At 63.8% G+C, this 56,153-nt stretch carries 55 protein-coding genes and 2 pseudogenes (1 of these 57 running past the window's edge); 13 read left to right on the top strand and 44 right to left on the bottom strand.

Going from position 1 to position 56,153, the window contains the following annotated elements:
- From AQ610_RS18490 to AQ610_RS18450, 8 genes are all read right to left on the bottom strand, one after another.
- Positions 1-1,133, bottom strand: partial view of a TraB/VirB10 family protein gene (locus AQ610_RS18490; protein WP_006029221.1) — the 5' portion only. Its footprint begins 268 nt before the window's first position; only the first 1,133 of its 1,401 coding nucleotides appear in the window; its start codon is at positions 1,131-1,133; the stop codon falls past the left edge of the window.
- Positions 1,126-1,854 (bottom strand): TraK domain-containing protein, encoded by a 729-nt coding sequence (locus tag AQ610_RS18485; RefSeq protein ID WP_080595237.1) that lies wholly within the window; start codon positions 1,852-1,854, stop codon positions 1,126-1,128. The genes AQ610_RS18490 and AQ610_RS18485 overlap by 8 nt, the downstream gene beginning before the upstream one ends.
- On the bottom strand, positions 1,793-2,383 hold the full coding sequence (locus tag AQ610_RS18480; RefSeq protein WP_006029223.1) for a TraE/TraK family type IV conjugative transfer system protein: 591 nt from the start codon (positions 2,381-2,383) through the stop codon (positions 1,793-1,795). Before AQ610_RS18480 ends, AQ610_RS18485 begins: the two co-directional genes overlap by 62 nt.
- A 3-nt stretch (positions 2,384-2,386) precedes the next feature.
- Positions 2,387-2,680, bottom strand: coding sequence for a type IV conjugative transfer system protein TraL (traL, locus tag AQ610_RS18475; RefSeq protein ID WP_043283253.1), 294 nt, complete (start codon positions 2,678-2,680; stop codon positions 2,387-2,389).
- Between the two features lie 10 nt (positions 2,681-2,690).
- A complete protein-coding gene (locus AQ610_RS18470; protein ID WP_009916552.1) occupies positions 2,691-3,050 on the bottom strand; it encodes a hypothetical protein in 360 nt (119 codons plus the stop codon).
- A 362-nt stretch (positions 3,051-3,412) separates the two neighbouring features.
- A complete protein-coding gene (locus tag AQ610_RS18465) occupies positions 3,413-3,853 on the bottom strand; it encodes a lytic transglycosylase domain-containing protein (protein WP_006029226.1) in 441 nt (146 codons plus the stop codon).
- A 1,164-nt stretch (positions 3,854-5,017) separates the two neighbouring features.
- Complete coding sequence (locus AQ610_RS18455) at positions 5,018-6,043, bottom strand: extracellular solute-binding protein (protein ID WP_006029227.1); 1,026 nt, start codon at positions 6,041-6,043, stop codon at positions 5,018-5,020.
- Complete coding sequence (locus AQ610_RS18450; protein ID WP_099975898.1) at positions 6,040-7,806, bottom strand: ABC transporter permease subunit; 1,767 nt, start codon at positions 7,804-7,806, stop codon at positions 6,040-6,042. The genes AQ610_RS18455 and AQ610_RS18450 overlap by 4 nt, the downstream gene beginning before the upstream one ends.
- 222 nt (positions 7,807-8,028) lie before the next feature.
- Here AQ610_RS18450 and AQ610_RS34090 point away from each other — a divergent pair, with 222 nt between their 5' ends.
- Positions 8,029-8,490 (top strand): GNAT family N-acetyltransferase, encoded by a 462-nt coding sequence (locus AQ610_RS34090; RefSeq protein WP_374189333.1) that lies wholly within the window; start codon positions 8,029-8,031, stop codon positions 8,488-8,490.
- Between the two features lie 2 nt (positions 8,491-8,492).
- Complete coding sequence (locus AQ610_RS34085; protein ID WP_009916547.1) at positions 8,493-9,500, top strand: AraC family transcriptional regulator; 1,008 nt, start codon at positions 8,493-8,495, stop codon at positions 9,498-9,500.
- Positions 9,501-9,618: 118 nt separating this feature from the next.
- Here AQ610_RS34085 and mobF read toward each other — a convergent pair whose 3' ends face one another.
- From mobF to AQ610_RS18425, 4 genes are read right to left on the bottom strand one after another with little or no spacing between them, the layout of a single operon-like run.
- Entirely contained in the window at positions 9,619-12,444 is a 2,826-nt protein-coding gene (gene mobF, locus AQ610_RS18440) for a MobF family relaxase (RefSeq protein ID WP_009916546.1), read from the bottom strand.
- An 11-nt stretch (positions 12,445-12,455) separates the two neighbouring features.
- Positions 12,456-12,917, bottom strand: a complete 462-nt coding sequence (locus AQ610_RS18435) for a protein-disulfide reductase DsbD N-terminal domain-containing protein (protein ID WP_080595239.1) — start codon at positions 12,915-12,917, stop codon at positions 12,456-12,458.
- Between the two features lie 18 nt (positions 12,918-12,935).
- Positions 12,936-14,843 carry a type IV secretion system DNA-binding domain-containing protein gene (locus AQ610_RS18430; protein ID WP_006029231.1) on the bottom strand — a complete coding sequence of 636 codons (1,908 nt, stop codon included), beginning with the start codon at positions 14,841-14,843 and terminating at the stop codon, positions 12,936-12,938.
- Complete coding sequence (locus AQ610_RS18425) at positions 14,840-15,286, bottom strand: hypothetical protein (protein WP_009916545.1); 447 nt, start codon at positions 15,284-15,286, stop codon at positions 14,840-14,842. Before AQ610_RS18425 ends, AQ610_RS18430 begins: the two co-directional genes overlap by 4 nt.
- A gap of 1,554 nt (positions 15,287-16,840) precedes the next feature.
- Here AQ610_RS18425 and AQ610_RS18420 point away from each other — a divergent pair.
- Positions 16,841-17,143, top strand: coding sequence for a hypothetical protein (locus AQ610_RS18420; RefSeq protein ID WP_045554673.1), 303 nt, complete (start codon positions 16,841-16,843; stop codon positions 17,141-17,143).
- Between the two features lie 348 nt (positions 17,144-17,491).
- Here the strand turns inward: AQ610_RS18420 and AQ610_RS18415 are convergent, their stop codons facing one another.
- The 13 genes from AQ610_RS18415 to AQ610_RS18365 all read right to left on the bottom strand — a co-directional run bounded on the left by AQ610_RS18415 (position 17,492) and on the right by AQ610_RS18365 (position 27,378).
- A complete protein-coding gene (locus AQ610_RS18415; RefSeq protein ID WP_006029234.1) occupies positions 17,492-17,824 on the bottom strand; it encodes a hypothetical protein in 333 nt (110 codons plus the stop codon).
- A 10-nt stretch (positions 17,825-17,834) separates the two neighbouring features.
- A complete protein-coding gene (locus AQ610_RS18410; protein WP_009916541.1) occupies positions 17,835-18,074 on the bottom strand; it encodes a DUF3717 domain-containing protein in 240 nt (79 codons plus the stop codon).
- Positions 18,075-18,131: 57 nt separating this feature from the next.
- Positions 18,132-18,971, bottom strand: coding sequence for a hypothetical protein (locus tag AQ610_RS18405; protein WP_009916540.1), 840 nt, complete (start codon positions 18,969-18,971; stop codon positions 18,132-18,134).
- Positions 18,972-19,033: 62 nt separating this feature from the next.
- The gene (locus tag AQ610_RS18400) at positions 19,034-19,381 is read right to left on the bottom strand and encodes a hypothetical protein (RefSeq protein WP_009916539.1); all 348 of its coding nucleotides are present in this window, start codon (positions 19,379-19,381) and stop codon (positions 19,034-19,036) included.
- 11 nt (positions 19,382-19,392) lie between these two features.
- Positions 19,393-19,686 carry a hypothetical protein gene (locus tag AQ610_RS37460; RefSeq protein ID WP_231748977.1) on the bottom strand — a complete coding sequence of 98 codons (294 nt, stop codon included), beginning with the start codon at positions 19,684-19,686 and terminating at the stop codon, positions 19,393-19,395.
- A gap of 707 nt (positions 19,687-20,393) precedes the next feature.
- Positions 20,394-22,508, bottom strand: coding sequence for a ParB/RepB/Spo0J family partition protein (locus AQ610_RS18395; protein ID WP_043283257.1), 2,115 nt, complete (start codon positions 22,506-22,508; stop codon positions 20,394-20,396).
- A 630-nt stretch (positions 22,509-23,138) separates the two neighbouring features.
- Positions 23,139-23,333 carry a DUF6900 domain-containing protein gene (locus AQ610_RS18390; protein ID WP_006029237.1) on the bottom strand — a complete coding sequence of 65 codons (195 nt, stop codon included), beginning with the start codon at positions 23,331-23,333 and terminating at the stop codon, positions 23,139-23,141.
- Positions 23,334-23,387: 54 nt separating this feature from the next.
- Positions 23,388-23,555 carry a hypothetical protein gene (locus AQ610_RS36900; RefSeq protein WP_009916537.1) on the bottom strand — a complete coding sequence of 56 codons (168 nt, stop codon included), beginning with the start codon at positions 23,553-23,555 and terminating at the stop codon, positions 23,388-23,390.
- A 52-nt stretch (positions 23,556-23,607) separates the two neighbouring features.
- Positions 23,608-24,117, bottom strand: coding sequence for a hypothetical protein (locus tag AQ610_RS18385; RefSeq protein WP_006029239.1), 510 nt, complete (start codon positions 24,115-24,117; stop codon positions 23,608-23,610).
- Between the two features lie 32 nt (positions 24,118-24,149).
- On the bottom strand, positions 24,150-24,791 hold the full coding sequence (locus tag AQ610_RS18380; protein ID WP_009916536.1) for a DNA methyltransferase: 642 nt from the start codon (positions 24,789-24,791) through the stop codon (positions 24,150-24,152).
- A gap of 462 nt (positions 24,792-25,253) precedes the next feature.
- On the bottom strand, positions 25,254-25,787 hold the full coding sequence (locus tag AQ610_RS18375) for a hypothetical protein (RefSeq protein ID WP_231748976.1): 534 nt from the start codon (positions 25,785-25,787) through the stop codon (positions 25,254-25,256).
- 24 nt (positions 25,788-25,811) lie between these two features.
- Positions 25,812-26,477: an LPD29 domain-containing protein gene (locus tag AQ610_RS18370; RefSeq protein ID WP_009916535.1), complete on the bottom strand. Its 666-nt coding sequence runs from the start codon at positions 26,475-26,477 to the stop codon at positions 25,812-25,814.
- Between the two features lie 73 nt (positions 26,478-26,550).
- Positions 26,551-27,378: a DUF932 domain-containing protein gene (locus tag AQ610_RS18365; protein ID WP_006029243.1), complete on the bottom strand. Its 828-nt coding sequence runs from the start codon at positions 27,376-27,378 to the stop codon at positions 26,551-26,553.
- 755 nt (positions 27,379-28,133) lie between these two features.
- Here AQ610_RS18365 and AQ610_RS18360 point away from each other — a divergent pair.
- On the top strand, positions 28,134-28,490 hold the full coding sequence (locus AQ610_RS18360) for a hypothetical protein (protein WP_009916532.1): 357 nt from the start codon (positions 28,134-28,136) through the stop codon (positions 28,488-28,490).
- A 534-nt stretch (positions 28,491-29,024) separates the two neighbouring features.
- Here AQ610_RS18360 and AQ610_RS18355 read toward each other — a convergent pair.
- A complete protein-coding gene (locus AQ610_RS18355; RefSeq protein ID WP_006029246.1) occupies positions 29,025-29,336 on the bottom strand; it encodes a hypothetical protein in 312 nt (103 codons plus the stop codon).
- 645 nt (positions 29,337-29,981) lie between these two features.
- Between AQ610_RS18355 and AQ610_RS18350 the strand changes: the two genes are divergently transcribed.
- Genes AQ610_RS18350 through AQ610_RS18335 form a run of 4 tightly spaced genes read left to right on the top strand, consistent with a single transcriptional unit; the run spans position 29,982 to position 36,073 of the window.
- Positions 29,982-32,768 (top strand): type VI secretion system Vgr family protein, encoded by a 2,787-nt coding sequence (locus tag AQ610_RS18350; RefSeq protein ID WP_045554674.1) that lies wholly within the window; start codon positions 29,982-29,984, stop codon positions 32,766-32,768.
- A gap of 34 nt (positions 32,769-32,802) precedes the next feature.
- The gene (locus AQ610_RS36895; protein WP_006029248.1) at positions 32,803-34,740 is read left to right on the top strand and encodes a Tle4 family T6SS lipase effector; all 1,938 of its coding nucleotides are present in this window, start codon (positions 32,803-32,805) and stop codon (positions 34,738-34,740) included.
- Positions 34,734-35,774 (top strand): T6SS immunity protein Tli4 family protein, encoded by a 1,041-nt coding sequence (locus AQ610_RS36195; protein ID WP_309294831.1) that lies wholly within the window; start codon positions 34,734-34,736, stop codon positions 35,772-35,774. Before AQ610_RS36895 ends, AQ610_RS36195 begins: the two co-directional genes overlap by 7 nt.
- A gap of 11 nt (positions 35,775-35,785) precedes the next feature.
- Positions 35,786-36,073, top strand: a complete 288-nt coding sequence (locus AQ610_RS18335; protein ID WP_006029250.1) for a PAAR domain-containing protein — start codon at positions 35,786-35,788, stop codon at positions 36,071-36,073.
- Between the two features lie 155 nt (positions 36,074-36,228).
- On the opposite strand, the gene AQ610_RS36190 is transcribed toward AQ610_RS18335, so the two are convergent.
- Positions 36,229-36,633, bottom strand: coding sequence for a hypothetical protein (locus tag AQ610_RS36190; RefSeq protein WP_144411843.1), 405 nt, complete (start codon positions 36,631-36,633; stop codon positions 36,229-36,231).
- A gap of 126 nt (positions 36,634-36,759) precedes the next feature.
- On the opposite strand from AQ610_RS36190, the gene AQ610_RS18325 reads away from it, so the two are divergent.
- Positions 36,760-38,385: an AcrVA2 family anti-CRISPR protein gene (locus AQ610_RS18325; RefSeq protein ID WP_043283261.1), complete on the top strand. Its 1,626-nt coding sequence runs from the start codon at positions 36,760-36,762 to the stop codon at positions 38,383-38,385.
- A gap of 402 nt (positions 38,386-38,787) precedes the next feature.
- Here the strand turns inward: AQ610_RS18325 and AQ610_RS18320 are convergent, their stop codons facing one another.
- From AQ610_RS18320 to AQ610_RS36185, 13 genes and pseudogenes are all read right to left on the bottom strand, one after another.
- Complete coding sequence (locus AQ610_RS18320) at positions 38,788-39,267, bottom strand: RES family NAD+ phosphorylase (RefSeq protein ID WP_009917390.1); 480 nt, start codon at positions 39,265-39,267, stop codon at positions 38,788-38,790.
- Positions 39,264-39,767 carry an Xre family toxin-antitoxin system antitoxin gene (locus tag AQ610_RS18315; protein WP_006029252.1) on the bottom strand — a complete coding sequence of 168 codons (504 nt, stop codon included), beginning with the start codon at positions 39,765-39,767 and terminating at the stop codon, positions 39,264-39,266. Before AQ610_RS18315 ends, AQ610_RS18320 begins: the two co-directional genes overlap by 4 nt.
- A gap of 66 nt (positions 39,768-39,833) precedes the next feature.
- Positions 39,834-41,317: pseudogene (locus AQ610_RS18310) on the bottom strand (site-specific integrase); the annotation flags it as partial.
- A gap of 5 nt (positions 41,318-41,322) precedes the next feature.
- Entirely contained in the window at positions 41,323-42,147 is an 825-nt protein-coding gene (locus tag AQ610_RS18305; RefSeq protein WP_006029254.1) for a hypothetical protein, read from the bottom strand.
- A 17-nt stretch (positions 42,148-42,164) separates the two neighbouring features.
- A complete protein-coding gene (locus AQ610_RS37930; protein WP_257721680.1) occupies positions 42,165-42,287 on the bottom strand; it encodes a hypothetical protein in 123 nt (40 codons plus the stop codon).
- Between the two features lie 43 nt (positions 42,288-42,330).
- Positions 42,331-43,209 carry a 3'-5' exonuclease gene (locus tag AQ610_RS18300; RefSeq protein ID WP_006029255.1) on the bottom strand — a complete coding sequence of 293 codons (879 nt, stop codon included), beginning with the start codon at positions 43,207-43,209 and terminating at the stop codon, positions 42,331-42,333.
- A 45-nt stretch (positions 43,210-43,254) separates the two neighbouring features.
- Positions 43,255-43,521, bottom strand: coding sequence for a hypothetical protein (locus tag AQ610_RS34055; RefSeq protein WP_198287761.1), 267 nt, complete (start codon positions 43,519-43,521; stop codon positions 43,255-43,257).
- Between the two features lie 56 nt (positions 43,522-43,577).
- On the bottom strand, positions 43,578-43,919 hold the full coding sequence (locus tag AQ610_RS34050) for a hypothetical protein (RefSeq protein WP_009917391.1): 342 nt from the start codon (positions 43,917-43,919) through the stop codon (positions 43,578-43,580).
- Entirely contained in the window at positions 43,900-44,211 is a 312-nt protein-coding gene (locus tag AQ610_RS18295) for a hypothetical protein (RefSeq protein WP_009917392.1), read from the bottom strand. The genes AQ610_RS34050 and AQ610_RS18295 overlap by 20 nt, the downstream gene beginning before the upstream one ends.
- Before the next feature lie 11 nt (positions 44,212-44,222).
- The gene (locus AQ610_RS18290; RefSeq protein ID WP_006029257.1) at positions 44,223-45,308 is read right to left on the bottom strand and encodes a hypothetical protein; all 1,086 of its coding nucleotides are present in this window, start codon (positions 45,306-45,308) and stop codon (positions 44,223-44,225) included.
- A gap of 291 nt (positions 45,309-45,599) precedes the next feature.
- Positions 45,600-46,277, bottom strand: coding sequence for a helix-turn-helix domain-containing protein (locus tag AQ610_RS18285; protein WP_009917395.1), 678 nt, complete (start codon positions 46,275-46,277; stop codon positions 45,600-45,602).
- 180 nt (positions 46,278-46,457) lie between these two features.
- Positions 46,458-47,303 (bottom strand): DUF3800 domain-containing protein, encoded by an 846-nt coding sequence (locus AQ610_RS18275; protein WP_006029259.1) that lies wholly within the window; start codon positions 47,301-47,303, stop codon positions 46,458-46,460.
- A gap of 425 nt (positions 47,304-47,728) precedes the next feature.
- The gene (locus AQ610_RS36185; protein WP_144411844.1) at positions 47,729-48,118 is read right to left on the bottom strand and encodes a hypothetical protein; all 390 of its coding nucleotides are present in this window, start codon (positions 48,116-48,118) and stop codon (positions 47,729-47,731) included.
- Positions 48,119-48,296: 178 nt separating this feature from the next.
- On the opposite strand from AQ610_RS36185, the gene AQ610_RS37455 reads away from it, so the two are divergent.
- The 4 genes and pseudogenes from AQ610_RS37455 to AQ610_RS18255 all read left to right on the top strand — a co-directional run bounded on the left by AQ610_RS37455 (position 48,297) and on the right by AQ610_RS18255 (position 51,322).
- Positions 48,297-48,719: a helix-turn-helix domain-containing protein gene (locus AQ610_RS37455; protein WP_006029260.1), complete on the top strand. Its 423-nt coding sequence runs from the start codon at positions 48,297-48,299 to the stop codon at positions 48,717-48,719.
- Positions 48,720-48,773: 54 nt separating this feature from the next.
- Positions 48,774-49,730, top strand: a complete 957-nt coding sequence (locus AQ610_RS37450) for a Mu transposase domain-containing protein (protein ID WP_006029261.1) — start codon at positions 48,774-48,776, stop codon at positions 49,728-49,730.
- 87 nt (positions 49,731-49,817) lie between these two features.
- Positions 49,818-50,276, top strand: a pseudogene (locus AQ610_RS38515) (ATP-binding protein); the annotation flags it as partial.
- Between the two features lie 200 nt (positions 50,277-50,476).
- Positions 50,477-51,322: a TauD/TfdA dioxygenase family protein gene (locus tag AQ610_RS18255; protein WP_009917397.1), complete on the top strand. Its 846-nt coding sequence runs from the start codon at positions 50,477-50,479 to the stop codon at positions 51,320-51,322.
- 238 nt (positions 51,323-51,560) lie between these two features.
- On the opposite strand, the gene AQ610_RS18250 is transcribed toward AQ610_RS18255, so the two are convergent.
- From AQ610_RS18250 to AQ610_RS18235, 4 genes are read right to left on the bottom strand one after another with little or no spacing between them, the layout of a single operon-like run.
- Positions 51,561-52,799, bottom strand: coding sequence for an MFS transporter (locus tag AQ610_RS18250; protein ID WP_006029264.1), 1,239 nt, complete (start codon positions 52,797-52,799; stop codon positions 51,561-51,563).
- Between the two features lie 55 nt (positions 52,800-52,854).
- Complete coding sequence (locus tag AQ610_RS18245) at positions 52,855-53,730, bottom strand: thioesterase II family protein (protein ID WP_006029265.1); 876 nt, start codon at positions 53,728-53,730, stop codon at positions 52,855-52,857.
- Positions 53,711-54,556, bottom strand: a complete 846-nt coding sequence (locus AQ610_RS18240; protein ID WP_006029266.1) for a GNAT family N-acetyltransferase — start codon at positions 54,554-54,556, stop codon at positions 53,711-53,713. The genes AQ610_RS18245 and AQ610_RS18240 overlap by 20 nt, the downstream gene beginning before the upstream one ends.
- Positions 54,557-54,560: 4 nt before the next feature.
- A complete protein-coding gene (locus tag AQ610_RS18235) occupies positions 54,561-56,153 on the bottom strand; it encodes an MBL fold metallo-hydrolase (RefSeq protein ID WP_006029267.1) in 1,593 nt (530 codons plus the stop codon).

Here is a 56,153-nt window from a genome sequence, read left to right as displayed (position 1 = left end):
CCGCCGATCGAGGTGACGGTGGCCGATTGCTGGAACGCCTGGCCGATGCCGCCGAGCGTTCCCGACAGGATTGCATTGGCGAGCAGTTGCCCCTGCTTCGTCACGAGCCTGCCGCGCACGCCTTCCTTGCCGTCCTCGCCGATCAGCTTGCCCTTGATGGGGATCTCGATGGACTTGCCCTCCAGAATGCAGGACAGCGTTTGCGTGCGCCCCATCATGCGCTCCGACGACAGGTCCCCCCAGGTGGCGGCGACCACGCGGCAATCGCGCAGATCAAGGCGCTTGCGGTTCGGGAGGTTGGCGGCCTCGAGGGCGTGCAGGTCCACCGACAGGGGATCGCTCTGCGCCTGGCCGCCGGTCGGCGCGTCGACGCCATTGAGCATGCCGACGCGGAAGAATGACCCGGCCGGCAGGATATTGACGAGGCCTTGCCCGCTGCTCGAGGTGGCGGCGCTCGTTCCCTTCGTGGCGGCGTAACGGCGCGCCTTCGGGTCGGTCGGAAAGCCGATGACTTCCTGTTTTCCGCCGCTGGAGCCGGCGGAACTCGAGCTGTCGGCGCCCGAGCCGGATCCGTCGTCGGCGAACGAGATGATTTCGAGCTGACGTGGCGCTGCGTCATTGCCGTCGATGCGCTGCGCGAGCGTGCCACCGGGCGGCGGCAGGACCTGCTTTCCGCCCAAGCCGCGCGTGGTGACCGGCAATGGCTTGTTGAGCGTCGTGGCTGCAGTCGCGCTCGACGCCGGCGTCCCTGCAGTCGCCGCCGCGCTGGATGCCGCGGCCGCAAGCGATGCCGCCACAGCGGCAGATGCCTGCTGCGCAGCGGCGGCGGACGCCATCTTGTCGATCGCCGCCTGTTGCTCTTCAAGACGGGCCTGCTGCCGTTGAACACGTTGCTCGAGATCGGCCATCGTGGCGGCCGACTTCGCACGCCACGCGTCGCGATCGTCGATCGTTCCAGGCTGCTGTATTGCCTGCGTGATCGGCTTGGGTTTCGGCGGAGGCGCGGTGTCGTCGGTCAACATCAGGCCGACGCCTGTGATCGCGACGATGACGACGACCGCGCCGATCACGACCAGGCGCTGCCGGCGCTTGGTTTGATCGTTCGACGCGACGACCGGCTTGGTATCACTCATGATCGGTGCGCCCCCTCACGACGTAGACGGCCGTCGAGTCACCGGGCGCCAGCGTTTGCTGATCGATCACGATCGCGAGCACGCCTTTGCGATACAGCTCCTGCTCGGCAATCACCATGTCGCCGGTGGACACGTTGGTCAGCCGGTATTGCTCGCCGACCAGGTCGTCCTCGGTATAGCGCAGCTCGAGCGTCAGCTGCGCCTCCTGCCAGAGCGGCACCATCTGGTTGACGGGCGTCACGGCCGCGCTGAATTGCGCGTCCTGGTCATCGTGCGCCGCGACCATCTCCTCGAGCAGGCTCTTGATAGCGAACTGATACGACGACGTCCGCGTCGAGATCGCTTGAGTGCGACGGACCTCGCCACCACCGACCGCCGGCACGACAATGTTGGCGCTCGGCATGCGCCGCGGCTGCAGCAGCAGCTGGTACGTGTCATTGTGGTCGTCGACCACGAAGAGCGACTCGGTGCCCTGCGCAGCGTCCGGGTCGGCGAACGTGAAATAGAGCACACCGTTGGCCAGATCCTTGACGTACGTGAGCGCGCCTTTCTGCTTCGGGATGATCTGCGTGATCTTTCGGCCGTCGATGGCGAGCCGGTTCTGCTCGGTCATCGAGACGTTGTATTCCGACAGGGCGGCGCCCGTTCCCGCGAAAGTGTTACTGGCTACGGCCAGCAGCAGCGCGAGTGCTGTCCAGCACTTCCTCGGCTTTGCGAACATAGGTCCGTCCTGAAAAGGAGATGGGAAGCTCAACGACATAGGTGTGAGGCAGCGTCGAGACGGGCTGATCCCCGATGTAGGTCTTGAGGGTGCCCTTCCAGATGACGCGCTTGGCCTCCACGAAGATCTGTTGCGATTGCGGTGACCAGATCGTCGTGATCTTTTCGCGTTTGATGCGGATCGCCGCCGCGTCAAACCGCGTCTTGTAAACCGGGTACTGATCGGGCTCTACCAGCTTGAGGAGGATGCTGTTGTTGTAGTCGACGGTCTCCGGCGTCGACGTCAATATGAGGCTGAGCACGTAGCCCGACATGTCGCTCAAATAGTCCTGATCGGCCTGGCCCGCGCCGATCTGGTAAGGGCGTTTGACTTCAGGCGGTACGATCCGCGTGGTGTCGTGAAGCACCGTCCAGCCGACCAGCAACGCCAGCAGGACATTGGCGATCGCCTGCCCCGAGATGATCTTTCGGTGGAACCGGATCGTGTCGGTCAGCTTGTCGCGTTCGTTCTTGGCGATGTCTGGACGCATGGCTCAGCCCTTGAATTCGCGAAGATGGGTCGGTGGCAGGTCGGATGGCGTCGGCATGCCGGCGATCCACGCGATCAGGTGCGCGGCGATGCCGGGATGAAGGTCCGATTTGAAGAAGTGGGAATACGCCCACGCGAGGCCGATACCAAGGAGGAAGCCGACGATCGGATAGCCGGTGCCGAGACCCGACATGATCCCGAACATGGCGATGCATGCGACGTCCCAGTCCCAGAACAACAGCTTGGGTGGGTCGTCGAGGGACAGGGGCACGGCGTGGGACAGATCGTCGGCTGACATGGGCCCTCCCTTAGATGGTCGCCGTGAAGCTGGAGTTGATGATCCCGACGATGATGCCGACCAGCATGCCGAGCGCGACGCCGCCGAGAATCCACTGGTAATCCTTGCGGACCGCGGCGACGAGCATGCCGATCGCGACGCAAATGAGGGCTGACACCTTGCCGAGGTTGCCCTTCACCCAGCCCTCGAACTTGGTGGACGCATCCTGGAACTCGGTACCGTCGGCCGCGATGGTGTGCGAGATGAAAAGCAACAGCCCGATCAACAGGCAGACGAGCAACAACGCCTTGGCCCATTGCCGCAGCTGTTCGAAGCGTTCGTCCTCGAGCGTGGCTGCGCTGGCCGTGGGGGAATGGTTCAACGTCGACATAGGATTTCCTCAATGAAGGTGACGTCACGGGGTGGAACGAGCAGCCGGCGTACACGTCACCACGGGCTTGCGGTGAGGTGTCTGCCGGTGTCGGCGCACGCGCTTCGCGGGGGAGCGGGCACGCGCGGGCGACTCGGTATAGGCCGGAAGGGGCGTCGAGACAGAACGTGGTACGGCAGAGACGGCGAGATGCTTGAGCGTCCGTTGCGGGCATTCCGGTCCGTCACACAAGACAAAGTCGCCGTCGGGCCGCATGCCGAATTGCGCGACGTCCGACAGTCGAGCGACTGGGTTGGATGACGCAAGCGCCTGGGCATGCGCGGCGCCGATGAAGAGCGATAGCGCAATGACGACCAGCCGGATCATTTCTGTTGCTCCCTGGCCGCATCGCGCTGATAGGCGGCGTAATAGCGCTGCACGCTTCTCACGTATCGCAGTTGCGCGGCGACGTTGCTGGAGGCCGGACCAGTGTTGTAGCAGCCGACTGCCTTCCACGTCGGGCCGAATTGCTTGATGCAATTCGCGAGCACCCAGGCGCCAACCTTCTCGCTTGTGCAGGCGTCGAGCAGGTCTTCTCTCCGAATCCCGGCGCGCGTGAGGGTTGGCAGATGGACCGTATTGATCTGCATGACGCCGATTGCACGGTTTCCGTCGGGCAGGACCGGGCCTTTGGCGTCGCTCCAGCCGCGGGATTCGTGCCAGCCGATCGCCTTCAGCAGGATCGGGTCAACGTTGTACAAAGCGGCCGCCTCATTCCAACAGGCCGCATGCCCGATTGATGCATGTCCGAACACCAATAACATTAGTAGTACGAACCTACCAATCGGACGTGAGCTGATATTCATGCGTATCATCGGGTCAGTTGGTGTTAGTACAAGCGCCGGTCAACGGCGACTTGCATGGAATAAAAAGCGCTGCGCACACATCCTGTAATGGACATGTCCGCAGCAAAGCCACCAGCCTCGAGTGAGGGCCGACAAAGGAAAATGCTGGTGGTGAGAGAGGAAAGAAAAGAGAAAGCGGCCCCCGACGAGATCATGGTTGTCGAGGGCCGAAAGCCCGTCTGGTCTATCCGAGGCACGCGGCTAGATGTAAACGCGTGACCAGACGGGACTCCGGGGGAGTTCGTGACGTGTTGTACGATGAGCCAAACCGTGGGGGGGCGATGTTCGACGCAAGACAACCGAGATACGGCACACAGCGTCGATCGAAGGCGCGACCTTGAGAGGCCTCGCCAGGAGATTTCCCCGAGTATGTTGCGCGCGAAGCAAATGGCAACAATCGACAAGATAAATAGCGAAAATCCAGCGGTCGACGCCACTGGGAATCGCAAATATGGTCGTATAATAGGACCAGCCACGGGCACTCTCGCTCAGAACTGTACCTTGGTTAGGTCGTATCGGATGTTGGCGCATCCGGTACGGCCGCTTCTACCGCTCGCGGCAATCGACAGCGTTGGCGCGCTCCCGATGCAGCTTAATTAACTACCTTCTTACGTCACCGCCCTTTTTGTCCCACTCGAGCTCGAATGCGGTGAGCTTGAGGTCGTTGCGTTCGAGGTAGCTGACCATACGATCAAGACTCGCCCACGCTCGTGGGTGATCTCGAGTCGTGAAAAGCGTGTGCAGCCCGTCTTTCCACGTAAGCTCGACCACGAGGATGTAGCCCTCAAGAGCTCTCTCGACACGAGCGTTCTTGATCGCCCCGGCCCGGGCGTACTCTCGAAACTCGGACTCCGTAATTCGACTCAAATTCATCTCCAAGATCGACAAGCCTGTCATCTTAGAGGGATACATATCGCTACGGCGATCTTTATCTAACTTAGTGTCGAATTTTCGCTTCCGGGTTGTCACATTGTCATATCTTGAAGTTTCAAAATATAGTATTTTGCTACAGCAGTCTCGTCAACTTGTTTTTTCATACGGAACCGTCCCGGGCCTGGGTTCGCAAGGTCATGGGTCCTGGGACTACTCCTTCAGCTTCGCCCAGACCTTGCTACGCAATGCCAAGGCCGCCGGCGAACAAGGTTTGTAGGGGCGCAACCGCCCCCTTAGCGATGCCGGGGTAACGATGGCCGGGTTCGAAAGGATGTCCGGATCCATAAACTGCTCGGCTCCCGAGATCTCGTTGTCGTACTTCTGTGCATTCGAGACAACCGCGATATTTTCCGGCTTCATCATCCAGTTCACGAATGTGTATGCCGCGTCAACGTTCTTCGCTTTGGCCGGGATCAGCAAGCTATCCATGAATAGGCGGACACCCTCCTTCGGGTATGAGAATCGGATGGATGGGAGCATCTCTTGCGCTCGAACCGTCGCGCCATTCCAATTCTGCTGAACAACGACTTGCCGAGAAGCAATTCGATCAATCGTCCCGTCGTTGCTGTACACCTTCACGTACGGCTTCTGTTTGAGCAACACGTCGAGCACACGCTTCGCATCCGCGGGCTTCTCCGTACATTCATCCTGACCAAGATACCAACTGGCCGCCATGTAGAGCTCCTCCTGAACATCGAGATCGGCAATCTGCCCGCGAAGCTTCTCGCTCGGTTCGAAAAAGGACCGCCATGTATCTGGAAGAGTGCCGCCAGCTACGCGGGCACTGTCATATGAGACCCCAGTCAGCACGATGGTGTACGGCATCGCGTAATCCCGGTTCGGATCGAATGGCGGATGCAGGTACTCTGGCTTGATATTCGACGAGTTCGGCAGCCGGGTCTTGTCGAGCTTCAGGAGCAGTCCCCCCTTTGCCAGGATTGGCACGTAATAGTCGCCGGCGACGACCACATCGTAGTTTCCGGCCCCCGCCTGCAGCTTGGTGAGCAACGTCGCGTCGCTGTCGTACGTATCCAGCGTGGCTTTGATTCCCGTTTCCTTCTGGAACTTGGCTAGGAGAGACGTCGGAAAGTAGTCCGGCCAGTTTGCGAAATGCACTTCCGCGGCCTGGCCGTGTAGCGCGATCGAGCATGCAGCAGCGAGCAATAGCTTTTTCATCCAAGATTCCCTGAAAGTTGAACCGCGGTCGCGGTCGGAAGCGCGGGGGGCAGTACAGCGTCCCTGTCGCGTGACCGACCTCTTTTGTTGACGAATGCACTGAGAACCACAAGTACGACGGACGTTACGATCACGATAGTGGATATCGCACTGATCTTCGGCGTCAGCCCGACTTTCAATGCGCCGTAGATGTATGTCGGCAGCGTGATGAGGCCGGCGCCGCCCAGAAAATAGGACGTAACAAAATCATCGAGCGATGTCACAAAACTCAGAATCGCGCCGGTCAGCACACCTGGCCAGATCAGTGGCAACGTGACACTCCAGAAAGTACTCCATGGTGTTGCCGATAGGGTTGCGGCCGCGTCGAGCAGATCGTTATCGATTTTCATCACCGCCGCGCGAATCGGAATGTACGCGACGGGAAGGCAGAAAACGACGTGCGAAAAAACCAGCGTGGCAAAGTCTAGTTCGATCGTCATTACGGAAAAAGCCAACAGGGTTGCCACGGCGAGCACGATTTCCGGCACTACGAGCGGCAACTTCATTGCCTCCTCGAAGACTGTCAGAGCGCGACCACGCGTCGATCCGATCGTGACCGCGGCGGCGACGGACAACACGCTCACGATGCAAACGGTTGCGCTTGCCAACGTCAACGAAGTCCACGCGGCGCGCAATAGATTGGGGTCGTCCATGATGTCGCGGTAACCCTTAACGCCCCATCCGCTCAAAATAAGCGCCGACGGCCCGTCGATGAAACTCGTGATGATCAGCGCAGCGATGGGGAAATACAGAAACGCAACTGTAGGCACCGCAATCCATTCGACGCCCGGAAATGGCACACGTGCGTCTCGACCGATACCACCTTGATTCACGTCGAGCGGCGTGCGCCGCGCGAACCAAGTGACCGCGACGACGATGCAGAGCAAGGCAATTGAAAGCGATGCACCCATCGGCCAGTTGCGATCCGAGGTGAAGGCGAGCTGGACTACATTTCCGATCATCATAGACTTTGCGCCGCCTAACAGATCAGGGATCACATAAGAGCCGAGCGCCGGCACGAAGATCAACGCAACGCCGGCGCGAATACCCGTCGCGCATGCCGGAATCAGGATGCGCGTTAGTACCTGCCACGGCGTCGCGCCAAGGGTGGATGCTGCCTCGGCAACTTCGAAATCGAATTCCCGAAAACTGACGTAGAGCGGCAAAACCATAAACGGGAAAAAGATCGAAACCAGGCCGATCATGGTTGCGATATCGGTATACAGCAGCCCCAATCCAGTCACCTGGCCAAGCAGGCGGTTGGCTGCCTCGTTCACAATGCCGCCGTCCGCCAGCAAAATGACCCAGCCGTAGGCCCGTACCACGAGACTTACGACGAAGGGTGCTGAAACGAGTAGAAGGAAGAGCGACCTGCGGCTGGCCGCCTGCGTTGCGATGTACAGCGCCGTCGGAAACCCGAGAAGAAAGCAAATGACGGTAGTAGCTGTCGCGAAGAGAAGGGACCTCGTGAAAACAAGAAGATACGCAGATCGATAAGTCAGATTTCCGTCGAAATCCCTGTCCAAGATCAAGTTGAAATATCCAGCGAAGGAGTGTTTTGTCCACGCAACACCACCAAAATCGAGCGGTTCGCAAAATGAAACATAAAGCACAATAAGTAACGGAATTAAAATACCGACGGCAAGCACAATAGCTGCCGGCCAGCATCCGAAATGCAGCGTTGTTTTTGCTTGTGGAGTGTCCCAAATACGCAGAATGCTCATGGCCCCGGTTCCAAAATTTTGCGCTGGTATTGCGCCGTGGACAGACCAGAGCTTACCGAGATTCTGCGGCACCGCAATAGCGTTAGTGCACAGTTTGCGCCAAAATGGACACTCTTCGCGCCAGCACAATTTTAGCGCAAGGGCGATATCGTATTATTCACCGACGAGCACAGGTCTCGCTCGTTGACAACTGTCATTAATAAATGGATCACGACATTGAAAATAGATAGTGCTTCCCACTTTTCATATAGGTCCATGGTAGAAAGCGATCTCGGAAATTTCTACGATGTACGATTTTCGGTCCGGGAGAACCGTATTTATCCACATCAAGTCCATTTGCTGGACCGGAGCCTGCTCGTCGCTCAAATAGACCAGGGAGGCGGGTGGATCTGCACGGATTCGTCGACTGGGGTGGCAGCTGGCGTGTGCCTGCCAATATTGGGCGACGTGCCGATGATCGGTGCGCTGTTTGTCCGCCCGACCTATCATGGACGTGGCATCGGTGGCGAGTTGTTGAACAGATCCCTCGATTGGCTGAAATCGAAGGGCGTTGAAGAAGTCACACTCGTCACCGATCCAGGATCCAACGCTGACCACTTCTATCAACGTCGAGGCTGGATACGCGGCGACTTCGATGCCTACGGCGTTCAAGTCGTGTTCAGGAAACGACTCGAGGGTCGATAAGAATGGCCCAACGAACCTCCGGCGTCGATCTCGCAAGCCGGCGTCCCGCCCCATTGCACACCATCATCATTGCAGTTCGCGTGCTCGAGCGCGCAGGGTACTCGGTTTCGGATCTCCTCCAGGGGTCGGGGATAACGACAACGGATCTCTCTCGGCCCGCGTTAGTCGTATCTCATGCGCAGGAGCTGATTGTCTTTGCAAATGCCCTTCGGGTAACAGGCGACGAGTCGATTGGCGTCACGATCGGCCAATCGATCCCGGTCACCGCATATGGTGTCCGCGGACATGCGATGCTTGTCAGTCCGACGCTAGGAGCTGCACTTCGACTCGGTTACACATTTCCACGGCTGGCGATTTCGTACTTTGATACTGAGTTAGGCGAAGGCGAGGACGACGCAGTGGTCACGATCAGTGGGTACAAATACCGATCGGACCTCAGAGCCCTTAACACGGGGATGGCCGCCGCGGCTTTCAAGCGCGAGATAGAGGACCTGCTGGGCTATCAACCTGCGTACAAGCGGATTACGTTAGATTTCGCAAGACCGCAAAACGCTCGTCGGTATCGCGAATTGCTCGGTTGCGATGTAGAGTTTGAGGCGGCTAAAACATCTATCATCTTTCCCAGAAAGGAGCTTGAAACTCGCCTTAGATACCGGCATGAAATAGAGTTCGAACTCGCAAAGCACCTATGCGCGCAGCGTGAGCGAGAATTTGAAGCGTGGAAACCAGAGCAACTAGTCACGATGGCGCTGCAACTGTTACATGACAGCTACGGCGGAGTGCATTCCACGGAATTGGCTGAAAGGCTTGGGGTATCCCACCGCGGCATGCAGCGCGAGTTCGAGCGGTCGGGCGTGACATTTCGCGGGCTCCGCGACGAAGTTCGAAAGGCTCGCGCGGCAGAATTGCTGCAGGCAGGTCCAGGTTCCGCCAAGACATTGGCTCGTGAGCTCGGATATGGCTCAAGTTTCGCGCTTAAACGCGCGCAAGCGCGCTGGGGTCGCCCGTGATCAATAAGGCGCTGGCTACAGCTTGATACAAGTCATGAGCTTGCGTGTCGGCAAGAACGTTGAAGGCCGGGACCGGAGCGTCACCAGACGTTACCGTCGTTGGCAAGCCTCGGTGCATCTAAATCTCCCGTTCCTTCCTTTGAACATCATCAGATCTGTCGTGCTCGCCCTGCGCCCCGATCGAGGTGGTCTTGTCCTGCTGCTGCGTGATGGCCTGCCTGGTCAAGCCGACGTCGTTCGTAACGATCGCGATGTCGCGTGACGCGCGCGTCACGCCGACATAGTAGCTGCGATCGCCGAATACTTTGGCGAATCCCGCGAGCATCTGCTCTGCCTGCTTGGGCTTCTCCGGGTCGATGTCCGGCATGTTGATCACGAAGATCACCTGTGCTTTGGACGCGCCTTGCGCTGCGTGGATCGTCGACGTATAGGCGTGGTCCCAGTGCTGACTGGTGTTGAGATTGACATGGTGGTGGGAGGTAGCAGCCTTGTCCGAAACCTCCAGCACCGCGAGCCCGCCCTGCAGCCCGATGACTTTCGCCGTTTCACCATTCTTGAACGTGTCGTCGTTTCGGGTGAGCCGAATCACGTCACCGACCGCGAGTTGGCGCTGCTCCCTGTCGTAGACCTCGACCTTGTTGTGTTTCGCGGGCTCCCAGTCGAGTCTGGTGCCGTCGCGCTTCTCTATCGTCACGACACCGAGCTCGTGATCCACACCCAAGACCCGCGCATAATCGCCTTTGCTGGCGTCGATCTGCTGGTAGTCGCGGTTGAAGCGCACAACGTCGCCCGGCGTGTAGTACTGCGCTTCCTTGATCATCGCGCGAGTCCACCCCTTTGAGACAAGGATTTCTAGGGCGGACTCGCGCCCCTTGAGTTCCCGTCGTGCCCACATCTCCGCGCGGATGTCGTCGTTGAGCGAGACACGATCCTTGTTCAGCGGGGTGATGACGATACTGGCGGCCCGCTCCTCGGGAGACATGGCAAAGTAACGGCTTTTCGCATCGCCGAGCACGTCTTCGGTCTCGGTCACCTTGCCCTGGCGTGCAAGATAGTCGAATGACTGGAGATTGCGCTTCAGCTCGATATCGGTCAGCCGCTCGCCCGCCTTGAGTAAGTTACGGCCGGTAATGATGTCGACGGCCTTCTGCATGTGCGGCGTCTTTTGACGGTTGATTTCCGTCATGTGCGCGGTTGCGATCCCATGGCCCTGGGCCAGTTCGAACGGCTTGCCGGCTTCCACTCCCTGCAGTTGCAGCTTGTCGCCTAAATAGACCACCTTCGCGTTCGCCTTCTCGGCCAGGTTGTGGATCTGCGCCAGTTGGCGCTGCGCTAGAAACGACGACTCGTCGACGACCCACAGTTCCGGCCGCCGCACGAAATCCGGCGCGAACTGCTTGGCGAACTCGATGTCCTTCTGCAGCTGCCGCTCTTTGATCTGGAACATCGCGACAGTATCGGCGGCGATTCCGGTCTCCTTGACCATAATCTTGGAAGCGGCGCCGGTCGGCGCCATTCCGCGCACGACATAGCCTTCCGAGACCGCGATGTCGTTCAGGGTGCGCAACATGGTCGTTTTGCCGGTGCCGGCGAGGCCCTGGACCGCGACGAAGCGGTCCGGCGACGTCAAGGCCAGAACGATCGCGTCTTTCTGCCCCGTAGCGTACGGGAACGGCTGTTCCTTCTCGGACGCGGCGATCCGCTGCGTGACCGTCGCGGCATCCAGCACGATCGGTGCGCGGTCCTTTTGCTGGCGAACGAAGTCGATCGCCCAGCGCTCGCTCTGGAACATCTTGCGCGTGGTGTATTTGTCATCGGGAAGGGCGATCAGATCGCCTTTCTTCTCGAGATCGTCGAACGCGCTCAGGACCTCCCGGGCACCAACCCGCCCGGTCCCGTGTTCGATGGCGGTCTTGACGAGATCGATCTTGTCGACCGCCACCTCGCGCTCGATCAGTTGCGCCGCGGCGAACGACATCGCGTCGCGCCCCGTGAGACGTTGCGGGATGCCGATCCCGTCCTCCTTACGCTTTGCCGTAGCCGCACGCAATCCGTCCAGATCGATATCGTGCTCCTCGGCGCGGGCGTTCCAATCGTCGAGCAATTCCTGGTGGTCGACATCCTTCTTTCGGTCGCGCGTCGCCAGCGCCGCACGCTCTTTTTCGGCGGCGCTCGCCGCATCGAGCGTCGTGTTTTGCTTTTCGAGCACCTCCTTCATTGCCGCACGCCGCTGACTGAAATGCTCGATCTGCTCGCGGGAGACGCCCTGAATTTCGAAATTGCCGTTCTTGTCCGGGTTCGTCAGGCGGTACCCGATTTGCTGAAGACCGCCGGCGAGCTCGGCATTGTAGATCGCACCGGCTAGTTTCTGGATCTGGTAGATCTCGCGGTTGTCGATCGACCGCCATTGTCCGTCTTCGCGCTGCGTCGCATTGATCAGCACCGCGTGCGTGTGTGTCTGGGGATCCAGATCGCGGCTCGTGTTGTGCCGAAACATGGCGACGATCATGTTGCCGGTGTACTCGAGCGACGTAACCCCGTTCTTGGTCGCACGGGTCCGGATGACCTGCTCCTCGATGTAGGTGAGCGCAACCTCGGCGGCCCGCTCATGCGCGGCGCGCACGTCCTTGTCGCCGGCGACCTCGGCAAGCAACGAGACGCTCTTGGGCGCCGAGAACGTCAGGTCGATTCCCGGCTGGTGCTCCTGGCGCCGCTCGCAGGTTTTCTCGTCGGTCACCCACTTGCCGAGTTGCTGCTCACCGACGCGCCCCTCGAGCAGATTCATGAACTGCGCTGGCGTGACCTTTCCCGACAGGCCGAGTGTGGCGGCGCCCTTGCCGAACCAGGCCGAATGCTCGGCGTTCTCGTCCTGGGTGTAGTAGTTGTCTTTCGCGAAATAGGTCTGAGCCTGCGCGGCGTTGCTGACGTTGTGCAAACTCAACATGGCGCGTTCCCCTAATACCCAAGTACCGGGTCGTACTGCCGGCCGAGATGAATCCGCCGCTCGAGCGGAGGGAAGCACACGCCGACGTCGGCGCATCCCTGGATCGTGACGACGAGATCGACTGGGCGGCCTTCGGTCATGATGACGTCGACTCGGGTTTCGCGATCGTAGGTCTCGACGGTCTTGCCGAGCGTCGCGTCGAAATGCATCGTGCCGGGCGGTTTCACGACGTTGTAGATCAGGCGCGTCGGGGTTGGCGTCGTCACGCTGATCTTGTCGCGATAGAGCCGGTAGCCGGGAGCGATCCGAAATACGATGCTCAGGTAGCCTTTGGCGACCTGGAGATAGTGCATCCGGAAGGCCATTTCCGGCGAGAGCAGGTTGTCGAGGCCCGCTGCGGTTTGAGCGATCCCGATGCCCGGAGCGGCGAGGGCAGGGAGGGCAAGTGCTGCGAGAAAGAGGCGTCGGTTCATCGGCTGGTCTCCGCGATTTCAGATTCGAGTGAATTGCCACGCACTGCGTCCGGTCGACACTACTTCACCGGTGTCCGGGTCGATGTACTGCACCGGTTCGGCGAGGATCTCAGGCTTGGTCGTCCAGTCCTCGGGGGTCGCCGGCGAGCCAGATGACGGCTCCGGTGGCGTTGGCCCGTCCGCAGGCGATGCGCCGCCACCGGCGAAAAGCTCGCCGAACGGGCGCCGCTTGACGAAGGCCGGCACAACCTTGGGCGACGGAACGTACTCGTAGGAAACGCGCGCAGTCGGATAGTTGCCCGGCACGACGAGATAGCCGGTCATGTCGGGGAGGCGTCGAATCTCCGACGACAGCACGAGGTCGCGCAATTGCCGGCGCTTGGCGATGCTCACACCGTCACGCTGGGAGTTGAGACCGAAACTGACGGATTCGTCCTTTTCCTCGATCTCGCCTTCGCCAATCAGCTCCGCGAGCTTTCTTGCCGCTTCGCCATCGGTGACGCGCAGTAACAGTTTCGTCTGGCAGCCGGAGATGATGGTGGTCGCCAGGTGAACGCCGTAGACCTCGTAGATCTGCGAGAAATCCTGAACGCCGAGTACCATGCACAGACCGTATTTCCGCGTGCCGGTCAGTGCCTGCTTGAGGATGTCGAGCTTCTGGAGCGTCGGCAGCTCATCCAGCGAAAACCAAAGGCGTTCCTGATGAATTGGATCGAGCCCAAGCACCGCCTTGATCGCTATGTCGACCCAAAGCGAAAGGATCGGCTTGATCGCCTCGCGCATTTCCTCGCGCGTCGAGATGAACATCCACGAGTCGCTTTCCTGCTGGATCCAGCGACGGATCGAGAAATGCGGACCGTCGTCGCGAAGGTATCGGAACGATGACAACTGGTTCTGGACTGTCATCTTCAACGACATGCCGGTCCGCTCGGTAATCGGATCGACATACGATGCGCCCGCTGTGTTTCGCAGCAACTGGTAGATGCCGTCGAGGTTGTTGAGCGCGACAGAAGAATACAGATTCTTGTTCGTCATCCGGTTCTCCCGCTGGAGCACCTGGACAACGTCACGAAACACCTCGCGTCCGGCCATTGCCCAGAATGGGTCCGCTTCGGTCGGATTGGGAATCAGGCCGGAGGCCATATTGTCGAAGTGATACTCTTCCTCGATCTCCTGCCAGATATTCCAGTTCGGCGCGCGGTCGTCGAACGGATTCATGATGATATCGACGCCCGGTCGATAGAATGCAGCGGTGAACTCGCCCGACGGGTCATAGACGATCATGCGCTTGCCGCGCGCGCGGACCTGCTTCATCAGCGCGAAAAACTGCTGCGACTTGCCGGTACCCTGCGCACCGGTGATGATGGTATGAAGCGTCTCCGATTTTTTCCGCATCGGCACGCCGGCGAGTTGGTAGGGACTTGCGTCGTCGGCCTTCTCCAGCAACCGTTTGAGCTCCGGTCCGGTTGCGAGCGTCGCGCCCCGCATCTGCGTATCCTTCATCGCGGCCCGACCGAACTCATACCAGTAGGTGCCGATCAGCATCGCGACGATGATCGCAACGGTGCACGCGAGGATCAGGAATTTTCGCGCGATGGGCCCAGCGTGCCCCCAGACCGGATCCGTCAAGACGACGACCTGGTCGACCGCCAACGGGAGCACGACGCCGTCGCGGCTGTAATTCATGGGCGCCGCGGTCATGTACAACGTGCTGCGAATATGCGCGAGGACGTTGTCCGCGAGATCCGGCCAAAACCCATGCGGTGCAAACAACCATAAATAGAGCGCACCGACGATGAGGCCGGCCGCGAGGCTCGCCAGGATGATATTGCGCACTGCCACCAAAATGAGGGCGAGGCGGTGCATCCATATTTCGGAACCGGTGCTGAAATGGTGGCCGACGCCCGGATTGCTCTCGGGCTTCATCGCATGCCCCTGAGCAGCTCGGCCGCCAACCGCTCCGCCGCATCCTTGGCCCGAATCGTTGCGGACATATCGTTGCGCATGACGATCTCGTCGAGCAGAAACTGGCAGTGAAAGATCGCGCGAGCCAGATCTTGGGACAACACGCTGGCGGAACCAGCCGCGGTAGGTTTGGCAAGCGCATTGGCCGCATCGACGACGCTCTGCGCGCGTGCCGTGCACGCGTCAACCGACTTGATCAGCGACTCGATCGATTCGGTGAAGGCGCCGCGCTCCGCGAGCCGTCGTGCATATTCGGAAAATGAGATGCCCCGGGCCTGCGCTTGCTTCTTGTAAAACCGGACGGTTTCGGGAGCGTCCCGGAAACTGACGCGACCGGTTTCGACGCCAGATGCTTTTCTTCGTAAAGGCATGGGATGTACCCGGAATGAAAAGAGCGCGTGCACGAAAAGTCGGGCAAAAACCTCGACTCACGTGCGGAACATCGCTCGATTACAGCCCTCACGACAGCATTTTGTGATGCGACGTTACCACGGCCCTTGGCGAGTCGCAAGAAAACCTTTGAATTCAAAGTGATGTCCGTGATTTGTCATACACGGGGCATTCCGGTGTCTGACATCGCATCCCAATGCCGACATGCTTTTCCGGGTGATTTCGAATTCTCCGCTCGAACTGAGTATCGCTTTGTCACACGCGAGAGAACCATAGCAGGCTTGCGAATGAGCTGCCTTTTCGCCACTGGGTGTCAGACAAATATCGCGCGCCTGTCTGACGCCGCAGCGCAATATTGTCATGGCTTCCATCGTTTCACCCAATTCATTAGACATCCGAATCATGTGCTTTTTCTGCGCTTTTGTCTGACTCGCAATAGCCGGCCACGTGCGAGTGTGGCGCCGCTGCGATCCCATCCTGTCGGCGCTAAATCGCGTAGGTGTCTGACACGCCGAACCGTCGCGCCGCAAGGCGCGACACACCGCAACAACGTTGCATGGTGTGTGACGAGCTTGAAAGGGGGCGGGGATTTCCCCGCTCCCTGTAGAGCTCGTAGCGTTCATCACTTCAGGCATTTCCGGAGCAGCGCAGATTTCACCCGAGAAGTGCGCCGTCTCCCGCTCAAGGGAGCGACGCATACGGGTGGAACTGCGAGGAGCCGGATCGTAGCGAGGCGGGTGGATTTTCGGCGTCCGGCCTCGGAACGAAGTGGAGCAGATCAGTGCAACCTGCGCAGGAACGCAGCGAGCGGAAGCAGCACGGAAATTGCAGATTCGGCGCGGCGGTGGAAGTTGGTGAAAGGTGAGCAGCAGGTGAGGCGCAGGTGGACCAATGAGCGTTGTCCATACATCCACGGCGCCGGACGAACGGCCGTGATCGAGAGAGATCACAGAGCCGTTCGCCGCGCGGAGTTGTCCACGCATGAGGGTGGGCAACTCCGGGGTGGGCGCGGGGCGCGGTGGATTTGTGGTCAATGCGGCATCGGGATAAATTCGGGCGACCGTGGACGATCGGCGTATCCGCTCGACGATGGTGTCGGGCGGAGGATCGAACATTTGCGGAATGCGTGCATTCCGCAAACTGGAGTGATGTTCGCGCGGGCCGGATTTCCACTTGGCGGGAGCGAGTGGAAATCCGGCCCGCGCGACGCGGCTGGCCCGCAAGACGGATGGCGGGCCAGCATGGAAATTCGGACGCGCGATGGCGCGGCCGAAGTGGCTGAATTTCGCGCGATCCACATATCCACGGTGCCGACCGGACGGCCGTGATCCGCACTGATCACGTGGCCGTTCGCCGCGCGCCGTTGTCCACACGGGAGTGTGGGCAACGGCGGGGTGAGCGCGGGGCGCGGTGGGTATGTGGATCGCGCGGGGGTATCGAGTGCGGCAGACGGTTGCCGCGCTCGATCGGTGTTGCCCGCCAGCGGGCAACTGGACAGTGTTCGCGTGCGGCGCGCGAGCGGTAAAATGCGCGGCGAGGGCCGATACCGCGAAACGGAGTGACCTGAGATGAGTGAGCTATTGGAAAAACCGGCGCGCAAGCCGCGATCGCTGGATGAGGAGATCGCGAAGGCGGCCGCGAGGCTGAAGCGGTTGCAGGACGAGCAACGCGAACAGATCCGTAAGGATCGTGAGCGGAATCAGAAGGCGGTGCTCGAGCTGCTACGGTCGGAAGGGCTGGACGAGATCCCGGCTGCGCGATGGAAAGAGAAGATCGACGCGATCAAGCGCGCGTTGGGTGTGAAGCCGCAGGAGCACGAGGTGAGCAAGCCGCTGGCACAAAGCGAACCGGCAGACGCACCGGCGGTGTAAGTGTTGGGGCAGTCTGGCGAAGCGCGGATTTTGCGCTGAGCGAGACTGCCCTGTTTCATTTGCGCGCCGCGCAAACTGGACAACGTATCGGTCGCGGGCGGCCGGGTGATTGCGGCGCAGCCGCGAGCACCCGGCCGCCCGCGACGCCACCGCGATCCGCAAGCGCCCGCATGCCGCCTACGGCCGTAGGGCGGCCGAAGGGGACGTACGTCTGCGTGAGTCCGTGCGTCGTCAGACTTCGGTGCCACCGATCCAGAACGCCCCGAGATATGCGTCGGCGCCACCGGCGGCCGAGACGCATTCGCGCACGCGCGGCTCATTCAGTTGCGCGATGAGGCTGTTCAGCGTCTACGCTCCGTCCGGTGGGATTTCCGCGAACGTCCGGCCGCACAGGTCACGCACGAATAGCGGCTGCTCGATGTCGGCGGTCGGTACACCGGTGACGTCAAAAACCTGCACGCCCGAGCTGGTCGGGTAGATCACAGGATCCTGCGTATCGGCTCGAATAGCCGAGCCAGTCGAGCACCTCTTTGCCCTCGTATTCTTCGCGGTCGCCGACTCGCCGACTTCCGCGAGAAACGCGGCAAATCCGCCTTCGGCGTCGTGCTTCGCGATTTCGGCCTCGGCTTCCGCGCGGGTCACGATCCAGTCGCACGCTTCGTGATACGTATATGCCGGCATGGTGGCGTCCTCAGGTGAGTTGCACATGCGCGTCCTGCAGCGCGGCGGTTTGGGCAGTCGTCAGGATGCTGGCGTCGATCGCCGCGTCTTTACGATAGATCATCAGCGCGTAGACATCCGCCAGCGCGCGCGCCTCGGCACACAACGTGGGGCACGCGTTCGGTGTCTCCGGTGTGGGACGGCGTTCACGCCAGACGTTGATCGCGGCCTCGATTTGCTCGATGCGAACCATTGCGGTGACGGCAATCATGACGCTCTCCAGAGAGCGCGCCGTGACTGGCGCGCGCGGTCGAAATCCCGATATGGGTCAGGCGTTCTGCAGTGTCAGGTCGGCGCGGATCCTGTCGAATTCGTGCTGCAGCATGTCGCGGGTGATGGTGTCAGGCGGCAATCCGGCACCACCATCGCTCCACGCCTGCATCAGGACCGGCTGACCTTCGAATTGTTCCGGCATGTCGCGCGGGATTCCCGGCATCGCGCCGACCCGGTTGGCGAGCGTGCAGGCATCTTCGGCGCACTGTTCGACACGCGCCGACACCTCGCCGTTCGCTGCTGCCAGCGCGCTGCGCACCTCGCCCCATGCGCTGCATGCCGCAAGGATCAGCGTACGACGCGAGATATGATCGGCGTCGGCAACCCGGAGATACGCACGAGTCGCGCGCATGTACGATTCCAGTCGCGCGACGAGCGCCTCACGCTCGACCAGTCGCGCGTTGTCCTGCACGGTGTGCGCGCGCGCGTGGACGCTGCTGGCATAGCCGGCAACGACATGCTGGATGCCGTCGTCCCACTTCAGCGCCGGGGCGAGATCGAACAGCGCCCAAAGGTCGATGGCGTCTCCCGTGAACCAAAGCCCCGACTGCAGCCTGCCCAGCGAAAAGCCGAGACGGTTGCAGACGTCCATTCCATGCTGATCGGCGGACAGTTCGCGAGCCTTCGCGATCAGGTCGTCAATCGTGCGCTTGATCTTCATCAGCGGCTCGACATAGAAGTACGCGCCCGCGAAAATCAGGGCGCTGCCGTGGTGCTGCCACACGTATTCGACTGCCGCCAGCATTTCGCTCGCGGACAGGGTGCCGCCAATCACTTGCCACTTGTTCGGGTGGTCGCTGTGGACCAGCTTGCCTGCGATCTGGGTGGGATTCATGACGTGCTCCAATCGGTGAAGAGGAGATTTCGCCGGTCACTGGGACCGGCGACGAGGCTCGTTTAGAGAATGTCGTCGGGCATCTGATGTGCGGACCTTGCTGCAGCAAATCCGTCTTGCCAGCTCGCGGCGAGACGCGGTTCGGCCGTGAAAAACTCCGGCATCGGCACGTTCGGGTAGGCATCGAAGCCCATGTCGTACGCACCCGACGTCGCCTCGTCGAAAAGGCCGTCTGCGTTGCAAGCCCCTCCGATTTGCGCAGACGTGTAGAGAGCCCATGCGACACGAATCTCAAGCGCGTCCGAAAAGCTCGGGAGCGGACGGGAGTCATTCGCTGCTGGTCGGTCGACCGCGACGGGGCGCAGCATCAGCAGCAGGTAGGAGGCGGTGGCCGTCGTAGTTCTGAACATGGCGGTTCTCCTTAAAGGGGCATCGGGGACCATGCGCCGGGGGCATGGCGGTACAGGGTCACGCGCTTGACTTGGCCCGCTATCGCGGTTTCGAGACGGACTGCGCGGACGTCGTCGTCCTCACGACGCCAGCGGTGCATCACGCGGATATCGGCATTGGCATCGCACGCGAGCCAATAGGCAGCGATCCGGCGCAACAGGTTGTTCCGACGCGGGACACCTGCCTTTTGGTGGGCCTCGGGGGGTGCGGGGGGAACGCCCGCGTTGTGGGTGTGGCTGGATTGGTCGGGGGTGTTTGCGCTCATGGTTCCGTCCTTTCGTGTCGGGTTGTGGATCTGCCTTTCGGAGCCGCCTCGACGCGCTTTTAGCGGGGCGGGACGGGGGTGCAAGGGAACCGTGGAATACCGCAGCCCGCGCAGTTGGCGGGCGAGGATATGCCGCGAAAGTCCCTTGCGCGCCTGGCACGCTCCGCTATGCGTCGAAAAGAGGCGGCGCCGAAAGGCAGGTCCACGCGCTTAACCCGGCGCGAAAGGATGGAGCGCAAACACGGCTGTCCCCGGCCGATCCGGCCACACGACGCGGGGCTGCTCGCGGCGCCGCGTCCCTTCGCCCGGCGCAAGCCGGGCGCCGAATGGCGGCCGTCAGGCCGGGCAAGCGGAGCGCGCAGCGCCGGCACGGCGCGGAGTCAGGGATGGAAGCCCGAAGGGGCGAGACTCGCGCAGCGAGGCTCGACGCGTAGCACGACAGCACGGCCCGGCCCGGAGCGCAGCGAAGGGAGACGCCCAAGACAACGGACTACGGATCGACCACCAGGACACGTTGCAGGCCGACGCCCGCGTGCGGAGACATCGGTGAGCCTTTACGGGAGAGCATGCGCAGGTACGCGCCAACGCAAACGGAAGCGACCCGCATGAGCTATCGGCACGAACAAAGCCCCGCTCCCACAAACTGGCGAGCGGGGCGCAGCGGAGCGTTTCAGCCGACTCAGCTACGGAGTCGGCACCTGCACGGTCTAATACGGTCGGTCGTCGTCAGCGTCGGCGTCACGATCGGCAGCACCATCGGCATCGCTGTCGCGTTCCTCCGCGTCCTCGCCGTCGGCTTCGGTGGGATCCGCTTCCTGCCGCCGATCCCACAGTTCGACGCTTAACGCCTCCGGATTCGCGAAATGCTCCGGCAGCCAGCCGCGCCCCGCCATCAGGCGTTCGGCCTCGGTCGCCGCATCCGCCTTCGTGAGCTTCGCCAGCCTCACCCCCTCGGCGGGTGACACGACCACGCTGACGATCTCCACAATCCGCTGCTTCGAGACGTGATTAAAGTACGACGCCTTCGTCGGTTGCCATACGTTCGCGAGGTTCAGGCCGAGAGCCGGAATCAGTGCGTTGATCGCGTGCGGCCGCTCGTTGGCGGACACGCCATCGACACTCGATGCGACGTACTGCGCGAGGATGAGCAGCAAGCGCTCGTCGGTCTGCTCGATCAGCCAGCGCAGCAGCGCGTCGCTGTTGTTCGGGATCACGCCAGCCCACACGCGACGCTGTGCGAGGTGCGCCGCATGGGCGAGGTCATCATCCAGTTCCGGCGCGTGCTTCGTGAGGTTGTAGGACTGTTCGCGGAACGTCACGTCCAGCGCGCTTCCTTCGGTACTGTGGCCGTAGTCACCCGCCATCAGTCGGTGCACGAGCGCGGCCAGCGCGACGTGTGGCTGCTTCGCGAGCGCGGCGGCGACAGCCGCCGTGCGACGCGCATTCAGGCGTAGTGTCAGCCTTTCGGAATGCGGCCCCTTCGCGAGCTTCGCATCCGACGCAGCGACATGCACGGCGTGACCGACCGACGAATCGCCGCCGCCGTTCCCGCTGTCTCTGTCGTCGTCATCGTGAGCGGCGGTGTCGGCCGGTTCCCGCGTGACGAGCCCGCGCTCGACCACCGGCTCGCCGTCAGAATCGAGCGTGACGATCGCCCCGGCGCGCGCCATATCGTCCGGATGATAGACGAGCAACGATTCTTCGATCTCATCCGATCGCAACGTCAGCGCGTCCTCTTCCGCGACCAACCGTTCGTAGGTCTTATCGTCCGTGTCGTCGGCTTCCAGTTGCGTGGCGATCTCGGCAAGGCGCTGTTCGATCTCCACCAGTTCCTTCGCCGCCTCGTCGCAGGGTTCCGCACGACGCGCCATGAGGGGGGCGAATTGTGACCGTGTAACGTGATGGCATTCCGGCAACGCCTTCACCCACGCCCAGCCTTCGGCCAACACCGGCGCGCCGATGGCTTCCAGTTGTTCGGTCGCGATGCGTAGCATCAGCGCGTGGTCGCGATACCACGCGTCCTCGGTCGCGGAGAACAGATCGCGCCGTACGGCGCCGCCCGCCGCTTCGAACGCCTCGACGCCGACGAATTTTGCAACGCGGTTGCTGACGAACGACTGTTCGTCGCGCACAAAGCGACGGCGGATCGTGTGGGCGTCGCGGTTGTACGGCTCGGCCTCGAACCACGCGGCCTCCTGCTCGTCGTGGCTGTCCGACAGCGCGAGCGCCTGCATCTGGTCCAGCTTGATCTCGCCCGCGCGAAACAGGTCGGCCAGCTTCGGCGACACGCGCGCAAGCTTCAGGCGGCGTTGCACGGTTTTCGTGTGCACGCCGTACAGCCCGGCGATGTCCTCGATTGATCGTCCGGATTCGACCAGAATCCGGTACGCGTCGCAGGCGTCGGCCGGGTGCATCGGCTCGCGCATCTCGTTCTCGGTCGCCGACAGCAACACGGCATCCTTGACCGGCACGACGAGGCAGCGTACCGGATAGTCGTCAGCGATGTAATCGTGTTCGAGCAGGTAGACGAGCGCGAGACGGCGGCGCTCTCCTGCCGCGACGCCGAACTTCTGCGCCTTCCTAGAACCGACCTTCATCGCATGAACGACGAGGTTTTGGAGCAACCCGCCGCTGTGCCAGATATTGAACGCAAGTTCCTTGATGCCGGTGGGTGGCACGCGCCGCACGTTGTAAGGGGACGCGACGAGCCGTTTGAGCGGAATGTCTCGCGTGTCGTCTGCCGTTCGGTGAGCCTCGGGGGGTGCGGGGGGAACGCCCGCGTCGTGGGCGAGGGCCGGGATCTCGGTGGTCACTGCGCTCATACAAGCCTCCTTTACGTCGGGGTGGAAAATGCTGCCATTCGGAGCCGCCTCGACGCATCGGGAGTGCGGGTGCGCAGGCGCTGCAAGGGCGCGCACAAGGCCGCAGCGCCGCGGCCGCAAGGCCCGGCGACCGGGCGCGGTGCGCGGCAACGCGAACCCTTGCGGCGACGGCGGACCGCACTATGCGTCGGGATGAGGCGGCCCGATGGCAGCTGATGCGCCGACGGCGGTGGCTGGAACGCGGGGACAGCTACCGAAGCCCGGACGTCGCCGGCGCCGGGCCGCATGCGCGGCCCGAGCGCGAACTCCGCGCACGTTCACGTGCGCGGCTGGCGGGGCGGCCAGCGCCGGGGCCGGGCGCCAGCGGCGGACGAGCCCCAGGAGCGGACAGCCTGTGATTCCGGCGCGCAAGGTGCCGTGCGCCGGCTGGACGAAAGGAACGGTGCGGATCGTTCGCCTTGAACTGGGGCGATGCATCCATGCCCACGCCGGCCGCTTGATGCCGGCGGCTGGGGCTTGCCCGGCGGCAGTGGAACATTCCGCCGTACAGGGACGGGCAACCGCGTTCCAGCGGCCACCCAGGCCCGCCGGGCCGGGCGGGTCGTGGAACATTCGGCCGGCGACCGCGCGTCAGTTCGTCGAAATCGCCAGCCAACGACCGTGCACGACGCCGGCCTCGAACGCCGCGATCAACGCGTCGCGGATGCTCCAGACCGAGCAATCGTGGAAATCGAGCGAATCGCGATGGCGCGTTTCCAGGGTGTCCGGCCCGAGATGTTCGAACGCAATGCGTTCGAGCAATGCTTCGAGTTCGTCCTTCGTCATGATGGGAGCCTCGTTGGTGGCAGGGCGCCGGCGACGCCGGCGCCCGTGGATGGGTTATCTCCGTGCGCACTGGCCAGCCTGAAACGCTTCCAGCAAGGCATAACGAAGCGAAGCCGGCAGGATTTCGATCTCCGCTTCGGTGTCCCACACGTCCAGCATCTCGGGACCGAAGGCGTTCTCGACGATTGCGGTCAGAATCGCATCGATCAAATATCGGGGCATGCTGTTCTCCTGTCGTGCCGGCCGCAGCGAGCGGCCGGCCGGTTCGGTCGGGTCAGTGGAATTGCACGGCGCCGCTCAGACGCGCGAGCATGAAGGCCTGAAACCAGTTGCGGTAAAGCAGCGCAAAGGTGCCGTCCTCCGCGGCGTCAACCGCATGCATGAAGCGGCTGAAGTCGTCCGCGAGCTTGCGGGACAGTCGCGGCCCGATCGTGCCCACCGTGGCCAAGAAGTAGATCAGCTCGTAGAACGGGCCGGCACCGGCGGCGATCGCGCCGTTCTCGTGCCACACGCCGCGGCGACCAGGCAATGCGATCGCCGGGTAGCCCGCGAGCTTCGCCAACTGCTCGCGCCAGATGTGGAAGACCACGTAGCTGCCGGCGTGAAACTCGTAGGAGTTCATATACCGGTAGAACAGCCCCGTACTGATGCCGTCGGCGTGGTCAGGAAAATGCGGCATGCCGTAGAAACGCACGGCGAACGGGTCGAGCGGGTCGCCGTTGAGGTCGAAGCGCGGTTCGTCGATTTCGGTCAGGCCGCAATAGGCGGTGATCTTGAGTCCCATGATGGTATCCAGTGTGAAATGTGAGGTAAGGGTCATGCGGCGGCCTGGGCCGGCGCCGTCAGGCGCGCCTTGGCGGCCGCAAAATACGTCGCGTCCAGTTCGATGCCGATATACCGGCGGCCGAGCTCGCGCGCGGCAACGCAGGTCGAACCGGATCCCGCGAACGGATCAAGCACGGTTTCGCCCGGCTGCGTGAAGGCGGCAATCAGTGTGCGCAGTGCGGGGACCGGTTTTTCGGTCGGATGGTGGCGATTGCCGCTGTACGGAAACGGCATGACGTCGGCGATCGGCTCGGCCGGCGCCGCGGGCCGACCCTTGGCGAGCAAGTAGGCCGATTCGTGCTGGTACTTCACGAGGCCGGCCTTCGACGCGTAGGACTTCGTAAACACGAAGTGGCCAGCGACACGAAAGCCGGCGGCCTTCCAGGCGTCGAAAAACAGGTCGACCTTGTTCCAGCCGTAGAACGAAATGCACACCGCGTCGCGCTTCAGCACCCGGAACATTTCGGCGAACGCCGGCGCGAGCCAGCCGTCGTTGACGTCGTTCGCGATCGAGCGGCCGGATCGGTCGCGGAAATTCACGAGATAGGGCGGGTCCGTCACTATGCAGTCGACGGATTCGGGGGCGAGTTGGGGCATGGCGACCAGGCAGTCGCCGTTGTACAAATAGCTCACGGTCAGCTCCTCAGAGTTGAGATGGAGGGCAGCCGGAGCACCGCCGGAACGATGTGGCTCGCATACCGTGCTACCCGGAGCTGGCGAGCGCCCGCCGGGGAATGGCGGGCAAGGGGAGCGTGGAATACCGCAGCGCGCCCCCGCGCGCAAGGATATGCCGCGAAAGCCCCTTGCAGGAGCGAGGCGCCGTGCGACGCTCGTCGCGCACGGCAAAGCGGTCCGGCCGCCAGGACACGGCGGGCGAACGTGGGCTCCGGGTTCAAAGGTCGACGGCAATGGGATGCAGGCGGGTGTGGACGCTCCCGCGGGAGGTCGCGGACCGGAGGCGCTGCGTCCCGGTCATGAGCGCCGCGGCGACCGCCGACCGCGCGGCGCGATCGCGATTCCGTCAGCGCGGCCGCGAGAGCGGCCGCCGCGCGAAATTGCCCGAAATGAGCAGGGCTGGGACAGGCGGCGCCGGCTTCAGAACAGCGGCAGTTGCTTCGCCTCGACGCGCTCGTCGCGGCGTTGCGCGTAGACATCCGTCGAGAGCAGCGCGATCGACACTGCTTCCGGGTCATCGGCGATCGCGCCGGCCGGATCGTCGGCACGGTGGGACTCAATGCCGGCACCGATCCGCTCGAATTCCGCACGCGTCGTCGCCAAAAGCGCACGCGCGGCGTGTTCAGGCAGCGCGCACGCGACCGACGCGTAGCATCCGTCAAAGAACCGCGTCACCGCGTAGCGTTCGCCGCCACCGTGCATCGGCCGGTACACAGTCAACTCGACACATTCGGTGCCCCATCGACCGTTGCTCCAGCTCACCATGCCGCAGGGCGTCAGGCCGCAATCGGCAGCGATCGCCGCGCCAGTCGCAACGAGCCTCGCGTGCGCGCGATCGACCGTGCGATGCAGGTTCGGCATGTTCAGGAAGGGCTGTTTCATTTTGCAGTCCGGATCGGGCGCGGGCAGCCGGACCATGGTGGCCGACCGCTCGCGAGAGGACGAGAGGCGCATCGGCCGCTTGCGGCAGGCGCTCCGTCAGTGGACATCGCGCCGTACGAACAGGCGCGAAGCCGTGGCCGACCGGGGAAAGCCGCGAGTGTTGGTCATTTCGGCGAGCATTGTCTCAACGTCCACGTGGACGTTGGATCCCGATCGACAGTTGCCTATCCGATGGACACCGATCACCTCGAGCAACTGCAGGTGGCCGGAGCGATATTCGCCGACAGTCATCTTGGCGCGAACGTCCGGTGCCAGATGATCCGCGTAGCGCAAAGCGAGGCACGCAAGCGCCTGCTCAACCGCGCGATCGCTAAACTGTCGCCTCAGCGCGATCCGATCTGCAGCGAGGCGGACCGTCTGCCACCCAGTCGAAGCCAGCATGAAGTGTTCGACACGCTCGACCCTGCCGCCGTCGGCCAGACGCGTGGCCTGCAGCGGCATCACGAGTCGAGCCACCTGCCGGTCGCGCGGGCCGTCGGTCCAGCCGATCGTTAGCTGAGTGCCGTGCTCCTTCAGCGCGGCGGACACCACGAACGACGTTGCGGGGAGAGCTTCGCGCAACACCGTGTGCACCAGCTGCGTGGTTTCGACGAGCGTCAGCGTGTCTGCCAGCACGGCGGGATGGGTGGCTACGTCCGAACTGGCCCGCGCGCGGACGGGTTCGGAGATGTGAGTACGGCGATCTGCAATGCGGTGGGACATGATGGACCTCGAATGATAGTGAACGGGACGATGTCAGGCGAGGGTGCCGGCGGTGACCGCCGGCGCTTTCGGGTTAGCCCTTAAGTTTGCGCATCTCTTCCGCGAGCACCCACATAGCGCGATTCAGACGCAGGTCTTGATCGATACCGGTGACGCTGCGCGTCGACATCCGGCGACCGGCTTTCGTGCGGCCCTGCAGACCACCTTTGATCACGTTCTCCTGCACCCGCTGGAACGTGGTCCAGAGATCGGAGCGCTGGTCTTCGGAGCGGCGGGCACGTAGCAGCTGTTCCTCGGTGATCGGCGCGGGCGCGTCGGTCACGTCATAGCGAACCGCAAGCGCCGCGCGCGCGAAAGCCAACTGCTCCCCCTGATCGAGCTGCACGGCCTGCATCTTGTCCTTGCATTCGCGGATCAAGTCGAAACCGTCAAGTACCTCGTGTGCGCCGTTGACGACGTGGTCGACGACGTCGCCCTTGTGCGGCACGCGGATATCGTGCTTCTTGTCGCCGAACACGAGGCCGTTCTGGCAAACGAAGCGGAAGTAGCCCGCCAGCATCTGGTAGCTGCTCGACCCGTCGTGCGAGTTCAGCAGGATGATTTCGGGCGTTTCGGCCGACGCCACCTGCGTCGCGTGACGCAGTCGAAGCATGTGCTTCGTGTGTTCGCGCTTCGCGTCGACGCGCACGCGGGTCTGGCAAACCATGAAGGGCTGAAACCCTTCGGCGCGCAACTTCGTCAGGAGCTCGATGGTCGGGATGTACGTGTAGCGGTCGGACCGAGAGTCGTGCTTGTCGGCCGCAAAGATCGACGGCGCGACGCGGCGGATTTGCTCGTCGTCCAGCGGCGTGTTCGAGCGAAGGATCGGGGCGTTGTAGCCAAACTTGGTTGCGAGTTGCATGGTTGTCTCCGTTGAAGATTCAGGTTCGATGCGAGTCGTTCGGGAATTCGCCGGTGTCCGTCAACACCAGACGACATGGTCGTAAGCGACAGTGCGTCGGTAGTAGTTCCGTCCATCCCACGGCGTGTACGTGTATTCCATGTACGCACATTGCAGGACTACTATCCAATGGTGCAGTCGGTTCGTTTCCATCGTGACCTCCATCTGCGGTTGGGGTGCATTTCAGGCCGACCGGGACCCAAGATTCCGAGTCCCCACGTAGGGGTTGTGCCGGTGCTGCCTGGACTTCGGCAGAACTGCTGCCGCCAGTCCCCTGAGTTCGTCGTCCCGCGACTGAAGGAGCCTGCCGGCGGGCGCGTTCATGGGCAGACGCAAAGCCGCATGCGGAGCGCAAGCCCGAAGGGCGAGCACCGAACGGGTGCCGCGGCCGGCGAAGCGCACCCTTGAACGCGCCCGCCGGTGGGCTACGGTCGCGTTTGGGACGGCGAGCTCAGGGGACTGGCGGTATGCGGAAAGTTGAGACAGCACCGGCTCGCCGCGCGGCGAGCGCCCCTTCTCGCGGCCTCGGCCGCGAGACTGGACAGGTATGTGCCGCGTGTCGCGGTCGTTCGCGACACGCGGTTGCGCCATGCTTTGGCGTGATCGTGTGAAATCAGAGACGAGTCGATGCTCATTCGAGAACAGAGAAACCTCATCAAGGTGCTGCGCGTCGAGCCTCCCAAGCAGCCCCGCCCCGGTGGCGCCGGCGCGAACACGTGCTCGGCACGTTTCGCGCCGATGAACCGATACCGCCTGCGCTACTCGACGCGTTGACCCGCGACGAGCGCAAGGCGCTCGCGCGCTGGCTCGCGGTCTACCAGGAAAGCCAGGCGCGCACGCAGGCTCGCCCAGTGCTCGCCGGCGCACCCGCGCAGTTCGAGTCGCTCGTCAGGGCACTTGAGGTGGCGGCCGACACGGACCAGTTATGGGCTCAGCTGCAGGCGATCGCGCGCACATTGAAGCGCGCGGGTCTTCCGCGGCCGCGTGCGGCACGCCGGCCGCCGGCGCCGCTGCCCGGGAAGCAGGATTTCTTCGGCGAATGCGACGAGCTCGAGCGGGCGGCCGAGCAGTGAGCGCATTCCACGCGAGAACTCGCACCATGCATCCACACCGAATCGTCGAAGACGCTGGCCGCGCGCGGTTCCCGGCTCGCCGGGCCGGTGATCAGATCACGCATTAGCGAGGATGGCAACGTTGGATCGCGCGGATTTTCCGTGGCTTCACGAAGATACCCAAGGTCCATTGAGGACCTGGTGAGAGATCATCATGTCGAGTCGACACAGACCGTCTCCACGACGCCCCGATCCTGCGCGCGCGCCGCGGCACGGATCTACGTCGTCGGCTTCGATCGCTATTGCGACGAAGTAAGGGCGACCAGTGCCGAAGCGGCACGACGGCAAAAGATCTATGCCGAGCACGAGCGTCGCCTCGAGCTCCGACGCCGACAACGCGAAGCCGAGCAACCGGGATCCGGGTTCAGTGTGGGGACGCTGGTTGCGGGCATCGTCATCGGCATGGTTATTTTTTCACGGTGCCCAGAGAGGGAACGGCGATGGCCATATATTCGTTCCCTCTCGCCTTTACCCGTGGCGGCTACGGCCAGGCGATCAGCGCTTCGGCAAATCGAGGCGTCCCGACAGCACCGCTGCGGCGAGCTCGGCATCGCTTATATCCATGATTCGGTCGATCGTGCCCTGCGACAGTTCGTCAACCAGCGCAAGAATCTCGCCCTGCAGCGCTGACAGTTGGTCCGCGCGGGCCGTCAGATGCGCGAGCATTTCGCGCTGCTCCGGCGTCGTCGCTTCCACCTGCCAGCGCTGAATCTGCTCGCGCTGAAACGGCAAGAGATCCCGCTGCTCATCGAACACCTGGCGCGCGCGAGCGCCACGTCGTTCATGGCATGCGGCCGTGACCTGCATTGCCCAAGTTTGTCGCACGTGATCTGCGCCTCCATCAACTGTGCGCCGAACAACTCGAACATGAGTGGCAAGAGGCGGATCGGCCGCCAGACGGGCGTTCGCGGTTTGGTGGTTTTCGTGTGGCGACTCCCGCCGGTGGACGAATGCGCGTGACATTGCCGGCTAGGCTGGCCGGCGTCGACGATGGGCTCGATTGTATCGTGTGGCCGCGGCACGCCAAATCGTGTGCGGGACTGGATGTCGTACCCGCAAGCCACGCAGTCCTGAGCAATGCGCGTCCGTCCGCCATGCGATAATCATGACTCTCTCAGGTTCTGGCGAAACCTCCCCGGTTTGCCGGAACGTTCGGGCCGACTTTTCCTGGTCGGCCTTTTTTTCGCCTGCGCAGTGATTCGATGCCGACGGGCACCGGTTTGACCGTCGATATCCGGACGATCCAGGCAACCGGTTAGAATAGTCCAGTCATTGCGGAGCGCTGATGTTGATGGAAGCCATATCAAGGCAATGATCGTCGACTGGCAGCGCCCTCCTTTTTAATTGGGGCACGATTATTTGACAATCGCTGTAGTTTGATGTCATTTGCTCTGCCTAAAATGAGCTGGCCGCATGTGCGGCAGAAAATTCTAGAAAAATATTGAGAGATAAATGGTACTCAGACCACCGGCGCTCGGGGAACTGAAATATCGCGATCTGTATAACGCGATCCACCGGGGCCTATTGCAGCGAAACCGCCTGTTGCGGCTGGACACGCCGCTCGGCCAGAACGCGCTGATTCCGCTGCGCGCACGCGGATCGGCACGGATCGGCCACGATTATCACTGGACACTCGATGTCGCGTCGCTGCGCGACGACACCGCGTTGTTGTCGCTGATGCATCAGCCGGTGACGTTGTGGCTGCAACAGCCGAGCGCCCCGTATGACGATCCGGTGTATCGCCCGATCCACGGCTTCGTGCACAAGGTCGGCTACCTGGGCGGGGATGGTGGGCTGTCGACGTACCAGCTCGAATTTTCGTCGGCGCTGGTGTTCCTGAGCGGCACACATAACGACGAAGGCTGGCTCGAACGGACGGCGCAGGAGATCGTGTCCGACCTCCTGAATCGCTATCCGCAACTGCAAGGCCAATTCCGTTTCAATCTGAACCGCGAGCCGGCGGTGCGCTCGTGGTGCCGGCAGAGCGAAACGGATCTGCATTTTTTCCACCGGCTGCTCGAAGACGAAGGCTGGTATTGCTACTGGGTTCACGCGCCTGTGAAGGACGGCGAGACGCCGAAGTCCATGCTGGTGATCGTCGACCAGATCGCGGCGCTCCCCGACGCCAAACCGGCCGACTTCGCGCGTGGCGCCGGCGCCGACGAGGCGGTGAACGGGTTCACGCACTGGGCGGCGATGCAGACGATGCAGAGTCTGCGGTACGAGTCGAGCGCGTTCGATTACAAACGCCCCGCGTCCCGCTTTGAAGCGGCGAGTACGCTCGCGTCGATCAGCTACGTGACGGACGACGGGCGACACCAGGCGCAGCAGCACCGGATTCCGAGCGTGCCGATGACGGTCTACGAGCCGACCGCGTACGGCTACCCCGATTCCGACAGCGGCGCGGCCCGCGCGCGCCGGCGCGTGCAGGGCTGGGATGCACGTGCCCGGCGCTACTTCGGGGTCGGCAGTCTGCGCTGGCTCGATGCGGGGTCGCGCTTCGTGCTGAACGACCATCCGCGTCATCCGGAGCGCGACGAAGCCGCCCGGACGTTCCTGGTGGTCGAGGCGCGCTGGTTCATCGAGAACAACGTGCCGATCGGCCAGCCGATGACCGAATTCCCGCTCAGCCTGCGCGCGACGCTGGCCGAGCAGCAGACGGCACACGGCGCGCGCTTCACGACGCCGGGCCACGTCGAGGACGGTACGGCCGGCTTCTTTGTGCTCGAGGTCGAGGCTCAGGACGCGCGGGTCGAGTTTCGTAGCCCATTCGAGCATCCGAAGCCGGCGATGTCGATCGAGCACGCGCTCGTCGTCACGCAGCAGGGAATCGAGGCCTGGTCGAACGAGCGGAATCAGGTCCGCGTCCATTTCGCATGGGACCGGAAAAATCCGGATGGCGCGTTCAATGCGTCGCCGCTGCTGTCGTCGATGCAGGCGGACACGGGCAACGGTTACGGCGCGGTGCACGTACCGCGCGCGGGCGAATGGGTGCTCATCGGCTACTGGGGCAATGACTGTGACAAGCCCTTTATTCTGGGGCGTGCCAGCGGCGGCACGACGCCGGCGCCGTGGCATACGAACGTGCTGCTGTCGGGCTTCCAGTCGCTGGGCTTCGGCAACACCGGCGCGTACAACGCGTTCGTGCATGACGACGCGACGAACCAGGGCGGCACGCGGCTCATCAGCTACACGGGCAAGAGCTACGCGGCGCTCACCCAGGGCTATCTGATCCAGCAGGACGGCAACACGCGCGGTCGGTATCTCGGCCAGGGGTTCATGCTGCATGCCGACGAATATGGTGCCGTGCGGGCGAGCAAGGGCCTCTCGATCAGCACGCACCCGAAGGCATACGACGACGAGCAGCTCAGTGTCGATGAGGTCCGCGCGCAGTTGCAGAAGACCGGGATGCTGGTGGAATCGCTGTCGAGCGCCAGCACGACCGCGCAGGCCGAATCGCTGCAGGCGGGTCAGGACGCGCTCAAGGCGCTGACGGCGGCCGCGCAGCATGCGGTGTCGGGGCAAACCTCGGGCGGGGTGACCGCCGGCGGCGGCACGGGCAGCGCCAACGGGTTTGCGAAGCCGGTGATCGTGATCGCGACGCCTGCGGATTTTGCCGCCGTGGCGGACCGCTCGGCGCACGTGGTAGCCGAAGCGGAAGCCAACGTGATCAGCGGCGGGAACACGCACCTGGCGAGCGGCAAGTCGCTGATCGCGGCGGCCGCGGAGAAGATCAGCCTGTTCGTGCACAAGGCCGGCATGAAGCTGTTCGCCGCCAAGGGGCCAATTGAGGTGTCGGCGCACACCGATGAAATCAAGCTGAACTCGGCCAAGGATACGTCGCTGTTCAGCAAGAAGCGGATCGTGATCGAGGCGACCGAAGAACTGATTTTGAAGTGCGGCGGCTCGTACTTGCGCCTGACGAAAGCCGGCATCGAGGACGGCACGCGCGGCGCCCGAACGATCAAGTCGGCGTCGTTCAGCCGGCAGGGGCCCAGTTCGGTGGCCGAGCACATGAACAGTTTGCCGCAGGCGCAGTTCAACGATCCGTACATACTGCGCGATCGCGTCACGGGCGAGGTACTGAAAAACCACCCGTACGAACTGATCCGCGGGGACGGCACGCGCCTGACCGGGGTGACGAACGAACTGGGGCAAATTACCGAGCAGAAGAGCGAGGATATCGAGAAGCTCGCGGTGCGCGCGTTGCGGCCGACGCCGAGCGGCCCCGCGGCTTGAATCCGAAAATCGATGCGGAAATTGAAGAACGAAAATGACCGATAACACGAATCAAACCGGCGGCGGTTCGCCGTTCGACGATGGCGCCGAGCAAGAGGTCGTGCAGCAGATCGGGCGCACGGACAAGGACGGCGCGTCGGTCGGCCACTTCACGCTGACGCCGGCCAGCGACACGCGGCGCAAGGAACTGCTGTGCGACGTTCGGCCGATCATTCCGGTGATCTTCCTGCCGGGCGTGATGGGTTCGCCGCTGGTGAACACAGCCACGGGCGACGAGATGTTCTTTGCGCCGAACACGGACGGCTGGCTGGGGGATGCGGGCGCATTGCCGACGTTGCTCGGCATGTGGTTCAAAGGCGCGTCCTCGCGGGAAACGCAGTTCGATCCGACCGTGGCCGCAGTGACCCCGTTCGGCCCGATCCGTGCCGGCAAGCTTCAAAAGAATGACACGGAAAACCAGTATGTCGATGAAGCAGAGGCGCGTCGACGCGGCTGGGGCTCGGTGTACCGCTCGAGCTATCAGCCGGTGCTGGCGTGGCTGGAAGAGCAGTTGAACGATGTGAAGCACCTGAACGAGGTGCAGGGGCAATGGGTCAAGCCCGACCCCGACGGCAAGAAGTGGACACTCAAGCCCCTGCTGGATACCGAGCCGGCCGACTATGGGGCGACCGATGCCGGCGCGCAAGGCCGGGGGCAGAAGCTCACGGAAAAATCCGAGGCTTTCCAGCACTTCGTGAAATACCGGTACCGGGTGTATGCGATCGGCTACAACTGGCTGCAATCGAACGAGAAGTCGGCCAGGGACGTCATCGAGGGCCGGGATTTCGAGGACAAGAAAACCGGCAAGAAGATGCGCCTGATGGGGATCAAGGAGATCATCGCAGAGAACGACAGCGGCAAGGCGATCATCCTGACCCACTCGATGGGCGGCCTGGTCGCGCGCATGGCGATCGCGATGCACGGCGCGGCGGACTTGATGCACGGCGTGTTCCACAACGTGATGCCGGCGACCGGCGCGCCGATCGCAGCGAAGCGGTTCCGCACCGGCGGCGGCAGCGAGGGCGGGCTGAACGGCTTCATCAACGGCGCGCTGCTCGGCAGCAACGCGGACGAGTTCGTGGCGGTGGCCGCAAACGCGCCGGGCGCGCTCGAACTGTTGCCGATGCCGGATTATCACAACGGTGAACCGTGGTGGATCTTTGCGCGGCTCAACGGTGAGCCGGTGATGAAGTTGCCGAAAGAAGGTGACGTTTACAAAGAGATTTATACCAATTCAAAATGGTTTGGTTTGGTGCCGGAAGAATCGGCTTCGCTGCTCGATCCAGCAGGAATCGTCAAAGAGCGGCTGGACGATTTGGGGCGCGGGGATACAGTTTCTGAAAACTTCAACAAGACAATGAAGAATGTGGTAGACAATCAAAATAATATAAAATCAGTCTACCACGATAACACGTACGTAACCTATGGGGATGGCGCTTTAAAGCCAAGGGGAGCAGCTGCTTCGAGCGAGAGTCACAGCAAACCCACGATCGAGAAAGGCAAGAAACTCGACGATCTGTTGGCGTGGGGGACGGTAATCTGGAAAGGCATCGTGCCGCCGGACGTGACGGAGGAAGAACTGCGGGCCGCGCGGTTCATGCACGATTCGCATAGCGGCACGGTGCGCGTGCACCTGGACTCGCGCAACGTCACCATCGAATTCGAGGTGCAGAAGGTGGCGAAGCTGCCCTCGGGCAGCGACGCGCCCGACCCCGAGAAGAATGGCATCGTGCCCGGCGACGGCACGGTGCCGGTCTGGTCGGCCGAAGCCCCTGCGCGCGGCGCGAATGGTGGTGCGGCCCCAGGCGTACAAATGGTGTTTGACCAAGGAGGCTATGTGCACCAGGAAAGCTACAACCATCCGTGGGCGCGCTGGGCGCTACTCTACAGCATCGTACAAATTGCGCAGGATGCACCGGAGCCGAAATGCTGACGCGTATTGGCCGACTCCTGGTTTTAGTGGCGGGCGTGTGCGCCTGTTCGATAACGTTTTCCGGTGAACCGACCATGACGAATCCCTTGTTGTCCAAGCCGCGCCCGTGGTGCATCGGCCGCTTTGTGTTCGATCGACCCACAGCCAGCAAGATCACGAATCAGCAATACGCGTTTCGGGGAGAGAAACTAGAGACCCAGCACAATGTTCCGATTGCCACTTATCAGGCGAAAGTTGGTGAATTGGAAAGAAAGCTAAAAACAAGGAAAAGAGTCGATCCAGGGAATGGTAGCAAGCCGATTGACCATGTGTGGCTCGAAAAAGAGTTTTCGCCGACGAGCAACTCGAAGGTCTTCGCTTACGTAGATGCTTATACCGAGGGAGTTAAACTTCCCTTTGATTCTGAAGGGTATATCTACGATAACAACACCTTGCTCCATACAACTGGGTCATTTGGTTCAAGTGGTTTGGATAAGTTCGAGCCTGTTTACACCGATCTCTATCGTCGCATCAAGGCGCGCGACAACTGGTCGGTGCCGACCGAATCGGGTTTTTGCTTCGATGGCGGGATCGTCACGGGTTCTTCAACCTATCCCGAAGAAGTCAGCCAGTCGTTCGCGCTGATGCCGGGGCGGCCGGCGCTGCTCGTCGTCCAGATGCGCAAGTCGATGAGTGCGGACCAAGGACGTCCACTGACCAAGACGCTTCCTGATCTGCGCGCGCAGATGGACCGCGTGTCGAGCGGCAGCTACCGCATCCTGCGGCAAGGCAAACGCACGGTGGCCGGGATGGACGCCGAGGAAGTGCTGTTCGCGCTGAAGGAAGGCGAAATCACGTCGTACCGCTTCTACCTGCTCGCGCCGGGTGATCCGAGCACGTTGGCGAAGCCGCATACGGCCATCCAGTTGCTGCTCGGTGCGAGCAGCCCCGATTTGAAGCCTGAAGAGGCGACGTCCCCGGTCGACGAGGCCAGTGCGCTGCAAACGTGGGACACGCTGCTGAACAGCCTGCGTCTGCGGCCGGGCGCGGTCTAAGCGAGGAAGACATGCGACGTTACGACATCGTGAAGGGTGACACGACGACCGTCGGCGGCATCGTGCAAGGGGGCGATGCCGCCGATCTGATCGGCGGCCGGGAGCAAGCCTACGAGCACGATCCGGTTTGGTGCCCCGTCTGCAAGACGGTGGGCAAGATCGGCTGCACCGGAGCGCGGATCTCCACCACCGGACCGGATGGGCGGGAGGCCGCATTGAGCGACGATCTCTGCCTATGCGCGTGCCCCACCCCGCCGAAACTGGTGGCATCGCAATCCGTGTCATATATCGAGGTCTGAACAGGGCTCCCATGCACTTGCACCGTATTGTGTTCCTGGTTCTGCTCACATCCTTTGCATTTCTCTCCGGATGTGCGGCATTGCACATCTGCGGACCATTCGATAGTTACGAAGAAGGCATTGGAAAGTACGTTGACTGGCAGGCCGAAACTTTGTCAGCCTACCATTTGGGGGTAGAGCAGGCACGGGATCAGTGCAAGGATGAGCTGATCGAGCAATGTGTCGTCAAGTATGTAGAACTGTGCCGGAATCGCTCGGACGAGCGTTTCAGGAACATGAGCAAAGCGGATGCTGATCACGCTTGCGCCCGTGTCGATCCGTTTATTCAAGAGCCCGGCATGACATGCGAACGATTTCAGGAACGCGCCGACGCTGCCAGAATATGGAGGTCCGTCAAATTGCCTTGGCAAGACGCGTGCGGGAGTTGCGCCTACGAACCCAATGCGCAGCATCGCGATCCGTTCATCCCACGTGCTGACGCTCGCATGTTCGACGCGTGTATGGTCGACAAGGGTTTCAAGTTGGTTACCAAAACAAGCCAGGGGACATGCGAGCCCCATGGGATCTTGAACGGAGTCTTATAACGGAGCACGGGGTGAGCGCAAATACGACGCTACGGAATCTTGAAGGACAACTCTCGATGTCTGAATCGAATTCTGGCCAATACCCCTGATCCAAACATCGCGATGACGATTCCCTATTTCCTGGAAACCCGCGGGATTGCCATGGCCGACGGCCAGCTTTTCGCTGAAGGGCGCGAGCTGGACGTGTTTGGCGATTCGCTCGACACCCAGGACATTTTCAGCCTTGCGATGACGGCGTCGCTCGAACTGCGCGGCCAGCCCGTCGTCTGCCAGGACCTGTTGCCTGAGCTGTCGATGCGCATTGAAGCGCACCCGCTTCCCGCAGGCGGAAACCCGGGGGGGCTGATGCAGTACATCGATCACGCGTGGCGGTCCGTGGCCGAGGTCCTGATCCAGCGGCACGGTCGTCTGGAGAGGGATGAATGCGTGACACTGACGGCGCCGGCGGGCGTGCACATGACGCTGGCGCGCACGAGCGGACTAGCCGCCCTGCCGCCACACGCCATGCGCCTCCGGGTCGACTACAGTCCTGTCATCCTCGCCCGGTTTCTCGTCGCGCGGCACGAGCTGCCACTGATCCAGCAGTCGCACCGCACAACGGCTCCCTTCGCGAGCGTGAAGCAGCCGCACCCGCCCCGTCTCGCGCCCGACACGCCGTCGATCGCGGAGCTGATTCGCGAGGCGCTGATCAAAACCGAGCAGGCCGCGGATGACCGATTCGCGCGCCTGCCGATGCCGGTACGTTACCGCGCCAGTGGCGCACTCGGCGCCTGGTCCCGCGTCAGGGCGGCCGCCGGCCCAAGCGGTACCGAGTTGACGAAGCGGTTGCGGGACGATCCGATTTCGCTGATGCGATCGGATTTCGGCACCTATCTGGAATGGTGGAGCAACGGCAGCCCAACCCTGTTTAGAAGCACCGACGATCGAGCCCGTGGCCACGGCACGCTGTGCTGGCAGATGTTCGACGCGTGCGAGGGTGTCTTGTTCGAACCCACTCCGCCGCTGCACCACCTGCTCGACGATGCGTTCATTGCCGACGACGTGCCGGTTGGCACGATCGAGTTGCCGGCCGAGACGATGTGCATTATTCCCGATCCGTCGTGGTGGGGGCATCGCGGCGGACTGGACGCGATCATGCTGTTTCGCCGCGGGCCTGGGTCGCACTCCGGGTACGCGACGAGCGACGTGATCAATGTGCTGTTCTGGACCGATGTCCGGGCGGAATCCTGGCTCGAAACGGGAAACATCGCGATCCCGCTGGATGATCCCCAACGAACCATCCGCCAGTTCCTCGATGGCATCGGTGCCGATCTGACGCAGAAGCAGGAAGTCGACGCCGACACGATCGCTGCCACGGTGCAACATTGGCGACGCGTGCTCGACTATGCGATCAAAATGCTGCTCTACCTGGCAACCGGCGAGGCCCAGGTCGTCCAGGATCGCGCTTACACAAACGCGCCGCGTGATTTCGGCGGGTTGGGCAAGCGCAAGCGCACCGAGCGGCTGGCGCAAATTGAAATGCTATACGACCGTCACGTGATCGGGCCCGCCGTGCTCGATGCGGCGCCCGCCGCGTCATCGCCATCCGACGGCACGCACCGGGAGGTCCGGGGCCACTGGCGCCGGCCGCACTTCAAAATGCAGCCGCACGGGCCACAGCGGTCATTGCGCAAACTGGTCTTTATCGGGCCCACCCTCGTGCGGGCCGATCGCCTCGGTCTGGCATGATTGCGCGGTCGAGATTCATTCACGAGTGGGCACGATGGAAAGCAGGAAACGACGACTATCGGATCGACCGTGTGCCGAAGCCTTGGTGGCCAGGTGAAGAAGCCGCCTGAGCGTACCGAACCGACTACGCGGAAGTGTCGTTCGGTGCTTGACCGCCTCTCAACGCGCACATACATAATATGCACTACTGAAGGAAAACGTGATGCACATACCGAAGATCGTAGTCGTGACATCTGCCCTCAATGCAATCTCGTGAGCGCGAGGCGACCACCGCGCGGATCTAACTTTACTTTTCTTCGCGGGCGCGAACTAAACTCCCATCTTGTTGATGTCGCGAAGTAAAGTCGTGCCCCTCGAAGAGATCCCAAACACGCATGAACTTTACTTCGGCTGACGACAACACTATGCCCAGACGCGCGCGTCATAGGTCCAACGGCGCAGCTTGGTAGCAGTGATGTGTCGCGTATCCAGGTGCGCGGGATTGATCAGCACGTTCACCTCCTCCGGGACGACGACCGACGGCACGCAGTACAGCGCGGTAGCGCCCTCTGACAGCCACGCGTCACCGAGATCCAGACTGACCTTGCCGGCCGGCAAAGCGTCCCAGCCCACTGGTGCCGATGTCGCATCGAGGGTGCGAGCCTTCGCCCACACCTCGTCGGGGACCTCGAGGCGGACCAGATAACGGTTGAGTGGCAAGTCTCCGCCGCTCAGATGAACAACTGTCTCGAGGCAGGCGAGCGCGATGTTCGAGGCCGTGTACAGCACGGCGCGACCCGACCGGTTCCAGCGACCACCGGTGCGTTTCGCCCCTTCGCCGCTTAGGTCGTCCGCCGTGTAGTCGGGCGTGTCGGTTGCGATTCGCCAGAGCGCAACCGTCATGCATATGCTCCGCTTTGCATCCGTGCGAGCACGGCGCCGACGAGCTCCTGGCCTGCAACGGTATCCATCAATTCCGCCGGCTTGCGGCCACCCAAAGCGGGATTGGTCCGCTCGATCCACTGCGCGACCCAATGAGCGGCGTCGAACCCGGCCGGTTCGCCGGATTCCTCAACCATAGACTGAACCTGACCGATCAGCTTCGACAGGCCCACAACGCGCTCTGTGTGCTCGGTTGACAGCGGCTGTTTTGCCTTCGACTTGCGGACCACCGTCGTTCGCGGAAATCCGAGGACGCCCATGAGCCGGTCCTGCGTGGTCGCCATGCGATCGGCGAGCAGAATCACGGTGTGGGCGTCGACCCCATGCTTGATCCAGTCAATACGTTCCATCGGCGAGGCGCGGTAAATCCGCTGAAAGTCGAGCAATTCGAGCTCGTGCGGCTCGACCGCACGCGGCCGCGCGCGTGCAGGCAGGGCATGTCGTTTCTCGATCGCGCTCATTGCGTGCTCCCGTTCATATGGACTTTTATTTTATGCCAAATGGTCAAATCTGTCGAGATGACTTGCGGCCCGCGGCGTGGGCGGCACCACCAGCGGCGCAATCAGCGGCAAGCCCGGCGCTCCGGTCATCGCATCGAAATCCAGTCCGCGATCGCCCCAGTGCGCACGCAGCGCGTCGACGCAGTCGTCGCTGATCGGCACGAAGCGCTGCTTGTTGCCCTTGCCGATCACCTCGAGCAGCCAGTTGGCTGGCGTGTCGTCGTCGGCCGGCATCCAGACGAGCGCAGTGCGCGCCACGGCGGCCGCCTCGGCGATGCGCAGCCCGCCGTCGCCCATCACCAGCAGCAACGCGCGCGCGGCGCGCCAGCCCGGCCCGCTCGGCCCCTGAAGCTCGCTGCGCTCGGCCAGCGTCGCGCGCACGCGGGTCCAGAGGTCCAGCGGCAACGCGCGCTCGGCCTGCAGGCGGCGCACCCGCTTGACGACGTTCGGATCCGTGACGGCCGCCCACGGGTTGCCGGCCAGATAGCGCACGGCCACCAGCCAGGTGAACGCCGCGCGAATCGCGCGCACCGCGTAGCGCTGGCTGTCCGGCGCCAGGCCGCCCGGCGCGAACGGCCGCCAGCGGCCGCTGGTGCGGGCCACCGGCGGACCGGTGAAGCGAGCGCCCGGTGCGGCCAGAAACGCCTTGTACGCGTCGCAATCCTCGACACCGTCATCGACGCGAGCGTGACGCCGCGCTCGACCACGCACCACAGCACCAGGCGCTCGAGCTCGCGCGTGTACGCGCGTTGCGTGGCCGGCCGGTCGTCGTAGCGGTGCAGGTACGCGCGCACAGCGTCCAGGTCGTGCGCGGCGCGCACGTACGCGAAGCCCGCCGCGCGGTTCACGCCACGTGCGCCGGACAGCGCGTCCGGCAGCGCGAGGCGCTCGAGCGGCGCGAGCTGGCCGGGTGCCGCGGCGATGCGCATCGATGTTAGCGCCAGCGCGTCGCTGGTGTCGACGTCCGGCTCGACAGTCGTGCCGATCGACGCGGCGTGCGTGCGCAGCCACGCGACCAGCACGCGCGCCCGGCCGACACCGATGCGCGGCACCGAGCGCCACCACTGGCCGCCGCGGCAGTTCACCAGCGCGACGAGCTCGCCGAGCGTGTGGATCCCCTCGCCGGCCAGACGCGCCGCGACCAGCGGCTGGAACCAGCGACCCACAGGGTGCTCGGCGGCCGGCGCCGCGATCGCCCATTGCCCCGCGACCTGCTCGATCAACTGCAGGGTGACGGGCGTGAGGCGCGGCTCGCCGTGTTTCGCGATCGCCGCCTGCAGGTGCGACACCAGCACCGACGAACCGTCGCGCAGCGCCGCCGCGACCAGGTCATCGCGCATCGCGCGCAGCAGCCGCTCAATGTCGATCTCGGTGGTCGTGTCCGGATCGAAGTACAGCCGCGCGATCGTCGCGATCGACAGGCCTTTCACGCGCGCGCGCAGCGCCGTGAATTCGGTGCGGCTGTAGGTGCGCAGCTGTCGCTGTTCCAACTGCTGGGGACGGTTGGCCATGAGGGTCAGTAGAACGGTGCGTCTGGATAACGCGGGTTGTCGAGCTGCTCACGCAGCCAGGCGTCATGGCCCAGTGCGTCGATCACGGCCGGCGGGACACATTGCCAATGCCACTTATCCGCGTGCGTCGGCCATCCGGTGCGCCGGCGCAATCGATCGGGCCAGCCGCCAGGTGCCGGAATCTCAGTGGCCGATTCACCTTCCAAGCGCCAGTAACGGTATCGTTTTGCCGTGCGAGTGCGGATCGCGACCGTCACGTAGTCGCTGTTCTGCAATGCCTCGACCGACTCCCCGCGCCGTTGGGCTTCGGTCATCACGGCGACGGCCTGCTCCCGCAACGGGAAGTGATCCACGCGCACCTTCCGGACGGTCGCGTCGTCGCCCTGGCGGGTTGCCAGCCAGCATGCTCCGGCAACCAGCCGGTGCATGCCGTTCAAGCACACAAGCGCAGCGCCCCAGCCCTGCAGGCGTAGCCCGTAGGCGGCGCCGGGCGCCGGAAAATGTTCGTCACCCAGCTCCGACTCGAAATAGCGCAAGGTTTCCGGGCCCCAGCCGTCGCCGTGCAGGCCGGCGAGCAGTTCGCGCCAGGTACGCGCGTCGGGCGCAAAGCTGCGGTGGAACAGCCCCACGATGTTACGCACCGGCACATCGAGATACAGCATGCGGGATGCCGACGCGCTGTCTTCGTTCCCGAAGGCGGCGTATCGCGACAGCCCGATGGTCGACGCGCTCAACTCCTGGCTGAGCGCGACCGGCCGATCAATGAGGGGCACCGCCGCCCGCGCGAGTTCCGCGCGGATGGCCGTCAGAGCGGAGCACGTGTCGGGCATCGTAGCGCCTCGCGGATTCAGGTCGCCTGCATGGTGGGCCCGCCCGTCGCGGGAATCGGCGAACGCAGCTCGGCGGCCGGGCTCGGCAGTAGCTGCACCTTGGTCTGCGGCCGGCGGCCATGAGGGGTGGCTTTTCTCATTGGAACGGGAAACGTGACGAGCGAAGCGTGAGCGGGGCTTCATTCACGGTGATTCGGAAACCGGCGCCGCACGCGCCGCTGAGAGCACGATCTGTCGGCATTGCTCGGCATCCGCGCGGGCGCGATGACGAGTCGTCGGCGCGGCGCCGAGCATCGTTGCGGCATCGGCCAGGCTGAGCCGACGGCCGGCCCAATCGCCTAGCAGCTCGATCGTGCAGCCGAGCCGAAACGTCGGCACTTTCACGGCATGGCGCCGCGAGGTCTGGAGCAGCAAGCGCTCGTCGAACGCCGCATGGTGGGCGATCCACAGCCGACCGGCGAGCAGCTCGGCCACCTGCGGTCCGACGCTCGCCCAGCCGGGCGCGCCGGCGACGTGCGCGTCGGTGATCCCGTGGATCGCCGTCGCGTCGGCCGGGATCGGCATCGCGGGCTTCACCAGCGTGTCGAGCAGCAAAGCGCCGGCGCGATCGAGAATCGCGATCTCGACGATCTCCGCCTGGAAATCGAGGCCCGTCGTTTCGGTGTCGATGAACAGCGGATCCGCCGCCAGCCACGCGTTCGCCGTGACGTGCATGACGCGGGCCGCGTTGTCCCGCTCCTGGCGCGCGACGTGGACGAGGCACGCGTCGCAGTACCCATATCGGTCCAGCCACTCGATCGCGGTGCGCGCGCCGCAGATCTGGCACGGCCGGGTGCCGGCCAATGCCCGGCCGGCCGCGAGCGCCGCCTCTTGCGCCTCGCTCGGCGCGCGGGCCGCCCGCATCGGCACGGTCGACGCGGGGTCGTACAGCGCGATCCACGCGTGGCCCTGCCAGTAGTACGCGACCGGCGCCTGGCCGTCGACGAGCTTGCGCCGGGCCCGCTGCAGCTCGGTTTTCGTCTGCAGGGCCGCCGGTGCCGCGGCGCGGTTCGGGTAGCGCATCGGTATCCTCTCTGGTCAGCCCATTACATCATGGGCAAACTGTCGTCACTGTTCAACACGACGCGCCAACTCTGCGTCGATCGCCCGCAATTGGCGGCGATTTACCGCTCGCCATGCTGCGCGCGTGAGCCAACCACGTTGCCAAACGCGCTCGCGCCAGCCAGCAGACTCGAAGCGGCCAATACGTTGCACGTTTTCCAACCCAAAGTGCGAAAGCGGGAGACGACGAACGCGGTCCTCCCACCCCCACCAAGCCAAACTCGCGACAACGATTCCCGCCGCTGCCAGCAACACAATCGACAATGGGTTCATCCTCGCACTCCGAGTTCAGAGACAGGTTGGTTGCTCGCCGTTTACCCGGCCGAAGATCATTCGGCGGTAGCCGTTCGAGTGGTCGCGAAGGTGTCGGCCCAGCGCTCATTCGTGACTGCGTCGATCGTCGCAATGGCCGCCGCGCGGGACGCGTCGATGGTCTTCGCCTCGCTCTTCGGCACGTGTTTTCCCGACAGCACGTCGGAAACCGTGTAGCAAGGTGAGTCACCGATCGACAAGCCGACAATGCCGTGCACAGCCGATGTCCGTCCCCGATGCCCGAACGGTATGCCGATCACCTCGACATCGCCAGTTTGCATCGCGACGGGAAACACGATCGCATCGAGACATTGTGGGGCCGGTCTGGCAGGCCGCTTCTTATTGGGCATGCGGGCCATGCTTAACTCCTATTCGGCAGCAGCACGTCGACGTCAGACACGAGCTGTTCGCCGGCGCCCGAATCGGGAGTATCCCCACGATCGCCCGAATCTTCATGGCGGCATCGAGCAGCTCATGCGCGAGGGCTGCGACCTCGTCGGCGCTGCCGAGGATCCGGAAGTGGTGTTCGCTGTCGAGCTGGCCGATGACGTCTATCTCGATCAGCTGGTGGTCCTCCCACGTGAACACGCGCGTCCGGGCATGGACCGACGCGTCGCCGCGGCCTTTGGTGTAGCCGGTGGTGGTTTTCATGCGCCCTCCCCTCAAAACCCGTACGGGTCATCGCCCCAGCTCCGCAGCACCTGATAGTCGTGCTCGGGCAGCACGATCAGGCCGGCCTCGGCCGCCTCGAGCACGCGCGTCATCTGCCCTTCCTTGATCAGGTTGCCATGCACGCCGTAGAAGAACCACGCGAAGCGATGGCCGATCCGCTCGTCGAACTGCGTGAGCTTGCCGTATAGGCTATAGACGTCGAGCTTCGCCGTGTTCTTCAATTCCGCGATCTTGCGCGTGTGCGCCCACCACGGGATAAAGTCCACCTGCCGATTACCGCCCGGGCTCGCGTAGTCCGACGTCGCGAACGCCCAGCGCAAACACGCGCGCTCGCCGGCGCGGCCCGCGCTCGACGCGGCCCAGTCGTCGAAGAAACGGCGGCCGCGCCACTGCTGCCGGTCGTAGCCGGGCGTGAGATCGCGCACGCTGATCACGCGCGCTTCGCCGGTCTCTCGATTCGTCTCGACGAATCGGCGATCGCCGTCGCCCAGCCGCCGCTCGCGATAGGTCACCTCGGCAATCGCCGCGAACTGCTGCATGTCGATGACCGCCTGCAGGCGATAGCGCGGCGCGCCGAGCAGGCGCCGCTCGAAGCGCTCGACGGGTACGCTGCACAAGCCGTTACGGAGCTCGTGCTCGTCCGGCAGGCCCCAGGACAGATCGCGCGGAAACACCTCGCGCTCGACGAATTCGCGCTCTTCCCACGCCTCGAGCTGCACGAAGTTGTCCTGGTCGCCGCCGCGGTCGTGCATGAAGTAGTGCAGCACGGGCTCGATCTCGACCAGGCGATAGCCGGCTTCCTTGTACGCGAACCACACCGCGCGCACCGAGCCGCCGTGGACGGCCAGCTGCGCGTCGATCCACGCGCGGTAGTCGGCTGCGATCTCGCGGCCGTTCGCGTCGATCACGCGCGCCGGCTGAGCGCCGAACGCGTCGCGCATCTTCACGTGCCGTGCGCCGCGAAACTCGGTACAGGTGGCGAACGCCGTCAGTAGCTCGGCGTGCTTCGGGGTGACGGGCGTCGTCGCGACGATCGTCGCCAGTACGTCGGTCTGCAGGTCGTATTCCTTGCGCATCGCAGGGCTCCGGTCAGGATGAAGTGCGTGGCGAAGTCACGAGACCCGGCCACACCAGTCCGCTAAGACGCGTGAAGTCGTCCGTGTAGGTGCGCCTGAGGAGCCCGTCCAGATGGTCTAGCGCGAGTGACTCCCACAGTTCGTACATGCCGCACGCGCGCTCTCGGGCGTTATTCGTCGGCGCGGCGGTCGCCTGCTGCCCGATGGCGCGCGGCATCGGCCAGGTGCTGGCGGATGCGCTGCTCGGCGTGGACCGTCAGTTGCGTGTAGCTCAGGGTTTTGCTCACGATCTCACACTCCAGTCGATCGAGCGGCTGCCGGCGGCACGCGCTGCTCGAGGTGGATCACGTTCGACCGCGCGAAGGTCACGCGCTCCGGAATAAAGAAGCCACGGTATTCGTCGCCGGCGCCAGCCGCACCGACAAACTCCGTCACAAACGCGCCGTAGCTGTCTTCGTTGACCAGGCCGTCGTGCACGCGATCGAGACAGACGGTCGCGCGCAACCGCGGGCCGTCGATCGGCTGCAGCTCGACCACGTCGCCGCGCTCGATAGTGTCGCGGGGGCGATCGCGCAGCGAGTCGCAGCCGCGTGTCATCGGGCCCGGCGCCGGCGCGAAGTCGCACGGGAAACGATAGCCCCACGAACGGCGCAGCAACAACCACGCGGCGGTCGGCATCGGCGCCTGGCCGGCCTCCCAGCGCTGCACCTGGCGCTCCTTCACGCCGAGCAGCGCGGCGACCTGCACCTGGGTGCGCCGGCCGCGCAGGCGGGCCGACTTGATCTCGTCGGGCGTCGGCCCACCCTCGTGCGGCGCGACTTCGAGCGTCACGCCCCCGTCCCACTCCAGTTCGACCGGGCCGTAGCACTTCGCGCAGGTCGCCGCCGCGCCGTCGTAGCTGTCGTCCGGGTGATGGACCTCGCCGCGGTGGCCGCAGGCCGGGCAGCGATACACGTACAACACCGACATGATGCCTCCTGAACGGAACCCGTCTTAAAGACGTACGATCCATCATAGCACGTCTTAAAGACGTGTCAAGCGTCATTCAAACCGCCCGACGGGGTTTTGAGCCATTAAGCGCAATGCCGCTAAGGGGAGTTAGCGGCATTGACAGTACTCAACAAAAACCCGGCCGGAGCCGGGTTTGCGTCAGGCTGTGATCACCGCGCCCGGCGCCAGCCGCGGCGCAGCGGCTACGGCGGCCGGCGCTCCTTGAGCTGCAGCAGCACCCGGCAACGCGGCCGGGAACGGCCACGGGGAGGTTTGGATGGCCTGCAGAGCAGCTGGGGTGGCGGGCGCGAGCACTTCGTGGAGCCCGCTTCGGCCATTTCCCAGATTCGCGAACTGCATGTGCAGCTCGCGCCAGCCCCAGTCGTCCCGAGAGGCATAGCGCCGGAAAATCCAATACGCAATGCTGTCGGCCAGCTGGATCAGTCGGGTAGACTTCGAGTCCGCAAACATCGGCACCTCGGCGAAATTGCGCAACCGGCCGTTCGCGTGGCCAACCAGCTTGAACGTCTGGCGCAGCACCTGCATGTCCTTTTCTTCCTGCGTGCGCTTGCGATCGAGCACGAAGATCCCGCGCTGCGCGTCGCCGTGGCGCTGATACTTGTACGCGAGGTAGTCGTCGAACTTGGTTGCGAGCACTTCGTAGCAGTAAGGCAGCACGTCGGCGGCGCTGAGAAACTGGTTCTGCTCGACGACGGCGGCAAAGATTTTCAGCCGATTGGTTTTCACCACGCGGATGACGTCGGCTGCAGCCTGGGTACGCTCAGCGACGGTGAGTTTTTCCCAGCCTTCTTTGCCGCTGCGCATCGGATTGGCGTGCAGCTCAAGATGCCGGCCGATCTGTTGTTGGTAGCGATCGGCGATGGCGTCCAGTTCGCGTTCGATCCAGTGGGTCTTACGCTCAAAGATGGCGACCCCACCGAGCACGAAAAAGGGGGTATTGCGGTCGCCTGGCGACCCCGACTCGTCCAGATACGACAGATACATACGCTTCCTCGCGGCAGAAACGAAAACGGGCCGCACTTGGTGCGGCCCGCGAAGAATGGGTAAGCCAGGTGGGACAGTCGCCCAACGTGCTGCATAGACAGGTCAGCACTCCCGACTCAGGGCAACCTATAACAAATTTCTGCGCCCATGTCTATCGCTTTGTCTATCCAAATCAGAGCTTCCGCATGAAGATGTCGATGGCGGTCAAAATCCATGCTTTTCCGGCGACGTCACGTAACGGTGGCATGACACAAGTTCCAAAATCGACGTTGCGGAAGCGACGAGCCTGTGGGAAGCGGGATATTGATGCGGGGCGCGACGTAGGGAGCCCGTAGGGCGACTGGAGGCGCGCCCCGCGTCGCATTAAACTGGGCGCATGGTAGAAAGGCGTTTGCCGAAGAAGAACAACAGGCGCGGCACCGGCCTCAACCGCCAAGTCCAGTACGGTTGCCGCACCTCCACAGGGGATCCAGATGGCCGGCCCGTTGGCCGGCCGGAGAGCCGTGTGAGCGATCAGTATCGCATTGCTCGCGCGGCCCGTCGACCTCGGTCGACTCCTCGTCTTTGGCGTTCTCGAGGAACCGCCAATGCAGCCGCCCACGGGCCGCCTGTACCTGTGCGCCCGTTGCCGGGCGCAGGTCTTCATCTGCCGCCGGTGCGATCGAGGCAATCGATATTGCCGGAATTGCGCCGCCGACGTACGCCGTGACCATGTGCGCGAGGCCGGGCGACGCTATCAGCGCACGCGCCGTGGACGCGTTGCTCACGCGGCTCGCGCCAAGCGCTACCGGGCCCGGCGCAATAAAGTGACGCATCAGGGTTCACCTGACGTTCCCGCCGATGGTGTACTGCAATCGGACCGTGACGCCGCCGTTGCACTCGCCAACGTCGCCGCCCACCCGGCGGCGCCGCAGTCGTTGCGCTGCCATGGCTGTGGCGGCTTGTTGCTGCCCCTGGTGCGAACCGGCTTCGTGCGCCATCGCGGTCCCCGTCATGTTCGCCCCGAAGGCATTTCCTTCGGTCATCGCTCAGATTGCGGAGACCCTGATGACGATTCCGGTTGAACTCGAGGCGCAGATCCTGCGTCTGTATCACGCCGAGAAATGGCCGTGCGGCACCATTGCCAAGCAGTTGCGCGTGCATCGTGAGACGGTGCAGCGCGTGATCGCCCATGCCGGGCTGCCCCGGATCGGGCCGCAGCCGAAACCGTCGATGATCGAGCCGTACCTGCCGTTCATCCGGCAGACACTGACGAAATACCCATCGCTGACGGCCAGCCGCCTCTATGTGATGGTTCGCGAGCGCGGCTACAAAGGGGCACCAGACCACTTCCGGCATCTGATCTCGCTGCACCGCCCCCGGAAGCCCGCCGAGACCTTCCTGCGTCTACGCACGCTGCCCGGCGAGCAGGCCTAGGTCGACTGGGGGCACTTCGGCCACATCGAGATCGGTCGAGCGCGCCGGCCACTGATGGCGTTCGTGATGGTGCTCTCGTACTCGCGCGACATCTACCTGCGATTCTTCCTCGATGCGCGCATGGAGAACTTCCTGCGCGGCCACATCGGTGCATTTAACACGTGGTGCGGACTGCCAAGAGTCCTGCTGTACGACAACCTGAAATCGGCCGTGCTCGAGCGCGTCGGCGACGCGATCCGTTTCCATCCGACGCTGCTCGCGTTCGCCGGCCACTACCGCTTCGAGCCGCGGCCTGTCGCCGTCGCTCGCGGCAATGAGAAGGGGCGCGTGGAACGCGCAATCCGCCACGTTCGAGAAGCCTTCTTCGCCGCGCGCAAGTACACCGATCTCGATGATCTGAACGCGCAAGCCGAGCAATGGTGCCGTACCCAAGCGGCCGACCGGCCATGCCCCGAGGATCGCACGATGACCGTGCGCGAAGCGTTCGCTCGCGAGCAGCCGTTGCTGTTGACGCTGCCCGACAACCCGTACCCCGTCGAAGAGCAACTGGCCGTGAAGGTTGGCAAGACGCCGTACGTGCGCTTCGACCTGAACGATTACACGATCCCGCATACCCACGTGCGTCGCATGTTGACGGTCCGGGCCGGCCTCAACCAGGTGCGGGTGTTCGACGGCGCCGAGATGATCGCCAGCCATCGACGTTGCTACGACCGCGCGGAGCAGATCGAAGACCCGCAGCACCTCAGAACGCTCGAACAGTTCAAACGTGAAGCCCGTCAGCACCGTGGCGTCAATAGCCTGACCCGGGCGGTACCGGCCTGCGAGCCCCTGCTGATCCGCGCGGCCGAACGTGGCGCAAGCGTCGGCGGGCTGACGACCTCGCTGCTGCGCCTGCTCGACCGCTACGGCGCGACTGAATTACAGGCCGCCGTCGAAGACGCGTTGCGCGCAGTATCGGCACATACCAATACCGTGCGGGCCGCGCTGGAGCGCCGCCACCCGTTGCCATGAATCTGCCGGAGCATGTACGGCGCAAGGATGCGCCCGTCCAGCCGCACCGGCTCGATACCTACGATCAACTGACCGCGGAGAAAAAGGATGACGTCGACCCCGAACTACAATGAGATGCTGCGTTCGCGTGCCAGGGCGTTACGCCTGAACGGCCTCGTCGAGCATTGGTCCGAAGTCGACGGCTCCACCTGGCTCGCGCCGTTGCTGCAGTGAGAGGAAGACGAGCGGGCCCATCGATCCCTGCAACGGCGCATCCGCGCCGCGAAGCTGAGCAAGTTCAAGACGCTGACCGACTTCGACTGGGATTGGCCGAAGCGGATCGACCGCGCGGCGGTCGAGGACCTGATGTCGCTCTCGTTCCTCGACGACGCGACCAACGTCGTGTTCATCGGCCCGAACGGCGTGGGCAAATCGACGCTGGCACAGAACGTCGCGCACCATGCGCTGATCCAGGGCCACACGGTGCTGTTCAAGTCGGCCAGCGAGATGCTGGGCGAGCTTGCAGCGCTGGACAGCGACTCGGCGCTACGCCGCCGCTTGCATCACGTCCATTTTCGATGCCGCGCCGATTTCCGATAAAGACCTGTGATAATTGATAGCTAGACAGCGTGTATTCCGGACGATATTTTTTTAATGCCTTTAATTCAATCAGGAATCCGATTTTCGATCGAATATCGAAAATAACGCCGTATTCGGATTCCGATCGAAGCGCATCGCGTTCAAACATCGTCACCACAGGAATTCGCATGATTTCACGCAAATTGTCCCCTGCGCTCGGCGCAGAGATTCGAGGCATCGATTTTTCGAAGCCGCTGTCGTCGCAAGCGCGCGACGACGTCATCGGTTTGTTGTCCGAACATCAATTGCTCGTCTTTCCCGGCCAGCGCCTGTCGTGCGAACAGCAGATCGCCGCGTGCGGTGCGTTCGGCGAGCTCGAGCCGCACCCGATGACGACCAATACGTCCTCGTTCCCGGAAATGACGATCGTGTCGAACGTGACGTCAGACGGCAAGCCGGTCGGCTATCCGACGCCGCCGTTCGAGCTGTGGCATTCGGATCTGTGCTATCTCGAGCACCCGGCGAAAATGACGTTCTTCTATGCCGAATCCGTGCCCGACGCGCACGGCGATACCTGGTTCGCGAACATGTTCCGCGCATACGAGACGCTGCCCGACGAACTGAAAGCGGCGATCGACGGCAAGCGTGCGGTCTTCAGTCTCGACAGCAGCCTCGTGAAGCGATGCAGGAAGATCGGCTTCGATCTCAATATCGCGGAAGACGATTTCAAGCCGACCGTCTCGCATCCGGCGGTGCGCACCCATCCGCACACGCGCCAACGCTCGATCTTCGTCAACTGGGCGCACACCGACCGGATCGAGGGCTATTCGCCCGAGGAAAGCGACGAGATTCTCGATCGCATCTTCGCGCACTGCCGCAACGAGGATTTCATCTACCGTCATCGCTACGCGAACGAAGACCTCGTGATCTGGGACAACGCGTCGCTGATCCACACCAATTCGCCGAACCCGCCCGTCGGCAATCGCATCATGCGGCGCGTGATGGTGTCCGGGCCGAAGCCGTTCTATCAGTAAGTACCGGTCCAATCCCAAGCGCCAAACGCGGCCGCCTAGGCGAATTCCCTGAAGCCGACGCTTCGCCGCTTGCCGGCGGCGGCCCACGCCGCCGTCTTCGCCCGCCGCCCTTCCCGCGCTTCTTTCATCGCGCCGCCGTTCGCCTCGCTTGCACGGCGTGCGTCGCGCGCCGCCTTCGTCCTTCCCCGCGCGTCGCTCGGCCAACGGCCGTCGCGCGCCCCGCGCGGGCGCCTCGCCGCTAATCCGGATTCGCCGCCACCCGCGCCACGCGCTCGTCCGCTCGCTCGTCGGCCGCAGCGCCGCCCGCCAGCGTGCAGCCGAGCGCCGCGCCGAGCAGCGCGGCCACGCCGATCAGGATGCCGAGCGCATACGACGATTGCCATTGCATCGCGGCGGCGAACGTGGCGACGCCGGCGGCGATCATGAATTGTTGGAACCCGCAGATCGCGGACGCTTCGTTGGACGCCGAGCGGAACAGATACAGCGCCGCCGAGAAGCACGGCGCGATCAGCATGCCGGTTCCCAGCTCGACGATCGAGAACGCGACGACGATCGGCACGACCGCCCCCTGCATCGTCGACAGATACGCGACGCCGAAACCGCCGAGCGCGCAGCACGCGCACGCGAGCCCCGTCAATGCGGGGTGCCCGATGCGCTTGCTGATTCTCGGCGCGAGCAGCGAGCCCGCGATCTCGGTCAGCCCGCACAGGAAGAACGCGGCGGAAAACGCGTTCTGCGTGAGCCCGTTCTGAACCAGCAGGATGCCGGGCAGGAACGAGAAGAAGCAGAAATTGATCGTCGTGCCGATCGAGCAAAGCAGCGCGTAGCGCCAGAACCGGGAAGACCGCGCGATCCCGAGATAGATCTGGCGTGCCGGCTTCGAGGCGTCCGACGCGCGCGCATCGAAGCGCGCGGCCGGTTGCGTGAAGAACGCGAGCGTCGCCGCGCTCGCGACGCATAGCAGCAGCATGAAGACGGCCCGCCACGAGCCGGCGAGCTGCAGCACCTGCGAGCCCGCGACCGGCGCGATCAGCGGCGCGACCGTCGAGGCAACCGTGAGCATCATCATCCCGCGCATGCTTTCGTGGCTGTCCTTCGCGTTATCGGCGATCACCGCGTACGACAGCGCGACGCACACCGCCGCCGAGATGCCCTGAACCGCGCGGCAGACGATAAAGAACGCGATCGACGACGTGATCGCGCAGCCGGCCGTCGCGCCGACGAAGCCGACGAGCGCGATCCGGATCGCGCGCCCTCGCCCCGCGCGGCGCGCGAACTCGCCGACGAGGAACTGCGATACGCCGAGCGAGACGACGAACGCGCTGAGCGTGAGCTGCAGCTCGCTGCCCGTCGCGCGCATGCTGGCCCGCAGGCTGTCGAGCGCGGGCAGATACATGTCCATCGAGAGCTGGCCGAGCATCACGACCGGAATCAGGATCAACACGAGGGAAGGATGGCGCTTCGAGGTCTCGCTCATGAACGTGGTCGACAGGAAATGACGATTCGAAAAAAGGAATGGAAGGCGGCGCCGCTCAGCCGGCGAGCGTGCTTTCGGCGTCCAGCGCGAGGCCCAGCATCGCGGCCGCGTGGTCCGCGATGAAGAAATGATCGCCGTCGAAATCGTGACGCCGGCACTCGCCCGTCGTGAGCGCCGCCCACGCGTTCAGCCCGTGCTCCGACACGCTCGGATCGTCGCGGCCGGAGCACACGGCGATCGGGCAGCGCAGCGGCGGGCGATCCGCGTCGAACGAATAGGATTCGTACAGCCGGAAATCGCAGCGCAGGACAGTCATGAAATAGCGCAGCGATTCGGGGCTCCGCGCGATCTCGGGCGGCATGCCGTTGAGCGCGTGCACTTGCGCGCTGAACGCGTCGTCGTCGAGATGGGCGATGCGCTCTTCCTCGGCGATCACGCTCGGCGCGGACAGCCCCGACACGACGAGCCGCACGAACGGATCGCCGCCCGCCTGGCCGGCCGCCCGGCTCACGCGCGTCGCGATCTCGAACGCGATCAGCGCGCCGAAGCTGTGCCCGAACAGGATGCGCGGCGGGTCGGGCAGCGCCAGGTACTCGGCCGCGATCTCGTCGAGCAGCGCGACGAGATCCGTCGGCGACGGCTCGTGCGCGCGCGCGCCGCGCCCCGGCAACTGGACGCCCGACAAGCCGACGCCCGCCGGCAGATACCGCTTCCACACGAAGAAGCGCTCGATGCTCGCGCCCGCCCACGGGATGCACAGCACGTGCGCGCCGCCGGGCGACGGCGCAACCAGCGTGCGGATCGCGGCCTTCGCGGCCGTGGCGGGAAACGCCGCCGCCGGGACGCCGTCCGTGGCGGCGGCCGGATCGGCCCGGTCGGCCGGGGCGGCGGCCGGCGCAAACCGATCGAGTCTAACGGGGATGCTGGTCATGACTTCTCTCCAGAACCGCGGCGCGGTTCGAATACACGCGAAACTCGCACACCGGCTGAAAGCCGAGACGCCGATAGACGTTCAGACCGTCCGGCGACGCCTGCAGCGCCGCGCGGGCCGCGCCGAGCCGGTCTCTCGCATGCGCGAGCACGAAATGGGTGACGGCGCACGCATAGCCGCGCCGTCGCGCGTGCGCCGCCGTGCTGACGTCGAACACGTGCGCGGTGCCCGCGTCGAGATAGAGCGCGGCCGTGCTGACCGCGCAACCGTCGATCTCGCCGAGGAACAGCTTCAGCGGCTCGGCGGTGTCGATCTCCAGCGCGGCGACGTGCAGATAGAACGCATCGACGAACGGATCGGGCGGATCGAACAGCGCGCAGATCAGCGCACCGAAGCGCGCGACGTCGTCCGCCCCGCTGATCTGCCGCACCCGCAAGCCGCGCGGCGCGGCGACGCACGGCAGCGCGTCCAGCTCCGCCAGCATCCCGACGCTCGTTTCGTCGGCGACGAAGCCCGCTTCGCCGAGCGCACGCGCGAACGCCGCGTCCGGCCATTCGCCGCAGGTCCACCACGCGGCGGGCAAGCCGGCTTCGTCGAAATCGCGCGCGATCGGCGCGATCGCATTCGCCTGCGCGCCGTCGGCCGCGCGGCTGATGACGAGGTTGAACGTATCGGTCGCGAGCCCGCTGTTGACGACCGCGTGATCGCCGAGCGTGTACACGCGCATCGCGCCGCCGATGCGGCGCGGATAATACGCATTCTTGGCGATCATCCCGTCGAGCAGCGTGTCGACCGGCCCCGCCGGGCTGCGATGAGCGCGATCCATCCGGTCACCGCGCGCCCAGCGCAATGTCGACGCAGCCGTTGAGCAGGCACGCGTCGATGCCCGCCTGCTCGCACGCGGCGATCATCTTTCTCGCCTCGCGCATCGCGAACGAGCTCTCGTCGTATTCGAGGCTGCTGATGAACGTGAGCCACGGCTCCTGCGCCATCGCATAGATGAACACGCGATCCGCGCCGACGATCTCGGCCAGCCGGAAGCCCGCGCTGGAGCCGGAGCCGTTGAGCCGCCGGCTGTCGTCCATCGAACGCGCGAGCTTCGTGTCGAGCATCGGCCCGTACAGCCACGACACCGGCGCGCCCTCGCACTCCATGCCGATGAACAGCAGGTCGACCTTGCCGTAGCGGCGGCGAACGTGCTCGTAGAGCCTGTCGTCGAGGTTGTTGCTGTCCGCGACCATCAGCACGCGCCGATCGCCCGCCTCGACGAGAAAGCCGAGCTTGCTGCGGATGTCGAGGTCGCCGTGCTCGCCGAGGAACGGCACCGCATGCAGCTTGCCGCCGCCGAGCTCGAGCGTGTCGAACTCGCTCATCATGATGACGTTCTCGAACCCGAGCGCGTGCGCGGTATGCTTGAGCGACGGGTCCATCAGTTGTCCGTGCGTGTTCTGCGGCACCACGATCGTCTTCACGCGATCGCGAATCTGCAGCAGCGTCTCGAGCACGAAGTGATCGTGATGCGAATGGGTGATCACGACGTAGTCGATCACGTCGGGCAAATCGTCGAACGTGAAGCGCGGCGATTGTCCGGGAAACGGGTAGCTGATCAGCGGATCGAACAGCAGGTTCTCCGAGCCGGTCTGCACGAGCACGCAGGCGTGACCGAAGTAGCGCACGCGCGGCTCGTGCGCATCGGCCGCGCCGCGCGGCGGCGCGGTGTCCGAGAACAGCGCGGCCACCGCGTCGGCGCGCGTGCCCTTCGAGCGGCGATCGAGCAGCGCCTCGAATTGCGCGGGCGTGAGCCCGTTGCGGCGCGACGCCGTCAGCGCGACCGCGAGCGGGTCCGCGAACGGGATGTCGAGCAACACGTCGTCGCTCGTGTCGAGCCGCGGCGTGCTGAGGCAGAACGGCCGGCTGTCGTCCCACAGCGGCGCGAGCGCGAACGACTGCAGCGCGCTCGTATCGTATGCGTCGTAGTACAGCCCCTCCATCAGCCGCGCGTACGCGCGGTTGCCCGCCTGATACGCGAGCTCCACCATCCCGCGCAAGCGCGGCGGCACCTGCTCGTAGAACGGAACGAGGCTGTGGCCGTCGGCGGCGCCGAGCGTCGCGCCGAGCGCGTCGAGATCGTCGGCGAGCCCGAACAGATGCGCGCCGTCGCGCCGCGTGGTCTCGATCAGCGCCCCCATCGCCGGCACGTCCTGCGCGTTGAGCCCCTGCACGAACGGGCCGCCGCGAATCTTCCGGCTTGCGGCCGCCTTCTCGTGCAGCGCCGCGTGCTTGACGAACGACGTCATGATCTCGAGGTGATGCCGCATCAGATAAGCCGCCGTCGGCGGATACACGAGCCATGGATTGGCGTGCCAGCGGTTGACCAGCGGCTCGATCTTGACGTTCTTCTTGAGGAAATATTGGCTCGTCAC

Origin of the sequence: Burkholderia humptydooensis (assembly GCF_001513745.1) — a bacterium.
GTDB lineage: Bacteria > Pseudomonadota > Gammaproteobacteria > Burkholderiales > Burkholderiaceae > Burkholderia > Burkholderia humptydooensis.
The sequence above is the reverse complement of the archived record's forward strand: the minus strand, read 5'-3'. Positions and strand labels throughout refer to the sequence as shown.

Excerpts from the sequence above, each read along its gene's own strand:
- AQ610_RS18485 (WP_080595237.1), bottom strand. The coding sequence starts at position 1,854 with ATGTTCGCAAAGCCGAGGAAGTGCTGGACAGCACTCGCGCTGCTGCTG.
- AQ610_RS18480 (WP_006029223.1), bottom strand. The coding sequence starts at position 2,383 with ATGCGTCCAGACATCGCCAAGAACGAACGCGACAAGCTGACCGACACG.
- traL (WP_043283253.1), bottom strand. The coding sequence starts at position 2,680 with ATGTCAGCCGACGATCTGTCCCACGCCGTGCCCCTGTCCCTCGACGAC.
- AQ610_RS18470 (WP_009916552.1), bottom strand. The coding sequence starts at position 3,050 with ATGTCGACGTTGAACCATTCCCCCACGGCCAGCGCAGCCACGCTCGAG.
- AQ610_RS18465 (WP_006029226.1), bottom strand. The coding sequence starts at position 3,853 with ATGTTATTGGTGTTCGGACATGCATCAATCGGGCATGCGGCCTGTTGG.
- AQ610_RS18455 (WP_006029227.1), bottom strand. The coding sequence starts at position 6,043 with ATGAAAAAGCTATTGCTCGCTGCTGCATGCTCGATCGCGCTACACGGC.
- AQ610_RS18450 (WP_099975898.1), bottom strand. The coding sequence starts at position 7,806 with ATGAGCATTCTGCGTATTTGGGACACTCCACAAGCAAAAACAACGCTG.
- AQ610_RS34085 (WP_009916547.1), top strand. The coding sequence starts at position 8,493 with ATGGCCCAACGAACCTCCGGCGTCGATCTCGCAAGCCGGCGTCCCGCC.
- mobF (WP_009916546.1), bottom strand. The coding sequence starts at position 12,444 with ATGTTGAGTTTGCACAACGTCAGCAACGCCGCGCAGGCTCAGACCTAT.
- AQ610_RS18435 (WP_080595239.1), bottom strand. The coding sequence starts at position 12,917 with ATGAACCGACGCCTCTTTCTCGCAGCACTTGCCCTCCCTGCCCTCGCC.
- AQ610_RS18430 (WP_006029231.1), bottom strand. The coding sequence starts at position 14,843 with ATGAAGCCCGAGAGCAATCCGGGCGTCGGCCACCATTTCAGCACCGGT.
- AQ610_RS18420 (WP_045554673.1), top strand. The coding sequence starts at position 16,841 with ATGAGTGAGCTATTGGAAAAACCGGCGCGCAAGCCGCGATCGCTGGAT.
- AQ610_RS18415 (WP_006029234.1), bottom strand. The coding sequence starts at position 17,824 with ATGCCGGCATATACGTATCACGAAGCGTGCGACTGGATCGTGACCCGC.
- AQ610_RS18410 (WP_009916541.1), bottom strand. The coding sequence starts at position 18,074 with ATGATTGCCGTCACCGCAATGGTTCGCATCGAGCAAATCGAGGCCGCG.
- AQ610_RS18405 (WP_009916540.1), bottom strand. The coding sequence starts at position 18,971 with ATGAATCCCACCCAGATCGCAGGCAAGCTGGTCCACAGCGACCACCCG.
- AQ610_RS18400 (WP_009916539.1), bottom strand. The coding sequence starts at position 19,381 with ATGTTCAGAACTACGACGGCCACCGCCTCCTACCTGCTGCTGATGCTG.
- AQ610_RS37460 (WP_231748977.1), bottom strand. The coding sequence starts at position 19,686 with ATGAGCGCAAACACCCCCGACCAATCCAGCCACACCCACAACGCGGGC.
- AQ610_RS18395 (WP_043283257.1), bottom strand. The coding sequence starts at position 22,508 with ATGAGCGCAGTGACCACCGAGATCCCGGCCCTCGCCCACGACGCGGGC.
- AQ610_RS18390 (WP_006029237.1), bottom strand. The coding sequence starts at position 23,333 with ATGACGAAGGACGAACTCGAAGCATTGCTCGAACGCATTGCGTTCGAA.
- AQ610_RS36900 (WP_009916537.1), bottom strand. The coding sequence starts at position 23,555 with ATGCCCCGATATTTGATCGATGCGATTCTGACCGCAATCGTCGAGAAC.
- AQ610_RS18385 (WP_006029239.1), bottom strand. The coding sequence starts at position 24,117 with ATGGGACTCAAGATCACCGCCTATTGCGGCCTGACCGAAATCGACGAA.
- AQ610_RS18375 (WP_231748976.1), bottom strand. The coding sequence starts at position 25,787 with ATGCGCCTCTCGTCCTCTCGCGAGCGGTCGGCCACCATGGTCCGGCTG.
- AQ610_RS18370 (WP_009916535.1), bottom strand. The coding sequence starts at position 26,477 with ATGTCCCACCGCATTGCAGATCGCCGTACTCACATCTCCGAACCCGTC.
- AQ610_RS18365 (WP_006029243.1), bottom strand. The coding sequence starts at position 27,378 with ATGCAACTCGCAACCAAGTTTGGCTACAACGCCCCGATCCTTCGCTCG.
- AQ610_RS18355 (WP_006029246.1), bottom strand. The coding sequence starts at position 29,336 with ATGCAGGTCACGGCCGCATGCCATGAACGACGTGGCGCTCGCGCGCGC.
- AQ610_RS18350 (WP_045554674.1), top strand. The coding sequence starts at position 29,982 with ATGGTACTCAGACCACCGGCGCTCGGGGAACTGAAATATCGCGATCTG.
- AQ610_RS36895 (WP_006029248.1), top strand. The coding sequence starts at position 32,803 with ATGACCGATAACACGAATCAAACCGGCGGCGGTTCGCCGTTCGACGAT.
- AQ610_RS36195 (WP_309294831.1), top strand. The coding sequence starts at position 34,734 with ATGCTGACGCGTATTGGCCGACTCCTGGTTTTAGTGGCGGGCGTGTGC.
- AQ610_RS18335 (WP_006029250.1), top strand. The coding sequence starts at position 35,786 with ATGCGACGTTACGACATCGTGAAGGGTGACACGACGACCGTCGGCGGC.
- AQ610_RS36190 (WP_144411843.1), bottom strand. The coding sequence starts at position 36,633 with ATGGGGCTCGCATGTCCCCTGGCTTGTTTTGGTAACCAACTTGAAACC.
- AQ610_RS18325 (WP_043283261.1), top strand. The coding sequence starts at position 36,760 with ATGACGATTCCCTATTTCCTGGAAACCCGCGGGATTGCCATGGCCGAC.
- AQ610_RS18320 (WP_009917390.1), bottom strand. The coding sequence starts at position 39,267 with ATGACGGTTGCGCTCTGGCGAATCGCAACCGACACGCCCGACTACACG.
- AQ610_RS18315 (WP_006029252.1), bottom strand. The coding sequence starts at position 39,767 with ATGAGCGCGATCGAGAAACGACATGCCCTGCCTGCACGCGCGCGGCCG.
- AQ610_RS18305 (WP_006029254.1), bottom strand. The coding sequence starts at position 42,147 with ATGCCCGACACGTGCTCCGCTCTGACGGCCATCCGCGCGGAACTCGCG.
- AQ610_RS37930 (WP_257721680.1), bottom strand. The coding sequence starts at position 42,287 with ATGAGAAAAGCCACCCCTCATGGCCGCCGGCCGCAGACCAAGGTGCAG.
- AQ610_RS18300 (WP_006029255.1), bottom strand. The coding sequence starts at position 43,209 with ATGCGCTACCCGAACCGCGCCGCGGCACCGGCGGCCCTGCAGACGAAA.
- AQ610_RS34055 (WP_198287761.1), bottom strand. The coding sequence starts at position 43,521 with ATGAACCCATTGTCGATTGTGTTGCTGGCAGCGGCGGGAATCGTTGTC.
- AQ610_RS34050 (WP_009917391.1), bottom strand. The coding sequence starts at position 43,919 with ATGGCCCGCATGCCCAATAAGAAGCGGCCTGCCAGACCGGCCCCACAA.
- AQ610_RS18295 (WP_009917392.1), bottom strand. The coding sequence starts at position 44,211 with ATGAAAACCACCACCGGCTACACCAAAGGCCGCGGCGACGCGTCGGTC.
- AQ610_RS18290 (WP_006029257.1), bottom strand. The coding sequence starts at position 45,308 with ATGCGCAAGGAATACGACCTGCAGACCGACGTACTGGCGACGATCGTC.
- AQ610_RS18285 (WP_009917395.1), bottom strand. The coding sequence starts at position 46,277 with ATGTCGGTGTTGTACGTGTATCGCTGCCCGGCCTGCGGCCACCGCGGC.
- AQ610_RS18275 (WP_006029259.1), bottom strand. The coding sequence starts at position 47,303 with ATGTATCTGTCGTATCTGGACGAGTCGGGGTCGCCAGGCGACCGCAAT.
- AQ610_RS36185 (WP_144411844.1), bottom strand. The coding sequence starts at position 48,118 with ATGCGTCACTTTATTGCGCCGGGCCCGGTAGCGCTTGGCGCGAGCCGC.
- AQ610_RS37455 (WP_006029260.1), top strand. The coding sequence starts at position 48,297 with ATGTTCGCCCCGAAGGCATTTCCTTCGGTCATCGCTCAGATTGCGGAG.
- AQ610_RS37450 (WP_006029261.1), top strand. The coding sequence starts at position 48,774 with ATGGCGTTCGTGATGGTGCTCTCGTACTCGCGCGACATCTACCTGCGA.
- AQ610_RS18255 (WP_009917397.1), top strand. The coding sequence starts at position 50,477 with ATGATTTCACGCAAATTGTCCCCTGCGCTCGGCGCAGAGATTCGAGGC.
- AQ610_RS18250 (WP_006029264.1), bottom strand. The coding sequence starts at position 52,799 with ATGAGCGAGACCTCGAAGCGCCATCCTTCCCTCGTGTTGATCCTGATT.
- AQ610_RS18245 (WP_006029265.1), bottom strand. The coding sequence starts at position 53,730 with ATGACCAGCATCCCCGTTAGACTCGATCGGTTTGCGCCGGCCGCCGCC.
- AQ610_RS18240 (WP_006029266.1), bottom strand. The coding sequence starts at position 54,556 with ATGGATCGCGCTCATCGCAGCCCGGCGGGGCCGGTCGACACGCTGCTC.